Origin of the sequence: Streptomyces sp. NBC_00209 (assembly GCF_045206345.1) — a bacterium.
Classification (GTDB): Bacteria; Actinomycetota; Actinomycetes; order Streptomycetales; family Streptomycetaceae; genus Streptomyces.
In genome coordinates, this window is sequence record NZ_CP108121.1 from 3531572 (window position 1) to 3587824 (window position 56253).

At 71.5% G+C, this 56253-nt stretch carries 54 protein-coding genes and 2 tRNA genes (2 of these 56 only partly in view); 29 read left to right on the forward strand and 27 right to left on the reverse strand.

Features of this window, described 5'->3' with window-relative positions; all coding sequences use genetic code 11:
• On the reverse strand, window positions 1-119 hold the start of the coding sequence (locus OG867_RS15915) for a DUF6344 domain-containing protein (RefSeq protein ID WP_406286012.1). The gene continues 265 nt to the left of window position 1, outside the view; the window shows 119 of its 384 coding nt (coding positions 1-119); it begins with the start codon at window positions 117-119; its stop codon lies beyond the left edge, outside the window.
• A gap of 295 nt (window positions 120-414) precedes the next feature.
• Between OG867_RS15915 and OG867_RS15920 the strand changes: the two genes are divergently transcribed.
• The 3 genes from OG867_RS15920 to OG867_RS15930 all read left to right on the forward strand — a co-directional run bounded on the left by OG867_RS15920 (window position 415) and on the right by OG867_RS15930 (window position 4004).
• Entirely contained in the window at window positions 415-549 is a 135-nt protein-coding gene (locus OG867_RS15920; protein WP_003958712.1) for a DLW-39 family protein, read from the forward strand.
• Between the two features lie 150 nt (window positions 550-699).
• Window positions 700-2652, forward strand: a complete 1953-nt coding sequence (locus OG867_RS15925) for a vWA domain-containing protein (protein WP_406286014.1) — start codon at window positions 700-702, stop codon at window positions 2650-2652.
• 17 nt (window positions 2653-2669) lie between these two features.
• The gene (locus OG867_RS15930; RefSeq protein ID WP_406290976.1) at window positions 2670-4004 is read left to right on the forward strand and encodes a hypothetical protein; all 1335 of its coding nucleotides are present in this window, start codon (window positions 2670-2672) and stop codon (window positions 4002-4004) included.
• Window positions 4005-4026: 22 nt separating this feature from the next.
• Here the strand turns inward: OG867_RS15930 and OG867_RS15935 are convergent, their stop codons facing one another.
• Window positions 4027-5409: a serine/threonine protein kinase gene (locus tag OG867_RS15935; RefSeq protein ID WP_406286016.1), complete on the reverse strand. Its 1383-nt coding sequence runs from the start codon at window positions 5407-5409 to the stop codon at window positions 4027-4029.
• Between the two features lie 58 nt (window positions 5410-5467).
• Window positions 5468-6016: a helix-turn-helix transcriptional regulator gene (locus tag OG867_RS15940; RefSeq protein WP_328901151.1), complete on the reverse strand. Its 549-nt coding sequence runs from the start codon at window positions 6014-6016 to the stop codon at window positions 5468-5470.
• A gap of 168 nt (window positions 6017-6184) precedes the next feature.
• Here OG867_RS15940 and OG867_RS15945 point away from each other — a divergent pair.
• A tRNA-Ala gene (locus OG867_RS15945) sits at window positions 6185-6257 on the forward strand.
• Window positions 6258-6438: 181 nt separating this feature from the next.
• On the opposite strand, the gene OG867_RS15950 is transcribed toward OG867_RS15945, so the two are convergent.
• Entirely contained in the window at window positions 6439-7170 is a 732-nt protein-coding gene (locus OG867_RS15950) for a DUF5324 family protein (protein ID WP_328901150.1), read from the reverse strand.
• 336 nt (window positions 7171-7506) lie between these two features.
• Here OG867_RS15950 and OG867_RS15955 point away from each other — a divergent pair, with 336 nt between their 5' ends.
• Window positions 7507-8034, forward strand: coding sequence for a peptidylprolyl isomerase (locus tag OG867_RS15955; RefSeq protein ID WP_328901149.1), 528 nt, complete (start codon window positions 7507-7509; stop codon window positions 8032-8034).
• A 155-nt stretch (window positions 8035-8189) separates the two neighbouring features.
• A complete protein-coding gene (locus OG867_RS15960; RefSeq protein WP_406290978.1) occupies window positions 8190-9089 on the forward strand; it encodes a rhomboid family intramembrane serine protease in 900 nt (299 codons plus the stop codon).
• A 320-nt stretch (window positions 9090-9409) separates the two neighbouring features.
• Here the strand turns inward: OG867_RS15960 and crgA are convergent, their stop codons facing one another.
• Window positions 9410-9664, reverse strand: coding sequence for a cell division protein CrgA (gene crgA, locus OG867_RS15965; RefSeq protein ID WP_328901148.1), 255 nt, complete (start codon window positions 9662-9664; stop codon window positions 9410-9412).
• A gap of 141 nt (window positions 9665-9805) precedes the next feature.
• Between crgA and OG867_RS15970 the strand changes: the two genes are divergently transcribed.
• The 5 genes from OG867_RS15970 to OG867_RS15990 all read left to right on the forward strand — a co-directional run bounded on the left by OG867_RS15970 (window position 9806) and on the right by OG867_RS15990 (window position 13575).
• Window positions 9806-10573: a DUF881 domain-containing protein gene (locus tag OG867_RS15970; protein ID WP_328901147.1), complete on the forward strand. Its 768-nt coding sequence runs from the start codon at window positions 9806-9808 to the stop codon at window positions 10571-10573.
• A 94-nt stretch (window positions 10574-10667) separates the two neighbouring features.
• Entirely contained in the window at window positions 10668-10853 is a 186-nt protein-coding gene (locus tag OG867_RS15975; RefSeq protein WP_328901146.1) for a hypothetical protein, read from the forward strand.
• Window positions 10850-11488, forward strand: a complete 639-nt coding sequence (locus OG867_RS15980) for an aminodeoxychorismate/anthranilate synthase component II (RefSeq protein ID WP_018101916.1) — start codon at window positions 10850-10852, stop codon at window positions 11486-11488. Before OG867_RS15975 ends, OG867_RS15980 begins: the two co-directional genes overlap by 4 nt.
• On the forward strand, window positions 11485-12813 hold the full coding sequence (locus OG867_RS15985) for a class E sortase (RefSeq protein WP_406286022.1): 1329 nt from the start codon (window positions 11485-11487) through the stop codon (window positions 12811-12813). Before OG867_RS15980 ends, OG867_RS15985 begins: the two co-directional genes overlap by 4 nt.
• Before the next feature lie 33 nt (window positions 12814-12846).
• On the forward strand, window positions 12847-13575 hold the full coding sequence (locus tag OG867_RS15990) for a class E sortase (RefSeq protein ID WP_406286025.1): 729 nt from the start codon (window positions 12847-12849) through the stop codon (window positions 13573-13575).
• 80 nt (window positions 13576-13655) lie between these two features.
• Here the strand turns inward: OG867_RS15990 and pknB are convergent, their stop codons facing one another.
• From pknB to OG867_RS16020, 6 genes are all read right to left on the reverse strand, one after another.
• Window positions 13656-15647, reverse strand: coding sequence for a Stk1 family PASTA domain-containing Ser/Thr kinase (gene pknB / locus OG867_RS15995; RefSeq protein ID WP_406286027.1), 1992 nt, complete (start codon window positions 15645-15647; stop codon window positions 13656-13658).
• Between the two features lie 167 nt (window positions 15648-15814).
• A complete protein-coding gene (locus OG867_RS16000) occupies window positions 15815-17278 on the reverse strand; it encodes a peptidoglycan D,D-transpeptidase FtsI family protein (protein ID WP_406286029.1) in 1464 nt (487 codons plus the stop codon).
• Window positions 17275-18693, reverse strand: a complete 1419-nt coding sequence (locus tag OG867_RS16005; protein WP_406286031.1) for an FtsW/RodA/SpoVE family cell cycle protein — start codon at window positions 18691-18693, stop codon at window positions 17275-17277. Before OG867_RS16005 ends, OG867_RS16000 begins: the two co-directional genes overlap by 4 nt.
• 23 nt (window positions 18694-18716) lie before the next feature.
• Window positions 18717-20225 (reverse strand): Stp1/IreP family PP2C-type Ser/Thr phosphatase, encoded by a 1509-nt coding sequence (locus OG867_RS16010; RefSeq protein ID WP_406286033.1) that lies wholly within the window; start codon window positions 20223-20225, stop codon window positions 18717-18719.
• A 129-nt stretch (window positions 20226-20354) separates the two neighbouring features.
• Entirely contained in the window at window positions 20355-20867 is a 513-nt protein-coding gene (locus tag OG867_RS16015; protein WP_018101923.1) for an FHA domain-containing protein, read from the reverse strand.
• Between the two features lie 10 nt (window positions 20868-20877).
• Entirely contained in the window at window positions 20878-21765 is an 888-nt protein-coding gene (locus OG867_RS16020; RefSeq protein ID WP_406286037.1) for an FhaA domain-containing protein, read from the reverse strand.
• 360 nt (window positions 21766-22125) lie between these two features.
• Between OG867_RS16020 and OG867_RS16025 the strand changes: the two genes are divergently transcribed.
• Window positions 22126-22208 (forward strand) — tRNA-Leu (locus tag OG867_RS16025).
• Window positions 22209-22304: 96 nt separating this feature from the next.
• On the opposite strand, the gene OG867_RS16030 is transcribed toward OG867_RS16025, so the two are convergent.
• Window positions 22305-22754 (reverse strand): MarR family winged helix-turn-helix transcriptional regulator, encoded by a 450-nt coding sequence (locus OG867_RS16030; protein ID WP_328901138.1) that lies wholly within the window; start codon window positions 22752-22754, stop codon window positions 22305-22307.
• Window positions 22755-22865: 111 nt separating this feature from the next.
• On the opposite strand from OG867_RS16030, the gene OG867_RS16035 reads away from it, so the two are divergent.
• The 4 genes from OG867_RS16035 (at window position 22866) to OG867_RS16050 (ending at window position 26984) form a co-directional block, all read left to right on the forward strand.
• On the forward strand, window positions 22866-23954 hold the full coding sequence (locus OG867_RS16035) for a hypothetical protein (protein ID WP_406286041.1): 1089 nt from the start codon (window positions 22866-22868) through the stop codon (window positions 23952-23954).
• 140 nt (window positions 23955-24094) lie between these two features.
• Window positions 24095-25594, forward strand: a complete 1500-nt coding sequence (locus tag OG867_RS16040) for a DUF2252 domain-containing protein (RefSeq protein ID WP_406286043.1) — start codon at window positions 24095-24097, stop codon at window positions 25592-25594.
• 95 nt (window positions 25595-25689) lie between these two features.
• Entirely contained in the window at window positions 25690-26571 is an 882-nt protein-coding gene (locus OG867_RS16045; RefSeq protein WP_328901135.1) for a hypothetical protein, read from the forward strand.
• Window positions 26572-26639: 68 nt separating this feature from the next.
• Window positions 26640-26984, forward strand: a complete 345-nt coding sequence (locus tag OG867_RS16050; RefSeq protein WP_406286046.1) for a rhodanese-like domain-containing protein — start codon at window positions 26640-26642, stop codon at window positions 26982-26984.
• Window positions 26985-27017: 33 nt separating this feature from the next.
• Here the strand turns inward: OG867_RS16050 and OG867_RS16055 are convergent, their stop codons facing one another.
• Genes OG867_RS16055 through paaA form a run of 5 tightly spaced genes read right to left on the reverse strand, consistent with a single transcriptional unit; the run spans window position 27018 to window position 30575 of the window.
• Window positions 27018-28076, reverse strand: coding sequence for a 2Fe-2S iron-sulfur cluster-binding protein (locus tag OG867_RS16055; RefSeq protein ID WP_406286049.1), 1059 nt, complete (start codon window positions 28074-28076; stop codon window positions 27018-27020).
• Window positions 28077-28577, reverse strand: a complete 501-nt coding sequence (gene paaD, locus OG867_RS16060; RefSeq protein WP_406286052.1) for a 1,2-phenylacetyl-CoA epoxidase subunit PaaD — start codon at window positions 28575-28577, stop codon at window positions 28077-28079. It abuts the gene before it with no gap.
• On the reverse strand, window positions 28571-29272 hold the full coding sequence (gene paaC, locus OG867_RS16065; RefSeq protein ID WP_406286056.1) for a 1,2-phenylacetyl-CoA epoxidase subunit PaaC: 702 nt from the start codon (window positions 29270-29272) through the stop codon (window positions 28571-28573). Before paaC ends, paaD begins: the two co-directional genes overlap by 7 nt.
• Window positions 29269-29559: a 1,2-phenylacetyl-CoA epoxidase subunit PaaB gene (gene paaB / locus OG867_RS16070; RefSeq protein ID WP_328901130.1), complete on the reverse strand. Its 291-nt coding sequence runs from the start codon at window positions 29557-29559 to the stop codon at window positions 29269-29271. The genes paaC and paaB overlap by 4 nt, the downstream gene beginning before the upstream one ends.
• Entirely contained in the window at window positions 29556-30575 is a 1020-nt protein-coding gene (paaA, locus tag OG867_RS16075) for a 1,2-phenylacetyl-CoA epoxidase subunit PaaA (RefSeq protein WP_328901129.1), read from the reverse strand. Before paaA ends, paaB begins: the two co-directional genes overlap by 4 nt.
• 103 nt (window positions 30576-30678) lie before the next feature.
• On the opposite strand from paaA, the gene OG867_RS16080 reads away from it, so the two are divergent.
• The 3 genes from OG867_RS16080 to OG867_RS16090 are packed head-to-tail and all read left to right on the forward strand — an operon-like array spanning window position 30679 to window position 33340.
• A complete protein-coding gene (locus OG867_RS16080) occupies window positions 30679-31389 on the forward strand; it encodes a DUF5819 family protein (RefSeq protein ID WP_406286060.1) in 711 nt (236 codons plus the stop codon).
• On the forward strand, window positions 31386-32648 hold the full coding sequence (locus tag OG867_RS16085) for an HTTM domain-containing protein (RefSeq protein WP_406286063.1): 1263 nt from the start codon (window positions 31386-31388) through the stop codon (window positions 32646-32648). Before OG867_RS16080 ends, OG867_RS16085 begins: the two co-directional genes overlap by 4 nt.
• A complete protein-coding gene (locus tag OG867_RS16090; protein ID WP_328901126.1) occupies window positions 32645-33340 on the forward strand; it encodes a TrmH family RNA methyltransferase in 696 nt (231 codons plus the stop codon). The genes OG867_RS16085 and OG867_RS16090 overlap by 4 nt, the downstream gene beginning before the upstream one ends.
• A gap of 265 nt (window positions 33341-33605) precedes the next feature.
• On the opposite strand, the gene paaN is transcribed toward OG867_RS16090, so the two are convergent.
• Complete coding sequence (gene paaN, locus OG867_RS16095) at window positions 33606-35306, reverse strand: phenylacetic acid degradation protein PaaN (RefSeq protein ID WP_406286066.1); 1701 nt, start codon at window positions 35304-35306, stop codon at window positions 33606-33608.
• A 123-nt stretch (window positions 35307-35429) separates the two neighbouring features.
• Here paaN and OG867_RS16100 point away from each other — a divergent pair, with 123 nt between their 5' ends.
• Window positions 35430-36032, forward strand: coding sequence for a TetR/AcrR family transcriptional regulator (locus OG867_RS16100; RefSeq protein WP_328901124.1), 603 nt, complete (start codon window positions 35430-35432; stop codon window positions 36030-36032).
• 193 nt (window positions 36033-36225) lie between these two features.
• Complete coding sequence (locus tag OG867_RS16105; protein WP_406286068.1) at window positions 36226-36612, forward strand: hypothetical protein; 387 nt, start codon at window positions 36226-36228, stop codon at window positions 36610-36612.
• Between the two features lie 15 nt (window positions 36613-36627).
• Here OG867_RS16105 and OG867_RS16110 read toward each other — a convergent pair whose 3' ends face one another.
• Window positions 36628-37134, reverse strand: a complete 507-nt coding sequence (locus OG867_RS16110; RefSeq protein WP_328904389.1) for an Lrp/AsnC family transcriptional regulator — start codon at window positions 37132-37134, stop codon at window positions 36628-36630.
• 216 nt (window positions 37135-37350) lie between these two features.
• Between OG867_RS16110 and pdhA the strand changes: the two genes are divergently transcribed.
• From pdhA to OG867_RS16145, 7 genes are read left to right on the forward strand one after another with little or no spacing between them, the layout of a single operon-like run.
• On the forward strand, window positions 37351-38514 hold the full coding sequence (pdhA, locus tag OG867_RS16115; protein WP_406286070.1) for a pyruvate dehydrogenase (acetyl-transferring) E1 component subunit alpha: 1164 nt from the start codon (window positions 37351-37353) through the stop codon (window positions 38512-38514).
• Entirely contained in the window at window positions 38511-39542 is a 1032-nt protein-coding gene (locus OG867_RS16120) for an alpha-ketoacid dehydrogenase subunit beta (protein WP_406286073.1), read from the forward strand. The genes pdhA and OG867_RS16120 overlap by 4 nt, the downstream gene beginning before the upstream one ends.
• A complete protein-coding gene (locus OG867_RS16125) occupies window positions 39542-40885 on the forward strand; it encodes a dihydrolipoamide acetyltransferase family protein (RefSeq protein ID WP_406286075.1) in 1344 nt (447 codons plus the stop codon). The genes OG867_RS16120 and OG867_RS16125 overlap by 1 nt, the downstream gene beginning before the upstream one ends.
• A gap of 44 nt (window positions 40886-40929) precedes the next feature.
• On the forward strand, window positions 40930-41778 hold the full coding sequence (locus OG867_RS16130) for an NTP transferase domain-containing protein (protein ID WP_406286077.1): 849 nt from the start codon (window positions 40930-40932) through the stop codon (window positions 41776-41778).
• A complete protein-coding gene (locus tag OG867_RS16135; RefSeq protein ID WP_406286079.1) occupies window positions 41775-43478 on the forward strand; it encodes a molybdopterin molybdotransferase MoeA in 1704 nt (567 codons plus the stop codon). The genes OG867_RS16130 and OG867_RS16135 overlap by 4 nt, the downstream gene beginning before the upstream one ends.
• A 20-nt stretch (window positions 43479-43498) precedes the next feature.
• Complete coding sequence (locus OG867_RS16140) at window positions 43499-44572, forward strand: potassium channel family protein (RefSeq protein ID WP_328904388.1); 1074 nt, start codon at window positions 43499-43501, stop codon at window positions 44570-44572.
• 32 nt (window positions 44573-44604) lie between these two features.
• Complete coding sequence (locus OG867_RS16145) at window positions 44605-45594, forward strand: NAD(P)H-quinone oxidoreductase (RefSeq protein ID WP_406286081.1); 990 nt, start codon at window positions 44605-44607, stop codon at window positions 45592-45594.
• A 62-nt stretch (window positions 45595-45656) separates the two neighbouring features.
• Here OG867_RS16145 and OG867_RS16150 read toward each other — a convergent pair whose 3' ends face one another.
• The 6 genes from OG867_RS16150 to OG867_RS16175 form a co-directional block, all read right to left on the reverse strand.
• Window positions 45657-46202 carry a bacterial proteasome activator family protein gene (locus OG867_RS16150; RefSeq protein ID WP_328901116.1) on the reverse strand — a complete coding sequence of 182 codons (546 nt, stop codon included), beginning with the start codon at window positions 46200-46202 and terminating at the stop codon, window positions 45657-45659.
• 94 nt (window positions 46203-46296) lie between these two features.
• Complete coding sequence (locus OG867_RS16155) at window positions 46297-49137, reverse strand: FtsX-like permease family protein (RefSeq protein ID WP_406286084.1); 2841 nt, start codon at window positions 49135-49137, stop codon at window positions 46297-46299.
• Window positions 49134-49901, reverse strand: a complete 768-nt coding sequence (locus OG867_RS16160) for an ABC transporter ATP-binding protein (protein WP_328901114.1) — start codon at window positions 49899-49901, stop codon at window positions 49134-49136. The genes OG867_RS16155 and OG867_RS16160 overlap by 4 nt, the downstream gene beginning before the upstream one ends.
• A gap of 39 nt (window positions 49902-49940) precedes the next feature.
• Window positions 49941-50564, reverse strand: coding sequence for a PadR family transcriptional regulator (locus tag OG867_RS16165; RefSeq protein WP_328901113.1), 624 nt, complete (start codon window positions 50562-50564; stop codon window positions 49941-49943).
• 72 nt (window positions 50565-50636) lie between these two features.
• Window positions 50637-51092, reverse strand: a complete 456-nt coding sequence (locus OG867_RS16170) for a hypothetical protein (protein WP_328901112.1) — start codon at window positions 51090-51092, stop codon at window positions 50637-50639.
• A 72-nt stretch (window positions 51093-51164) separates the two neighbouring features.
• A complete protein-coding gene (locus OG867_RS16175) occupies window positions 51165-52802 on the reverse strand; it encodes a protein kinase domain-containing protein (RefSeq protein ID WP_328901111.1) in 1638 nt (545 codons plus the stop codon).
• A gap of 359 nt (window positions 52803-53161) precedes the next feature.
• Between OG867_RS16175 and OG867_RS16180 the strand changes: the two genes are divergently transcribed.
• The gene (locus OG867_RS16180; RefSeq protein WP_406286087.1) at window positions 53162-54865 is read left to right on the forward strand and encodes a protein kinase domain-containing protein; all 1704 of its coding nucleotides are present in this window, start codon (window positions 53162-53164) and stop codon (window positions 54863-54865) included.
• Window positions 54866-54872: 7 nt separating this feature from the next.
• Here OG867_RS16180 and OG867_RS16185 read toward each other — a convergent pair whose 3' ends face one another.
• Window positions 54873-55874, reverse strand: coding sequence for a phosphotransferase (locus OG867_RS16185; protein WP_406290981.1), 1002 nt, complete (start codon window positions 55872-55874; stop codon window positions 54873-54875).
• A 63-nt stretch (window positions 55875-55937) separates the two neighbouring features.
• On the reverse strand, window positions 55938-56253 hold the 3' portion of the coding sequence (locus OG867_RS16190; protein WP_328901109.1) for a pyridoxamine 5'-phosphate oxidase family protein. The gene runs 110 nt beyond the window's last position; the window shows 316 of its 426 coding nt (coding positions 111-426); its start codon lies off the right edge, out of view; the stop codon is at window positions 55938-55940.

Sequence of the window (56253 nt, forward strand, 5' to 3'; positions counted from 1 at the left end):
TTCGTGGCTGGCGCCTGCGCGGCGGTGGCCGTGGAGCTCGCGAGGCCCAGGGCCGCGAGGAGGGCGAAGAACGCGGTGACGAAGGCGGTCCAGATGTGCTTGGCCGAGACGGTGCTCATGGCCCCTCACTTTCAGGTGGTCCGGTTTGCTTACCTTTCCGATGATGTGGATCCGGCCCGCGAATTCGTGGACCGACGCCGCGCATACGCCGATCTTCAGATGAACACCACTCGTATGGTTCAACCGGCCCGCCCCGGCCTTCCTCGGGGGCGTCCGAGGGGCGCGCACAGAGGGGTTCCGGCCGCACGTCGGCAGGCGCCAATTGGGTTGCGGGGAGGTCACCGGTCGATATCGGCCGGTGTGTATAGTCGGGCGGCAGAAGTCCCCTACGCCAACGAAGGACGAGGTCGCGCGGTGAAGAAGCTTCTCCTGGTCGCACTGGCCGCCATCGGCGGGCTCCTCGTGTACCGCCAGATCCAGGCGGATCGCGCCGAGCAGGATCTGTGGACGGAGGCGACCGACTCCGTGCCCGCGGGTTCGGGTGTCTGAGACGGAACAGCCTGGTACGAGCCCCGGTCGCTGACGCGGCCGGGGCTTCGTGCTGTTGCGGGACCGTGACAGCTGTGCCCTTGAGTTCACGCAAGCAAATCAATAGCTTGCGTGAGCAAAGACATTGACTGTTCGGTCGAGGGGGCACGGGTGAGGCAAGACCATCACCGCAGAGGTTCGCGGGCGGGGATTCTGATCAGCGGGGCGCTGTTCGCCCTGGTGGCGGGCGCGTTGCCGGCACCGGCGGCAACGGTCGCCCACGGGGCACCGGCGGCCGCGAGGTCCGGCGGCAACGGCAGCCTGGTGATGGTGCTCGACTCATCCGGCTCCATGGGGGACGACGACGGCGCCGGCCGCACCCGGATGGAGAGCGCCCGCGCGGCCGTCTCCACGGTGGTGGACGGCCTTCCGGACGGCTTCCCGACCGGGCTGCGCGTCTACGGCGCCGACCGGCCGCACGGCTGTACGGACACCCGCCTCGCCCAGCCGGTGCGCGCGCTGGACCGGGGCGCGCTCAAGCGGGCGGTCGAGGCGGTGCGGCCCCGGGGCGACACCCCCATCGGCCTCTCGCTCCGCAAGGCGGCCGAGGACCTGCCCGAACCGGCGGACGGCGCCATCGGGACGCGCACGATCCTGCTGGTCTCGGACGGCGAGGACAACTGCGGTGCGCCGGCGCCCTGCGAGGTTGCCGAGCGCCTCGGTGGGGAAGGGCTCGGGCTGCGCATCGACACCGTCGGCTTCCAGGTGAAGGGCCCCGCCCGCGAACAGCTGGAGTGCATCGCACGCGCGGGCAACGGCCGTTACTACGACGCGCCGGACGCCGACGCGCTGGCCCGTCAACTCCAGCGCGCCGCCCGGCTCTCGGCGGACGGCTACCGGCTGAAGGGACGCCGGGTGACGGGCGCGGCCACGGCCGGCCGGGCACCCGTACTGACCCCGGGGCAGTACCTGGACACCATCGGTCCGGGCGAGAAGCGGTACTACGCGGTGGACTTCGACGCCGCCTCCACGGCGGACCTCGCCGCGACGGCGGTCCCGCAGCCGGGGGCGGCCGTGGACACGTTCGACGCCCTGACCACCAGGATCGAGCGCACCGGACACGAGTACTGCGCGACGGACACCGAGCGCTTCTCGCAACGGGAGGGCGCGGTGCCGCTGACGGTCGCCGTCGCCCGGGTCCCCTCGCCGGCCGGCGGCCGTGTCTGCGACCGTGCGGGCCGCTACCGGCTCGTGGTGGAGCGGACGAGCAAGAAGAACTCGGACGCGGCCCGTTGGCCCCTTGAGCTGGTGTACGGGACCGAGGCGCCGCTGGCGGAGGGTGTGACGCCCGCCCAGTCGGAGGCGGAGTACGGCGAGGGCGACAAGGACGTCGCGCTGCCCACGGGCGATCCGCGCGATGTGCGGGGTGGTACCGGCTTCAACGACGCGCGGGAGCTAGGCCCCGGCGTGTGGCGTGACCGCGTCCTCCCGTCGCAGACCCTCTGGTACAAGGTCCCGGCGGGCTGGGGCCAGCAGGTGTCCTACACCGTCGAGTTCGCGAACGAGCCCACGGTGGACCGGGCCCACTCCACGTACTCGTACGGCGCGACCCGGCTCTACACGCCGGCCCGCTTCCCGCTCGACGGGGGCAGTGAGTTCTACGGGAACACGCGGTACGACGGCAGCCCCGCGGCGGTCCGGATGGGCGGGGTCCCCGTCGCCTGGACCAACCGCTACGAGAACCGGTCGTACGTCCAGCCGGTGCGCGTCGGGGGCGACTTCTACATCTCGGTGACGCTGGGCGCCCGGGCGGCGGAGATCGCGGAGAACGCGGAGATCGGTGTGGTGCTGCGGGTGGCGGTGCTGGGCGAGGAACGCTCCGGGCCGGGACGTGACGCCCCGGCGGTTACGGGGCCGGCGGGCGGGAAGACCGGCGGCGCGGGGGCGGACAAGCGGGGCGATTCGGCCGCTGCCGCAGACAGTGGCGGTGCGGGAGGGGCAGGATGGGCGGTTGTTGCGGCCGCGGGCGCGGGGGCTGCTGCCATGGCCGCGATTCTGGCCGTGTTCGTATATGTACGCGGCCGCCGGAGGGCAGCCGCACGGATGACGAGGGGAAGCGCGTGATGAGGCGGCGCAGCAGGATGCGGGGGGCGCTCGCGGTGGTGGCGGCGGTGTTCGCGGTGGCGGCGCTGCCGGGACAGGCGTACGCGGCCGGTGCCCCCGGCTCGTACACCTTCGATCCGGACGCCGAGCCGGCCGTCGGCGCCGACATCAGCGCCGAGGCGACGAAGCTGAAGCCGGGCGGGGTCTACAAGAGCGCGATCCGGAGCGGGCAGAAGCTGTACTACCGGCTGGACCTGGACGCGAAGACGAACGCCTATGTCTCCGCCGTCGTCGTGCCGAAGGGCGGCGGCAAGGTGTCGTACGGGGACGGGATCACGGTCAGCATCCGGGACAGCTCGGACGACGAGTGCAGTGCGCAGGACGCCGTGTTCGGGACCGCGCAGTACCCGCGCCCCATCACCGCCTACGCCTCCCGGCGGATCGACAAGGACGGCACCTGCCAGGAGGCCGGTACGTACTACGCGCTGATCGAGCGGGAGAGCAAGGAGACCTCCGACCAGGGGGAGTGGGACCTGGAGCTGCGTTACGCCTCCGAGCCGGAGCTCGCGAACGCCTCCTCCGCGCCGACCACCGCCCCGACGACCTGGGCGTCCGCGTCACCGCCTCCGCCCGACGCCGCCATGGACAACACCCGTCGCGGGGGCACCGGTTACTACGACGCCACGAGCCTGGAGAGCGGCGAGTGGAAGGACCGGATCGAGCCCGGGCAGACCCTCTTCTACCGGGTGCCGGTGGACTGGGGCCAGCAGCTCTTCGCCACGACCGAGCTGAGCAACAGCACCTCCGAGAAGAGCGCGTACGTCAGCAGCGCGCTGGCGGTGTCGCTGGAGAACCCGGCGCTGGGGCACGTCGCCGATGTGTCGCCCATGGCCTATACGGGAAAGCCGGTCTCCGTCCCGTTCGACCCGCTGCCCCCGGTGGCGTACCGGAACAGGTACGACTCCAGTGACGATGTCGGCGGCATGCGGTTCGCCGGCTGGTACTACCTGTCCGTCACGCTGAGCCCGGACCTCGCGAAGCCGTACGGGCAGAAGCCGATCGCGCTGACCCTCAAGATCAGTGTGAAGGGCGAGGCGGAGAAGTCACCGTACAAGGGCGATGCCGGGATCTTCTCCGTGACCCAGGGCGACAAGGACGCGGCGCGGGAAGGGCAGAGCGGCGCGCAGGCCGCCGAGGCCAGGAGCGAGCGCGGCACGATGAAGCTGGTCGCGGCGGCCGGAATCGGCGCCGGTACCGTGCTGGTGCTCTGGCTGGGGGCGTGGACCCTGATCGCGCGACGCCGCGCGGTGGCCGCACCGGCCGTGCCCACGGGCGGGCAGTACCCGTACGGAGGGCCGCCTCAGGCTTGGTAGGCGGGGGCGGCCGCCCCCGTACTCAGGACTGGGTCAGCGCCCAGATGCCCACGGCGAAGCAGACCAGCGCCACCAGCAGGACCGGGACCGCCACCTTCGGGGGCGGTCCCGGTCGCTTTCCCGGGGCGGGCGCCGGTGCCTGGAAGGGGGCCGCCCCTTGCTGGGGGGCCGTGTAGGGGTGGGTGAAGGACTGATCCTGCGGACCGGGGGTCGGTGCGTGCGCGGGTCCCGCGTCGGGGGCGGTGTAGCCGGCCGGGTTCGGGTAGCCGTACGGGGCCGAGGGTGCGGCGGTTTGCGGGGCGTGGTGTGCGGGAACGGCCGGCCCGGGGGGCGGGAGGTGGAAGCTGCCCGTCTCGGACATGGGGGCCGGCGCGGAGGGGTAGGGCTGCTGCCCGCTGGGATGAGGGCCGGTCCCCAGGGGTGCCGCCGGCTGGGGAGCCGGCGCTTCCTTGGGCGACGGAGGCGCGGTCGGCTGGCCACTTGTCTGAGGACCAGGTGAGTGCGCTGCCGCCGGCCCGCCGGCCCGCAGGGGACCGTCGGGGCCGAAGCCCTCGGGAAGCGGGCCGATCTGGTCGAAGACCTCCACCGGCTCCTCGGCGTCCGAGGGATCGGGAAGCATCTCGACGGCGGCGTTCAGGGCCTTGCGCGCGCCCGTGGCCGTACGGAAACGGTTTTGCGGGTCCGGCTGCAGGAGCCCCGCGATGACCTGCCACACCGGCTCCGGGACGCCGTCCGGGGCACTGGGCGTGCCGTGCTCCGCGAAGTGCTCGATGAGCGCCTGCGAGTCGGGCTTGGTGCCCTGGAGCAGATAGAGGGCGACCAGGCCGACAGCGAAGAGGTCCGCCGGGAAGTCCGGTTCGGCGCCCATCATCTGCTCGGGAGCGAAGTAGCCGAGCGTCCCCACCACGTAGTTCGTCTCGGTGAGGCGCGGCTCGCCCTTGCGCATGGAGATACCGAAGTCCGAAAGCCGCAGATGCGGGCGGCCCCGACCGGTGGCCTCCATAAGGATGTTGGCCGGTTTGATGTCCCGGTGCACGACGCCTTCGGCGTGCACCGTCGAGAGGCCGGACAGCAGCTGGTCGAGCAGCGTGCAGACGAACCGAGGGGGCAACGGGCCGTAGTCCCCGATGACATGGGCCAGCGAGCCGCCGCTGACGAGGTCCATGGTGAAGAGGACCTGGTCGTCGTCGGCGGCCCAGCTGGCCGGCGCCAGCACATGGGGGTGCTCGATGCGCAGCGCCTGTTCCCGGACGAAGCGGAGCAACGTGTGCGCGTCGCTCTGCTGGAGCACCTTGGCCGCCACATAGCGGCGGCGCCGGTGGTCCCAGGCGCGCCACACGGCACCGACCCCACCGCGTCCGATCGGATCGACCAGTTCGTACCGTCCGGCGAAGACCTCACCCATGGCGCTGTGCCCGCTCCCCGTTCATGTTTCCGGCCCGTGCCCCCGTACTGTGCGGGGCCTAGCTCTGGTGGCTCTCGTAGTGCGCCACCGCTTCCGCGGTGCGCCCTGCTCCGTACACCCGGAGGAACTCTGCCAGTTCCGGGTGCGTCGGGGCGAGGGAGTCCGCCGCATCGATGATGTCACCGGCGGCCGCGACCGAGCGCAGCAGCGACTGGATCTCCCGGACCACCCGGCGGACCGTGGGTGCCCCGCCGCTCGCCGTGGTCTGGCCGGTGCCCGAGAGCACCGAGCCGCCCTGCGACTTCTTGATCTCCTCCATGCGGGCCGTGGCCTCGGCGGCGCTGACGCTGCCGTCGGCGACCTGGCCGGCCAGCTCCTGAAGGGCCTGGACGCGCTGGACGACAGCCGGGTTGCCGATCTTCGCGCGCTGACCGCTCATGAGCTGGGAGAGCATGGGAGCGGACAGTCCGAGTGCCGCGGCGAGGCGGGCCTGGTTGAGGCCGAGGTCGTCGATCAGCCGGCGGAAGAGCGCCCCCAACGGCTCCCCGTACCAACTGCGCTGAAGCTCTCTGGCTCTGGCCGTCGCCTCTTGCTGCGCTGCATCCATTGCGTCTCCCCTTCGCATCGGCTTCGCTGCTGCGAACCTCGACCAGCATCTTACGGAGCGTGGTCGCCCACCGGGAGTCCCCGAATTTTTGCAGGATCACCGGGGGGAGCCGGTACTCTGTTCTGCGGCGGTGACCGGAACATCGAGGTGTTCGGGCTGCGTGCTGTCGGGGCCTTAGCTCAGTTGGTAGAGCGCTGCCTTTGCAAGGCAGATGTCAGGAGTTCGAATCTCCTAGGCTCCACATCCCGAGAGGCTCCCTGAACTGCGGAAACGCGGATCAGGGAGCCTCTTTGCGTGGGCCCGGGCCGGATCGCGCACGACGCCGGGCCCGAGGGGCCCCGGGTACGCGGACGGGCGCCGGGAGACCTCGTGGTCCTCCGGCGCCCGTTCTGGTGCGCGTGCTGTCGTGCGGGGTGCGCGGGTCAGGCGCGGTCGTCCAGGCCCGTGCCGTCCGGGCCGTCCTCGCCGGCCGCCTCGGCGTCGGCCTGCTTGGCCTCGACCTCGGGGTCCAGAAGCGTCGAGGAGTGCGGGCTGCCGTCGACGGAGGACAGCGGCGCGCGGTCGTCGACCTCGGTGGGAGCGGGCGGCTCCACCAGCCACTCCGGGTTGGCCTGCTTGTCCCACCAGCGCCACACCGCGTAGCCGGCGGCCGCGAGGATGCCGGTCACGGCCAGGCCCTTGAACGCCTTGCCCGCCCTGGCCCGCCGCTCGTGCTTCCGGGCCAGCTTGCGGATCTGCTTGGCCGTGACCTGGCCGCGCAGGGCGGCCACAGCGGCGGCGCTGCGGGCGGCGGCTTCCTCCGCCACCGGCTGGGCGGCGGCCCGGGCGCTCTCGATGCGCGGGACGGTGTAGTCCGCGGCGCTGCGGGCGGCATGACGGGTGCGGAGCGCGGCGCGCTGGGCGACCTCGTCAACCTTGGGGGGTACGTGTGTGCGGGCGAGCTCGATACGCGGGGCGACGTGCGCGCCGTACTGCACACGGGCCTGCTTGGCTGCCTTCGACACCTTCGGTGCGAGCAGCGTGCGGGCCTCGTGCGCATAGTGAACGGCCTGGTCCTTGGCCGAGTCGGCGTAGGGCGCCACCACTTCCGCGGCGTGCTGCACGCTGTCCCTCGCCGAGTCGGTTGCGGCGCGCACGCTGTCGATGCGGGTCACGGGATCCTCCTCCTTGGTGGCGGGTAGGTACTCCGCCTTTCCACCCAATTCGAGATCATGCCTGCGTGGGCCCTGTGCGGCATGTGGGGCGGGCATCCGGGTCATTCGGTACCTCCCGACGACCATGCCACGGTTCATCCGGTATCGCGCCGGTTCGTCACGCACTTGGCCGCATCGTTTGTGCCGCGGCGGCGCGGAGGCCACCGGCTCCCGCCTCGGACGCCGCGGGGGCGGCCCGTGCAAGGATCGGAGCGGCGGTCCGGCCCGGTCAGCGGTGCGGGCCGGCGCGCGGCGCAGTCGCGCAGAGCACATGTGCAGACTCACGGAAGGCAGATCGTGGCCGAGCAGCTTTACGCCACCTTGAAGACCAACAAGGGCGACATCGAGATCCGGCTCCTGCCGAACCACGCTCCGAAGACGGTCAAGAACTTTGTCGAGCTCTCCGAGGGGGAGCGCCAGTGGACCGATCCGGCCACGGGGCAGCCGACCCGGGCCCGGCTGTACGACGGCACCGTCTTCCACCGCGTGATCAGCGGTTTCATGATTCAGGGCGGTGACCCGCTGGGGAACGGCACGGGTGGCCCCGGGTACACGTTCGCGGACGAGTTCCACCCCGATCTCGCCTTCACCAAGCCGTATCTGCTCGCCATGGCCAACTCCGGGCCCGGCACCAACGGCTCGCAGTTCTTCGTCACGGTCTCGCCGACGGCCTGGCTGACCGGCAAGCACACGATCTTCGGTGAGGTGGAGGACGCGAAGAGCCGGCAGGTGGTGGACGCCATCGCGGCCACCGCGACCAATGCGCGTACCGATCGGCCGGTGCAGGACGTCGTCATCGAGTCGGTCAGCGTGGAAACGCGCTGATCGCCCAACGCATCCGACCGCTCACTCTCCGATTTCACGTTCGGGAACCAACCGCCCCGCCCGTCCGTATCTCATGGCAGAACGGATGCGCGGGGCGGTGTCGTGCGCACCCGTGCGACGACGAGGACCGAGGGGACCGGGAAGCCATGGGACCGATGGACCAGCAGCCGCCGGGCGCGGCCGGACCGCCCCCGCCCGTCGAGGGGCCGGCCCACTGCTACCGCCACCCCGGCCGGGAGACGGCGGTCCGGTGCGTGCGCTGCGACCGGCCCATCTGCCCGGACTGCATGGTCGACGCGTCGGTCGGCTTCCAGTGCCCGGACTGCGTCCGCCAGGGATCCGGTACGGGGCGCAGCGCGTCCGCCGCCCGGCCGCGCACGCTGGCCGGGGGCGTCGTCGCGGCGGACCCCCGGCTGGTCACCAAGATCCTGATGGGGATCAACATCGCGGTGTTCGTCGCGGTCCTGGCCGACGACTCGCTGCTCGATCGCCTGATGCTGCTCGGCCGCGCCAACTTCTACTACGGCGGGCCGCCCGAGGGCATCGCGGAGGGCCAGTGGTACCGGCTGGTGACGTCGATGTTCCTGCACGAGGCACCGTGGCACATCGCCTTCAACATGCTGGGGCTGTGGTGGCTGGGCGGACCGCTGGAGGCGAAGCTGGGCCGCGTCCGCTTCCTCGCGCTCTATCTGCTCTCCGGGCTGGCGGGCGGCGCCCTGACATACTGGCTCGCGGAGCCGAACCAGCCATCGCTGGGAGCCTCCGGGGCCATCTACGGTCTGCTGGGCGCCACCGCCGTACTGATGCGCCGGCTGAACTACGACATGCGCCCGGTCATCGCGATCTTCGTGCTCAACCTGATCATCACCTTCAACCCCTGGGGCGGGATCGCCTGGCAGGCGCATGTCGGGGGACTGATCGCCGGAGTGCTGATCGGGATCGGCATGGTGCACGCCCCGCGTGAGCGGCGGGATCTGGTGCAGTTCGGGACCTGCGCCCTGGTGCTTGTGGCCGTCGTGCTGATCGTGGTGACGAGAACGGCCGCCCTGACCTAGAGGGCGCCCCTGGCCGCCTTCACAGGCCGGTTGTGGACCATTTGTGACCGAAGTTGTCCACAGGGTTCCACAGCGTGACCCGGATCTTGTGCATATCGCGGGCATAACTGTGCCCCTTGTCCCTGAGCTGGGTTTTTCCAGTCGGGACAAGGGGCGTCCCGCCCCGGGGCTGGGGCGGCTGCAGTCACACCGGCGTCAACGGCCTGAGAGTTATCCACAGATCGTCTGACCTTTTCCCCCACCTGTGGATAACGCTGTGGGTAACTCAGGGCAGGGGTTGCGGATCAGGGCCGGCGTGTGGTTCTACGCGGTCGCGCGGGCTACTTCCACTGCGTGGAGACGCCGAAGCCGCCGGCGATGAAACCGAAGCCGACGACGATGTTCCAGTTCCCCAGCGACTTCACCGGCAGATCGCCGTCGGTCACATAGAAAACGACGATCCAGGCCAGCCCGATGAGGAAGAGCGCCAGCATCACGGGCGCCACCCAGCTGCGGCTGGTCAGCTTTATGTTGGTCGCCTGCTTCGCCGCGGGCGGCGTGAAGTCGGCCTTCTTGCGGATCCGTGACTTCGGCACGAGGAACTCTCCTGTCGATGCGCTGCGTGACCGCGCAGGGAACTGTGGCTGGCGCCGGGGCGGGGCGCGAGGGGGAATGTGGCCTCCCCCGGGCGTCCGTTAGCGTAGTCCTTCCGTGGCGCCGAAGGAGATAAGGGTACGTTGAGCAATTCTGCCGACTCTCCCCCCGGGCCGGTCCGCCGCACCTTCCGGCACCCGGCCAGAGTGCTCACGGCTGCCGTTTTCGCCCTTGCCGGACTCATCTTCGTGACCAGCGCGAATACGGCGAAGGGCACCAATATCCGGACCGACGCCTCACTGCTGAAGCTTTCCGACCTCATCCAGCAGCGCAGCGAGAAGAACGCCGCCCTGGAGGAGTCCGCCACATCCGTGCGCGAGGACGTCGACAGCCTCGCCCAGCGCGACAACGGCAGCACCAAGGCGGAGGCCGCCAGGCTCAAGGCGCTGGAGCGGACCGCGGGCACCACCGAGCTGTCCGGCCCGGCCGTCTCCGTCACGCTCAACGACGCCCCGCCCAACGCCACCGCCAGCCCCGGCTACCCCGACCCGCAGCCCAACGACCTGGTCATCCACCAGCAGGACCTCCAGGCAGTCGTGAACGCCCTGTGGCAGGGCGGCGCCAAGGGCGTCAAGGTCATGGACCAGCGGCTGATCTCCACCAGCGCCGTGCGCTGCGTCGGCAACACCCTGATCCTCCAGGGCCGGGTCTACTCACCCCCGTACAAGATCACCGCGGTCGGCGACACCGGTGCGTTGCGACGGGCGCTGGACGCCTCGCCGGCGATCCAGAACTACCTGCTGTACGTGAAGGCGTACGGACTCGGCTGGAAGGTGGACGAGCAGGGGGCCGCGACCCTCCCGGGCTACTCGGGCACCGTGGACCTGCACTACGCGGAGCCGGTGAAGTAGCAGACGGCGACAGGCGCCGCACAGCGTTCCACAGGCATCCCACGCCGGGCCCCGGGCCCTTTAGTCTGGACCCGGTACCGAATGGAGGGTCTGGATGTACAGCTGGATCTGGCGGCATCTGCCGGGCAACGTGTGGGTGCGTGCGTTCATTTCGCTCGTGCTCGCCGTGGCGGTCGTCTATGTGCTGTTCCAGTACGTCTTCCCGTGGGCGGAGCCGCTGCTTCCGTTCGGCGATGTGACGGTCGACGGAGCGAGCGCGCCGACGGGGGCCGCCCGATGAGCGCCCGCATCCTGGTCGTGGACAACTACGACAGCTTCGTCTTCAACCTCGTCCAGTACCTCTACCAGCTCGGTGCCGAGTGCGAGGTGCTGCGCAACGACGAGGTGACCACGGCCCACGCGCAGGACGGCTTCGACGGCGTCCTGCTCTCCCCCGGCCCCGGCACCCCGGAGCACGCGGGCGTCTGCGTCGACATGGTGCGGCACTGCGCGGCGACCGGCGTCCCGGTCTTCGGGGTCTGCCTGGGCATGCAGTCGATGGCGGTGGCGTACGGCGGTGTCGTCGGCCGCGCTCCCGAGCTGCTGCACGGCAAGACCTCGCCGGTGCTCCACGAGGGCGCGGGCGTCTTCGCCGGACTGCCCTCGCCGTTCACCGCGACCCGTTACCACTCGCTCGCCGCCGAACCGGACACCGTGCCCGACGAGCTGGAGGTCACCGCGCGGACGGCCGACGGCATCATCATGGGCCTCCGCCACCGCGAGCTGGCCGTCGAGGGTGTGCAGTTCCACCCGGAGTCGGTGCTCACCGAGCACGGCCACCTGATGCTGGCCAACTGGCTGGTGCGCTGCGGGGACACCGGAGCCGTCGAGAGGTCGGCGGGGCTCGCTCCGGTGGTGGGCAAGGCCGTCGCGTGACCCCACCCCGCCACGGAGCCGGGGCCGGGCAGGACGACCCGCACGATCCGCGGGCGTACGAGGACCCGGGCGCGTTCGAGGCGGCGGTCCACCGGCTGGCGGACCCGTTGAACGACCCGCTGCCGGGCCCTGAGCCCGTGGTCCCGCAGCAGGAGGCGCCCTACGAGCCACAGGGCCCCGAGCAGGCCCCGCAGGAGTGGTACGACCCCGATGGGTACCAACGGGACTGGTACGGCCACCAGGGGCCCGTACAGGCGCCTTTGGAGGCATCGCCGCCCGCGCCCGACCCGCACGTCCCGGTCGACCCGGGCCCCGCGGCCGTTCCGCAGCCCCCTGCTGGCGAGGCCGTGGAGCCGGCCACGGAGATCCTCGGCCGAATAGACGCGGGCGACCCGCTCGTGCCGGCGCCCCGCCCGGAGCCGGAAGCGCTCGCCGAGGCCGACGAGCCCGGAGGCGTACCCGACGAGCCCGGAGGCGCACCTGATGCGCCCACGCCACCGCCCACCGGCGGCCGCGCCGAGCGCAGGCGTGCCGCCAAGGGGCGCGGCCGCAGGCGTCCCGCGCCGCGGCCCGGTCCTGAGAGCACGGCCCCGGCGAAGCCCATGACGCGCATGGAGGCGCGCCGCGCGGCCAAGGCCGCCAAGGACAGCCCCGCGATCGTCATCAGCCGGGGCATCGGCGAACTCTTCATCACCCTGGGCGTCCTGATGCTGCTGTTCGTCACCTACCAGCTCTGGTGGACGAATGTGCGCGCCGACCAGATCGCCGGCCGGGAGACGCACAAGATCCAGGACGACTGGGCCAAGAACGAGAAGACCCCTGAGAAGCAGGAGGCGTTCGAGCCGGGGCAGGGCTTCGCCATCATCCACATCCCCAAACTGGACGTCGTCACGCCGATCGCCGAGGGCACCAGCAAGGAGAAGGTCCTCGACCGGGGCATGGTCGGCCACTACGGCGAGAAGCCGCTGAAGACGGCGATGCCCTCCGCCAAGGAGGGCAACTTCGCGCTGGCCGGCCACCGCAACACCCACGGCGAACCGTTCCGCTACATCAACCGCCTGAAGCCCGGCGACCCGATCGTGGTCGAGACCCGGGAGGCGTACTACACGTACGAGATGACGAGCGTGCTGCCGCAGACCTCGCCCTCCAACGTCTCCGTGATCGCGCCGGTGCCGGAGCAGTCCGGGTTCACCAAGCCCGGCCGGTACATCACCTTGACGACGTGTACGCCGGAATTCACGAGTACGTACCGTTTGATCGTCTGGGGCAAGATGGTCGACGAACGGCCGCGCAGCGAGGGGAAACCCGACGTGCTCGCGGACTGAACGGGCCGGACGCCATGACGACAGGGCGGTGCGATGACAGCGACGACCGAGGACCAGGAGCGGACCGACGAGCCCGCGCCACCCGCGCGGAAGGGCGGCCGCCATCCCCTCGCGACCGCGGTCAGTCTCTTCGGTGAACTGCTCATCACCGCAGGTCTGGTGCTCGGCCTCTTCGTCGTCTACTCGCTGTGGTGGACGAACGTGCTCGCCGACCGCGAGGCCACCAAGCAGGGTGACACCGTCCGCGACACGTGGGCCGACGGCCCCGGTGCGCTGGACACCAAGGACGGCATCGGATTCCTCCACGTCCCGTCGATGAAGAACGGCGAGGTGCTCGTCAAGAAGGGCACCGACACCGACATCCTCAACGACGGTGTCGCCGGCTACTACACCGATCCGGTGAAATCCTCGCTCCCTTCCGCCAAGGAGGGCAACTTCTCGCTGGCCGCCCACCGGGACGGCCACGGGGCGAAGTTCCACAACATCGACAAGGTGCGTACCGGGGACGCGATCGTCTTCGAGACGAAGGACACCTGGTACGTCTACAAGGTCTTCAGCGAGCTTCCGGAGACGTCCAAGTACAACGTCGACGTGCTGGGCCCCGTCCCGAAGGGCTCGGGCGCGAAGAAGGCCGGCCGCTACATCACGCTCACGACCTGCACCCCGGTCTACACGTCGAAGTACCGCTACATCGTGTGGGGCGAGCTGGTCCGTACGGAGAAGGTCGACCGCGACCGCACGAAGCCGGTGGAGCTGCGGTGACGGCTGTGCCGTTACGCCGGAGGGCCCCGGTCACCTTCGCGGTGACCGGGGCCCTCTGTTCGTACGGGGTGCGGAGCGGGTCAGCGACCCCTGCCGCCGTTCGGGCCGCCGAAGATGTTGCCGCCGGCGTCGATGGTGTTCAGGGTGACCGTGCCGCCCTTGTCCGCCTGCTGGTTCGGCCCGGGAGCGCTCATGACCACCTTGGCGTCCGGCTTGTCGACCGACCCGGGACCGAGTGCGACGACCAGGCCCATGCCCTCCAGCTGCGCCTTCACGTCCTGGTAGGACTTGCCGACGATATCGCCCGGGATGGTCACCTTCTCGGGCTCGGCCGGGCCCTTGGAGACCTTCAGGATGATCGAGGTGTCCTTGCCGGTCTTCGTGTTCGGCTCGGGGTTCTGGCCGATCACCTCGTTCGCCGGCTTGTCGGAGTCCTCGTCGGACCTGCCGATGTTGGTGAAGCCGAGTCCCTTCAGCTGGTTCACCGCCTCGTCGTACGAGCGGGTGGACACGTTGGGCACCGTGAGCAGCTTCTCCGTGGCGACCTTGAGCGTGACCTCGGAGTTCTCCTCGGCCTTGGTGTCGCCCTTCGGGGACTGCTCCAGGACGGTGCCGGCATCGGCCTGGTCGGACTCGACCGAGGTGACGTTGACGGTGAAGCCCCGCTTCTCAAGGAGCTCGCGGGCGTTGTCCTCGGACTTCTCGGTGACGTCCGGGACCTCGACCTTCGGCGGGCCGCTGGAGACGAAGACCGTGACGGTCTCCTGCTCCTTCATCTGCCCGTCCTCCGGTGTCTGGCGGCAGATCTTGCCCTTGGGCTGGTCCTTGCACTCTTCCTTCGGGCCGACCTTGAGAACGATGTTCGTGTTGTCGGCCAGCTTCTGAGCGTCCTTGACCGTGATGCCGACCATGGTGGGCACGTCGAACGCGCCGTCGTCGCCACCGTCGCCGGGGAAGACCGCCTTGCCGATGAGGATCGCGCCGATCAGCACCAGGACGCCCGCGACGACCAGGAGGATCGTCGAGGTGTGGTTCTTCTTCTGCCTGCGGCGGTCGGGGCGGTCGTCGTAGCCGTAGCCGCCGTCGTCCGGGTTGACCGGTGGCAGCATCGACGTGCGCTCGCCGCTCTGGTCGGCGGGGCGCAGGGCGGTGGTGGGCTGGTCGTTGTCGTACCCGCCGGGGTAGCCGCCGCCGTAGCCCGCCGCGCCCATCGCCGCCGTCGCGGCGACCGGCTGGCCGTCGAGGCACGCCTCGATGTCGGCGCGCATCTCGTCGGCCGACTGGTAGCGGTAGTCGGGGTCCTTGGTGAGCGCCTTCAGCACGATCGCGTCCATCGCGGGCGTGATCTCGGGGTCGAAGTTGCTCGGCGGCTGCGGCTCTTCCCGTACGTGCTGGTACGCGACCGCCACCGGGGAGTCCCCGACGAACGGCGGCCGGACGGTCAGCAGCTCGTAGAGCAGGCAGCCCGTCGAGTAGAGGTCGGACCGCGCGTCGACCTGCTCGCCCTTGGCCTGCTCCGGGGAGAGGTACTGGGCGGTGCCGATGACGGCGGCGGTCTGGGTCATCGTCATACCGGAGTCGCCCATGGCGCGGGCGATGCCGAAGTCCATGACCTTGACCTGTCCGGTCCGGGTCAGCATGACGTTGGCCGGCTTGATGTCCCGGTGGACGATGCCCGCGCGGTGCGAGTACTCCAACGCCTGGAGGATGCCCACCGTCATTTCGAGCGTCCGCTCGGGCAGCAGCCTGCGCCCGGAGTGCAGCAGCTCGCGGAGCGTCGAGCCGTCGACGTACTCCATGACGATGTACGGGATGGAGACCCCGTCGACGTAGTCCTCGCCGGTGTCGTACACCGCGACGATCGCCGGATGGTTGAGCGAGGCGGCGGACTGGGCCTCACGGCGGAACCGGGCCTGGAAGGACGGGTCGCGGGCGAGGTCCGCCCGGAGCGTCTTCACGGCGACGGTGCGGCCGAGCCGGGTGTCGTGGGCGAGGTAGACCTCGGCCATGCCACCACGGCCGAGCACCGAGCCCAGCTCGTACCGGCCGCCTAGGCGACGCGGCTCTTCCATAACTGTTCCAGCCCTCTCCGTCAGTCCTGACCGCACCGGTGCGCGGTCCGGCGGTGTGCTGTTCGCGCATACGCTACCGGGCGCGCATCAGCTGATCGGCCCGCAGGCAATACCTGATATCCGACCGGTATCCACAGAGGCGCTTTCGCGGCCGGGTGTGAGCGGTCTCACTTCTCGCTGTCGATGACCGCCTTCATGACCGCCTTCGCGATCGGGGCGGCCAGGCCACCACCGGAGATGTCGTCGCGGGTGGCGTCGCTGTCCTCGACGACGACGGCCACGGCCACCGGCGAACCGGAGTCGGTCTTCGCGTACGAGATGAACCACGCGTACGGGTTGCCCTTGTTGTTCAGACCGTTCTGGGCGGTACCGGTCTTGCCGCCGACCGTGACGTTCGGGATCTGGGCGTTGGTGCCCGTGCCCTGCTTGACGACGGTTTCCATCATTTCCTGCAGCTTCTGGGCGTTCTCCGCAGAGAGGGGCCGGCTGAACTCCTCCTTCTCGTGCGTGTAGATCACGTCCAGGTTGGGCGCCTTGCGCTCGGCGACCATGTACGGCTGCATGAGCTTGCCGTCGTTGGCGACGGCGGAGGCGACCATCGCCATCTGGAGCGGGGTGGCGCGGTTGGACGCCTGGCCGATGCCGTCCATGGCGTTCTGCGGCCGGTTGTCCTCGGGGTACACGCTGGCGTTCGAGCGGACCGGGGTGAAGATCTCCTTGTTGAAGCCGAACTTGCCGGCCTGGTCGATCATCTTCTGGTTGCCCAGGTCATCGCTCATCTTGCCGAAGACGGTGTTGCAGGACCAGCGCAGCGCCTCACGCATAGAGGCGTTCTTGCACGGGATGCTGCCCTCGTTGGGCAGGGGCTGAGGGGGGCTGGTCAGCGGCAGGTTCCAGGGCAGCGGCGACTTCGTGTCCTCGTCGATGTCGTCGTAGAGCCCGTTCTCCAGGGCGGCGGCCGCGGTGACGACCTTGAACGTCGAGCCGGGCGGGTAGGTCTCGCGCAGCGCCCGGTTGAGCATCGGCTTGTCCTTGTCGGCCTTCAGCGCCTGCCATGCCTTGCCGTCTGCGTCGCCGGTGCCCGCGAAGGACGAGGGGTCGTACGAGGGGGTGCTGGCGAGCGCCAGGATGGCGCCGGTCCGCGGATCGAGGGCGGCGACGGCACCCTTCTTGTCGCCGAGACCCTCGAAGGCGGCCTTCTGAGCAGCGCCGTTGAGCGTCGTGACGACGTTGCCGCCGGTCCTCTCCTCACCGGTGAACATCGACATCGTCCGGTTGAAGAACAGCTGGTCGTCGTTGCCGGTGAGGATGCCGTCCTCAAGATTCTCCAGCTGGGTGGCGCCGAACGCCTGCGAGGAGTAGCCGGTCACGGGGGCCCACATGGGGCCGTCCTTCCAGACCCGCTTGTACTTGAAGTCGCTGCCCTTGGTCTTGGCGGACCCGGTGATCGACTTGCCGTCCACGATGATGTTGCCGCGCTCGTGCGCGTACCGCTCGATGCCGACGCGGCGGTTCTCTTTGCGGACGTTGAGGTCGTCGGCCTTCACGTACTGCAGGTAGTTGGTCCGCGCGAGCAGGGCGAAGATCAGGACGCCGCAGAAGATCGCGATCCGGCGCAGGGGCTTGTTCACGGTCGGACCACCTGGGTCATCTCGGCGTCGGTGGAGGGTGCGGGGGCGGGCGCGGGGCGGCGGGCGGTGTCGCTGATGCGGATGAGGATGCCGATCAGGGCCCAGTTGGCGATCACGGACGAGCCGCCGGCCGCGAGGAACGGCATCGTCATACCGGTGAGCGGGATCAGACCCATGACGCCGCCGGCGACGACGAAGACCTGGATCGCGAAGGCTCCGGAGAGGCCGATCGCGAGGAGCTTGCCGAACGGGTCGCGGGCGGCGAGGGCCGTGCGGACACCGCGCTCGATGATGAGACCGTAGATCAACAGGACGGCCATCATTCCGGCCAGTCCGAGCTCCTCACCGACCGTGGAGAGAATGAAGTCGGCGTTGGCGGCGAAGCCGATCAGGTCGGAGTGACCCTGGCCCCAGCCGGTGCCGATCGTGCCACCTGAACCAAAGGACATGATGGCGTTGGAGATCTGCTCGCAGGCACCGCTCAGGTCGGTGGAGTAGCAGGAGAACGGGTCCTGCCAGGCGGTCACACGGGACTGGACGTGCTTTTCGAAGGTGGCGACACCCACGGCTCCGACCGCCGACATCAGGAGACCGAAGACGATCCAGCTGGTCCGCTCGGTGGCCACGTACAGCATGATCACGAAGAGGCCGAAGAACAGCAGCGACGTGCCGAGGTCGGTCTCGAAGACGAGGATCAGGATCGACAGCGCCCAGATGACCAGAATGGGGCCCAGGTCGCGTCCGCGCGGCAGGTACAGGCCCATGAAACGGCGGCTGGCGAGCGCGAGCGCGTCCCGTTTGACCATGAGGTAACCGGAGAAGAAGACCGCGATGATGATCTTCGCGAACTCGCCGGGCTGGATGGAGAGGGGGCCGAGGCTCACCCAGATCTTGGCGCCGTTCACTGCCGGGAAGAACATCGGCAAGATCAACAGGATCAGCGCGGCCACCATCGAGATGTAGGTGTAGCGCTGAAGGATGCGGTGATCCTTGAGAATGATCAGCACGGCAACCAGGAGGGCGACCCCGATTGCCGAGTAGAGCAGCTGCTTGGGCGCGTCGGGCGTGAACTCGCCCCACCGGGACTCGGCGCGCTGGATCAGCCGCTGCGACTGGTCGAGCCGCCAGATCAGCACCAGCCCCAGCCCGTTGAGCAGTGTGGCCAGCGGCAGCAGCAACGGGTCCGCGTACGGGGCGAACTTCCGCACCACGAGATGGGCGACACCGCCGAGCAGGACGAGTCCCGCTCCGTAGCCGAACATTCCGGACGGCAGCTTGCCGTCCAGCGCCAGGCCCACGTTGGCGTAGGCGAACACCGAGATGGCGATGGCGAAGACCATCATCATCAGTTCGGTGTTGCGCCGGCTCGGTGCGTCGATCGCGCCGATCGTGGTCGTGTTGGTGACAACGCTCATGGTGCTGAAGGCCCCCTACGGCTCTACTTCTTACCGCACTGCGGGACCAGCTTCTTCTCTTCCTCCGAGAGGCTGGGCCCAGGAGTGGGAGTCGTGGAAGTCTGCTCGGACTTGGTGTCGCCACCGGACGTCTTGGAGGACGTGGACGCCTTGGTGGCGTCGGCGTCCGTGCCCTGCGCCTGGCCCTCGTCCCCGTGCGCCTTCTCCGCGGCACGGCGCTGCTCGTCCTTCTTGCAGGCGGACGCCTGGGTGGAGAGCTCGGTGATCTTCTCGCGGGCGTCGGCGAGGCTGCCCTCGGCGATCGTCGCCTCGACCTTGTTGCGCTGGTAGGGCGGGAGGTACTTGAGTTCGATCTCGGGATGGTCGGTCTCGACCTTCGAGAGCGAGAGCCAGCCGAGATCCTGGCTGATGCCCCGGTACAGCGCGACGTTGTCGTTCTTCGCGCCGACGTAGAACTGGGTCTGGGTCCAGCGGTAGCCGCCGTAGAGCCCGCCGCCGACGACGGCCAGCGCGAGCACCACGTACAGGGAGCGCTTGAGCCACTTGCGGCCGCCGCCCTGCTTGACGAAGTCGTCGTCGGAGTAGGACCCGAAGGACCCCTCGGGCATCCCGTCGTAGCCGGAGTCGTCGCCGCTGCCGGGCGGGCCGAAGCTGCCGGAGGGCGGCGGTACGGGCCGGCCGAGGCCGGCCGCACGGCCCGCCGGCGTCTGCATCGCGCCGCCGTCGTTCAGCTGGGCCGCCTGGTTCTCGGCGACCGCGCCGACGACGACCGGGGTGTCATTGAGCTGCCCGGCCAGGGTGTCGTTGCTGTCGACGTCGAAGACATCGGCGACGATGCAGGTGATGTTGTCCGGTCCGCCGCCGCGCAGGGCGAGCTGGATCAGGTCCTGGATGGTCTCCTGCGGGCCCTGGTAGCTGGCGAGCGTCTCCTCCATCGTCTGGTGGGAGACGACGCCGGAGAGCCCGTCGGAGCAGATCAGATAGCGGTCGCCGGCCCGGACCTCACGGATGGAGAGGTCGGGTTCGACGTGGTCGCCACTGCCCAGCGCGCGCATCAGCAGGGAGCGCTGCGGGTGGGTGGTGGCCTCCTCCTCGGTGATCCGGCCCTCGTCCACCAGCCGCTGGACCCAGGTGTGGTCCTGCGTGATCTGGGTGAGCACGCCGTCGCGCAGCAGGTAAGCGCGCGAGTCGCCGACGTGCACCAGGCCGAGGCGCTGGCCGGTCCAGAGCAGGGCGGTGAGCGTGGTGCCCATGCCCTCCAGCTGAGGGTCCTCCTCGACCATCATCCGCAGCTGGTCGTTGGCCCGCTGGACCGCCGTACCGAGCGAGGTGAGGATGTCGGAGCCCGGGACGTCGTCATCGAGCTGGACGAGGGTGGAGATCACCTCGGAACTGGCGACCTCACCGGCCGCCTGGCCGCCCATGCCGTCGGCGATCGCGAGGAGGCGGGGACCGGCGTAGCCGGAGTCCTCGTTGCCCTCCCGGATCATGCCCTTGTGCGATCCGGCGGCGAAGCGCAGGGACAGACTCATGCGCACCTCGCCCGTCGGTTCGGGGTACAGCCGGTCTCGAGCCACACTGCCCACCCTCCGGTCGGGAGCCTGGCCGGGTCCGATGCCCGGACCCCCGCGGCTCGCTCGCTCCGCTCGCTCATTGTCGTACTACTTCCGCAGCTCGATGACGGTCTTGCCGATCCGGATCGGCGCGCCCAGCGGAACGGGCGTCGGGGTGGTGAGGCGGGTCCGGTCCAGGTACGTGCCGTTGGTGGACCCGAGATCCTCGACGATCCACTGGCCGTCACGGTCGGGGTAGATCCTGGCATGCCTGCTGGACGCGTAGTCGTCGTCCAGCACGATCGTTGAATCATGGGCCCGGCCCAGCGTGATGGTCTGCCCCTGGAGCGCCACCGTGGTGCCGGTGAGCGTGCCCTCGGAGACGACCAGCTTGGTCGGCGCACCCCGGCGCTGGCGGCCGGGCTGCTGGCGTTGCTGCGGCGGTGCCGCGTTCTGGCGTCCCTGGGGCGGACGCGCGTCGTTCGCGGTGCGGCGTGAGCCGCGCTGCGTGACGCGCGTTCCGAACAGGTCGCTGCGAATGACCTGGACGGCCACGATCACGAACAGCCACAGAACAGCCAGGAAACCTAGCCGCATGACCGTCAGGGTCAGCTCTGACATTGCCCCCGCTTCACCCTTCGGCTTGCCGGTAAACGATGGTGGTGCTGCCCACGACGATCCGCGAGCCGTCGCGGAGCGTAGCGCGGGTGGTGTGCTGCCCGTCTACCACGATGCCGTTGGTAGACCCGAGATCCTGGATCGTCGAGGGCGTTCCGGTCCTGATCTCACAGTGCCGGCGGGAGACGCCGGGGTCGTCGATCCGCACATCGGCGTCGGTGCTGCGGCCCATGACCAGCGTCGGGCGGGAGATCTGGTGGCGGGTGCCGTTGATCTCGATCCAGTGCCGCACCTGCACGTTCGGCAGGGAGGTGGGGGTGGCCGGCGGACGCCGGTCGGAACCGCCGTGACGCCCGGCGCCCGGCGGCGGGCCGGCGGGCATGGGCGGGGCGGCGTTGGGCGGGTAGCCGTAACCACCGGGGGCCTGCGGGGCGGGACGGGCGGGGTACCCCTGGGGGGACTGGCCGCCGTAGCTCTGGCCCTGGCTCGGTGCCTGGCTGTGACCCTGGCCCTGGCCCTGTGACGAACTCGACGCCAGGGTGCGGCTGCGGACCCGGTAGAGACCGGTGTCGAGGTCCTCGGCCTTCTCCAGGTGGACCTTGATGGGGCCCATGAACGTGTACCGCTGCTGCTTGGCGTAGTCCCGGACGAGGCCGGAGAGCTCGTCGCCCAGCTGGCCGGAGTACGGGCTCAGGCGCTCGTAGTCGGGGGCGCTGAGCTCGACGATGAAGTCGTTGGGGACGACGGTGCGCTCACGGTTCCAGATGGTGGCGTTGTTGTCGCACTCCCGCTGGAGGGCACCCGCGATCTCGACCGGCTGGACCTCGGACTTGAAGACCTTGGCGAAAGTGCCGTTGACCAGACCTTCGAGACGCTGCTCAAAACGCTTCATCACTCCCATGGGGCACCTCCTCCGGTGTCATCGTCCCTGTACTGCTTACTGATCGTATCCACGCGTCGGGAAATCGGCTGGTTCCCCTTGTCTGCCCTGGGGACGAGTGTCCCCCCTCACACGGATCGTAGAGGTGGCCTCCTCACAGTGTCCCGCACCTTGGACGCACTCAGGAGGAGTGGGGGCGGCCTCCGGGGGTTCCCGGTTCCTTTCGGACGTTCTGCGCAGGTCGGCCGAGCGTGCGGCGAGTGCCCGGTGATCGGGCGGCGAAACAACGGATGTGAATCCACCCTGTCCAGCGTGCTAATCTTCCGGATGTCGCCAGGCGATCGCACCGAAAAAGTGAGAGAGCCCGGAAGCACCACTCTTGCGCGAGTGGCGGAACGGCAGACGCGCTGGCTTCAGGTGCCAGTGTCCTTAGGGACGTGGGGGTTCAAATCCCCCCTCGCGCACAAGAAGGAAGCCCCCCAGGCATAAGCCCGGGGGGCTTCTTCAGTTTCGTGCCAGGCGACTTCCCTGTGTGTTTGGTTTCACGTGAAACGCCCGTTTTACGAGTGTGGAGCGTCACCCGTCGCGTTGTAGCGCAGGAGGTACGCGGCGAACCGGGCGAGGTCGTCCTGCGTCCAGTCCGCAAGGCGTTCCTGGTAGGCCGTGCGCCGGCTCGCCTGAGTGGCGGCGAGGGCCTGCGTTCCGGCCTCGGTGGGGTGCAGGACCTGGATGCGGTGGTCGTCCGGGTCGGCGTGGCGCTCGACCAGGCCGAGCTTCTCCAGGGTGCTGATCTGCCGACTGACCGTGGACTTGTCGAGCATGTAGTGCGCCGCCAGATCGGTCGCACGGCACCCCTGCTGGTCATCGATATGCGCCAGCAGCGTGTACGAGACGAGCGGCAGCTCGGGGTGGAGCCGGGCCGCGGCGGCCCGCGCGCGGCGGGCGAAGGCGGTCAGTTCGCGCTGGATGACGTCCAGCGACTCCTCGCGTTCTCCGGGGGTGCCTGGCACGGGTTCGCCTTCCTCGAAAGTTCAGTTGTAGAGTACAACGGAATTGGAGTTGTAAAAGCCAACCAGTTGAGTTGTAAAAGCCAACTACCTGGCCGATCGTCTGGAGCCCCCATGTCCGCAGGCCCGAGCGCCGCCGCCGGCTCTCCGGCGGGCGCGCTGCGTCACGTACTGAACCACCTCGTCACCCCGCTGCTGATGTGCATCGGCATGGGCCTCGCCTACCTCGGCGCCTTCCACGCCCCGCAACCACACGACCTGCGGGTCGACGTGGTCGGCTCCGGGCCGTCCGCACAGGTGCTGGCGCAGACCCTCCAGGACAAGGGGGACGGGGCGCTGAGCGTGCGTACCGTCGCCGACCGCGCCACCGCGGCCGAGCACCTGCGCACGCAGGACAGCTACGGCGCCTACCTCCCCGGCAGGGCCCCCGAACTGCTCGTCGCCTCCGCCTCCTCCGACACCAGCGCGACGGTGGTCGAGAAGGTCTTCACCCAGGTCGCGGCCGGACAGGGCGCCCCCCTGAAGGTGACGGACACCGCGCCCACGGCCGGCGGCGACCCGACCGGCCAGGGCATCTTCTTCCTGCTGGTCGCCGTGAGCATCGGCTCGTACGCCTCCGTCGCCGTGATCGGCGGCGCCGGAGCGATTCTGCGGCTGCGGGTCCGGGCTGCGCTGGCGCTGGGCGCCTCGCTGGTGGTCAGCGTCATCGGGGCGGTGTTCGCGGGGCCGCTGTTCGGTCTCGTGGACCACGGGCTCGCGGGGCTCTGGGCCATGGCATGGCTCTACTCGGCGGGCATCCTGCTGATCGGTGTGGGCTTGCACACGTTCCTCAAGCGGTGGACCACGCTCGGCGTGATGGTGCTGTTCGTCATGCTCAACTTCACCAGCTCAGGCGGGATCTTCCGCCCCGAGCTCCAGCCCGGCTTCTTCGGGGCGCTGCACTCCTTCTGGAACGGGGCGGGCTTCGTGGAGGGCGTACGCAGCCATGTGTACTTCGGCGGCCACGCGCTGGGCGGGAATCTGCTGGTGCTGGCGCTCTGGTTCGTCGCGGGCGTGGTGCTGACGGGGCTCGCGGGCCTGGCCGAGGCGAGGCGGCGCCCGGCGGCAGCCCTTCCGGCGGTCCCTCCCGCCGCTTCCGCCGGCCCGGCGCGGCCGTCGGCCGAGGAGGAGGAAGAGGAGATGGAGGAGGCGGTGGGGGTGTGAGCGGCTGACCAGCGGGGGAGGGGCCGGCCCCGGAGTTATCCACAGGGGCAGACGGCGGTTGGCGTACGGCGGTACCGTCGGCGGCAGTTGATGTTGGGGCAGGTCCCGGCGGCCGCGCCGGGCGGGGGAGGCTGCGCGCCATGGAAACGACCGGGACGGGACTGCCGCCGGTACGACTCGTTGAACTCGGCGGCGAGGCCGCGCTTGCGGGGACCGTGCTCCCCGCGGCCGCGGGCGGGCCGCGCATACCGGCCGTGCCGGGGTTCGCCCGCCGTACGGACAGGGCCGACGCGGAGGCCGGGGGCCGGCCGAAGGAGAAGGGCAAGGCGCTGCGGGCGCGGGTGCCCCGGTCCGCGCACGCGACGCCGGCCCTGCCGGCCGGGCGGCCGGACGCGGTGCGCGCGGTCGAGGAGTCCAACCGGGGCCGGGTGGCGGAGCTGACGCCGATACGGGTGGGGCGGATGGCCGCCACACCCTTCGCCTTCCTGCGCGGTTCGGCCGGGCTGATGGCCCATGACCTGGTGGGCACCCCCGTCACCGGGATCGCCGCCCAGCTCTGCGGCGACGCGCACGCGGCCAACTTCGGGCTGTACGGCGATGCGCGGGGCGGCCTCGTCATCGACCTGAACGACTTCGACGAGACCGTGGCCGGGCCCTGGGAGTGGGACCTCAAGCGCCTGGCGACCTCGCTGGTGCTCGCGGGCCGGGAGGCCGGTGCCGACGAGGACACCTGCCGCAAGGGCGCGTACGACACCGTGGGCGCCTACCGGCGGACGATGAGGCTGCTGGCCCGGATGCCCACGCTCGACGCCTGGAACGCCATCGCGGACGAGGAGCTCGTCTCCCACACCGACGCGCGGGACCTGCTCGGCACCCTGGAGCGGGTCTCCGAGAAGGCCCGCAACAACACCAGCGCCCGCTTCGCGGCGAAGTCCACGGAGGACTGCGAGGACGGCGGCCGCCGCTTCGTGGACGCGCCGCCGGTGCTGCGCCGGGTCCCGGACGCGGAGGCCGCGGGCGTGGCGGCGGGGCTGGGGGACTATCTGGGGACCGTCTCCGAGGATCGGCTGCCACTGCTGGCCCGGTACGCGATCCATGACGTGGCTTTCCGGGTGGTCGGCACCGGCAGCGTGGGCACCCGCTCGTACGTGGTGCTGCTGCTGGACCACCGGGGGGAGGCGCTGGTGCTCCAGGTGAAGGAGGCCAGGCCGTCGGTGCTCGGGCCGCATCTGGCCGCCGTGGGTTTCGCGGTGCCGGAGGTCGCGCACGAGGGGCGGCGCGTGGTGCTCGGGCAGAAGCGCATGCAGGTCGTCAGCGACCATCTGCTGGGCTGGACGACGGTGGACGGCCGGCCCTTCCAGGTGCGCCAGTTCAGGAACCGCAAGGGGAGCGTCGACCCCGCCGCCCTGGCCGCCGACCAAGTGGACGACTACGGCCGGATGACCGGGGCGCTGCTGGCGCGGGCCCACGCGCACAGCGCGGACCCGAGGCTGCTGGCGGGCTATTGCGGCAAGAACGACGAGCTGGACGAGGCGGTGGCGGCGTTCGCGGTGACCTACGCGGACCGCACGGAGGCGGACCACGCGGAGCTGGTGCGGGCGATAGGGGCGGGGCGGATCGCGGCGGAGCGGGGGGTGTGAGGGGCGGGCGTGGCCGGCGGTCCGGGCAGGAGGTGTGAGGTCTGCCGGACCCACCGCGGGTCCACGGGGGCGGGCCGGGGCCATACGCTGGACGGGTGACCCACGAAGCACCCGGGGTGCCGACCTCCCGGAATGACGATGACCTGCAGGACGAGGCCAGGCCGGCCGCCGGCCGCGAGGCGGCGGCGGAGACCGCGGGGCCGGAGCGGCCCGAGGCGCGGCTCGCTCAGGCGGTGCGGGTGGCCGAGCAGGCCCTGATCGAGTTCGAGATCGCGGTGGAGACGTTCCGCGTCGAGGTGGAGAACTTCTCCCGGCTGCACCATCAGCGGCTGGGCCCGATGTACGCGCGGCTGGACGAGCTCGACGCGCAGATCGCCGAGGCGCGGGCGGCGAAGACCGGTGACCCCGAGGACCTGCGCAAGGCTGAGGAGGCGCGGTCGGTCGTGATGCCCATGCCGGGCGTGGACGAGCTGTTCCACGACTGGATGGACTCCGAGGGCCTGTCCCCCGAGGCGTCGGCCATGCTGACCGATCAGAAGGTGCGCCCGCCCAAGCGGGTCAGGCCCACCGACGAGGCCCGCAAGCTGTACCGCGACCTGGTCCGCAAGGCGCACCCGGACCTGGCCCAGGACGAGGCGGAGCGGGCCAGGCGGGACGAGTTCATCGCGCGCGTCAACGCCGCCTACGGCCGCGGGGACGAGGCCCAGCTCAACGAACTGGCCGAGGAGTGGGCGGCGGGACCGGCCGCGCCGCGGCAGGAGCTGAGCGAGGCCGACGAGCTGTACGCCCGGCTGGACTGGCTGACCCAGCGCAAGGAACTGCTCACCGAGTGGGCCCAGGAGCTGGAGGAGAGCGCGATCGGGGCCATGCTGCGGATGGCTCCGGACGACCCGGACCAGCTGCTGGAGGAGATCGCCGAACAGCTGCTGGGCGAGGTCTCGCAGCGGGAGGCGGAGCTCACGGCTCTGGTGCAGTAGCGTTTTCGGTGGCCCCGAGCGCACTGGTTCGGTGCCCCCGAGCGCACTGACGAGAGAAGGCATGACCCATGAATTTCGGCCCGCTTCCCACGGTCGATGTCGCGTCCGTTCCGGCGGACGGCCTCGTGCTGGACGTCCGGGAGAACGACGAGTGGGTGGCCGGACACGTCGAGGGCGCCCTGCACATCCCCATGAGCGGCTTCGTGGGCCGCTTCGGTGAGCTGACCGAGGCGGTGGAGGACGGCCGGCGCGTGCACGTGATGTGCCGGGTCGGCGGCCGGTCCGCCCAGGTCACCCAGTACCTGGTCCAGCAGGGGATCGACGCCGTCAACATCGACGGCGGCATGCTCGCCTGGGACGGCGCGGGCCGCCCGATGGTCACCGACAACGGCACCCCGGCCTTCGTCGCCTGACACGACCGGCCCCGGCCCTCCGGCGCCGGGGCGTCAGCGGTCGAAGTCGAGCTCCACCTCCTCGGTGACCGGATGGGACTGGCAGGCCAGCACGTAACCTGTGTCCGTCTCCTCCGGCTCCAGGGCGTAGTTGCGATCCATCCGCACCTCGCCGGAGACCAGGAACGCCCGGCAGGTGCCGCAGACGCCGCCCTTGCACGCGTACGGGGCGTCCGAGCGGCTGCGCAGCACCGTCTCCAGCAGCGACTCGCCCCCTTCCACCGGCCAGGTGCCGGACCGGCCGTCGAGCGTCGCCGTCAGGATGGAGCCGACCGGCGTCTCGACCCGGGGCCCGGCGGGCGCGGCGGGGGTGTCCTCGACGTGGAAGATCTCCTGGTGGATGCGGGAGCGGTCCACGCCCAGCCCGTGCAGCGCGACCTCGGCGGCCCGGACCAGGCCCAGCGGCCCGCACAGGAACCAGCCGTCGATCTCCGCCACCGGCAGCAGCGCCGGCAGCAGTCCGGAGAGCCGTTCGCCGTCCAGCCGGCCCGAGGGCAGACCGGCCTGCTGCTCCTCCCGGGACAGGGCGGTGACCAGCTGGAACCGGGCCGGATAGCGGTCCTTCAGGTCGGCGACCTCGTCCAGGAACATCGTCGAGGCGGCGGTCCGATCGCTGCGGACCAGGCAGAACGTGGCGTTCGGCTCCCGGGCGAGCAGGGTGGCCGCCATGGACAGCACCGGGGTGATGCCACTCCCGCCGACGATCGCCGCGAACCGCCCGGCGCGGGGCGTCAGGACGAAGCGCCCCATCGGGGGCATCGCCTCGATCGTGTCCCCGACCAGCAGCTCCTTGAGCGCGTACGTGGAGAACGCGCCACCGTCCACGAGGCGGATGCCCACCCGCAGTGCCGGACCGGCCGAGGGCTCGGGGGCCGGTGCGCAGATCGAGTACGAGCGGCGGACCTCCTCGCCGTCCACGGTGTAGCGGACGTTGAGATGCTGGCCGGGCTTGTGCCGGAAGGTCTCGTGCAGGCCGGGCGGGACGGCGAGGGTGACGGCCACCGAATCGTCCGTGAGCCGCTCGATCCCGCTGACCCGGAGCGGATGGAACATCTACAACTCCTTGAAGTGGTCGAACGGCTCCTGGCAGGCCACGCAGCGCCGGAGCGCCTTGCACGCCGTCGAGGAGAACCGGCTCAGCAGCTCCGTCTCGGCGGAGCCGCAGTGCGGGCAGCGCACGGCCAGGGCCAGCGGCACCGGACCCTTGGACGCGGTGCCGTGCGGCCGGGGCGGGGCTATGCCGAACTCCGCCAGCTTCCGGCGCCCTTCGGCACTTATGTCGTCCGTCGACCAAGCGGGCGACAGGACCGTCTCCACGGACACCTCGGTCACGCCGTGGTCGTGCAGCACGCGCTCGATGTCCGCCGACATCGCCTCGATCGCCGGGCAGCCGGTGTACGTCGGCGTCAGCCTGACCGTGACATGGTCCGGGTCGTGCACCTCCACACCCCGGACCACCCCCAGGTCCTCCAGCGTCAGCACGGGGAGCTCCGGGTCCGGGACGGAGCCCGCGAGGCTCAGCAGCTCCTCCTCTACGGAGGTCCAGGTCACCATGACGCCCCCGGGTGGCTGCGGTGCAGGTGCTGCATCTCGGCGAGCATCCGGCCGAAGGACTCCGTGTGGATGCCCTGCCGGCCCGCGCCCGCAGTCCAGGCGCCGGACTGCGGGCCCGTCGGCACGGTGAGGGTGGCCCGGCCGAGGACGTCGGTGACGGCCTCCAGCCAGCGGCTGTGCAGCGCCTGCCAGTCGGCGTCGACGCCCTCGACCGGCTGGAACAGCTCGCCGGTGAAGCGCCACAGCGCGTCCACCGCCTGCTGCGTCCGCTCATGGCTCTCGTCCGTCCCGTCACCGAGGCGGAGCGTCCACTGCTCGGCGTGGTCCCGGTGGTAGGCGACCTCCTTGACCGCCTTGGCCGCGATCCCCGCGAACGGACCGTCACCGGCGGCCAGCTGCTCGTACAGGCCCTGCTGGTGGACCGAGAAGTAGAGCTGCCGGGCGATGGTGTGGGCGAAGTCGCCGTTCGGCTGCTCGACCAGCTGGAGGTTGCGGAAGGCGCGTTCCTCGCGGAGGTAGGCCAGCTCGTCCTCGTCGCCGGCGAGGGAGAGCAGCAGCCGGGCCTGGCCCAGCAGGTCGAGGGCGATGTTGGCGAGGGCGACCTCCTCCTCCAGCACCGGGGCGTGGCCCGCCCACTCCCCCAGCCGGTGCGACAGCACCAGCGCGTCGTCGCCCAGGGCGAGGGCCGCGGTCACAGGTGCTTCACCCCGTCCGGGATCTCGTAGAACGTGGGGTGCCGGTAGGGCTTGTCACCGGACGGCTCGAAGAACGAGTCCTTCTCGTCCGGCGACGACGCCGTGATCTGGGCGGAGGGCACGACCCACAGCGAGACCCCCTCGGACCGGCGGGTGTAGAGGTCGCGCGCGTTGCGCAGGGCCATTTCGGCATCCGGCGCGTGGAGGCTGCCGGCGTGGGTGTGGGAGAGCCCGCGCCGCGAGCGGACGAACACCTCCCACAGCGGCCAGTCCGTCGAGCTGCTCATGCTGTCGCCTTTCCGTTCCGTACGGCCGGGTCCGCGCCGGGCGTGTGCTTGCGGGCGTACGCGGCGGCGGCCTCGCGGACCCAGGCGCCTTCCTCGTGCGCGCGGCGGCGCTGCGTGAGGCGCTGCTCGTTGCACGGTCCGTTGCCCTTCAGGACCTCCTGGAACTCGGTCCAGTCGATCGCGCCGAAGTCGTGCCTGCCGCGTTCCTCGTTCCACCGGATGTCCGGGTCGGGGAGGGTCAGGCCGAGCGCCTCGGCCTGCGGGACGCAGATGTCCACGAACCGCTGCCGCAGCTCGTCGTTGGAATGCCGCTTGATCTTCCAGGCCATCGACTGCGCCGAGTGGGCCGAGGCGTCGTCCGGCGGGCCGAACATCATCAGGGACGGCCACCACCAGCGGTTCACCGCGTCCTGGGCCATCTCGTGCTGTGCGGGGGTGCCGTTGCTGAGCGCGAGGAGCAGTTCGTAACCCTGGCGTTGGTGGAACGACTCCTCCTTGCAGACGCGGACCATCGCGCGGGCGTACGGGCCGTAGGAGCAGCGGCAGAGGGGCACCTGGTTGGTGATCGCGGCGCCGTCCACGAGCCAGCCGATGGCGCCGACGTCCGCCCAGGTCAGCGTCGGGTAATTGAAGATCGAGGAATAGCGCTGGCGCCCCGCGTGGAGCTTGTCGAGCAGTTCCTCGCGGCCGGTGCCCAGGGTCTCGGCCGCGCTGTACAGATACAGGCCGTGCCCGGCCTCGTCCTGCACCTTGGCCATGAGGATCGCCTTGCGGCGCAGCGAGGGGGCGCGGGTGATCCAGTTGGCCTCCGGCTGCATGCCGATGATCTCGGAGTGGGCGTGCTGGGCCATCTGCCTGACCAGCGAGGCGCGGTACGCGTCGGGCATCCAGTCGCGCGGCTCGATGCGCTCGTCGGCCGCCACCGCTGCGTCGAAGGCGGCCTGGAGGGCCGCGTCGGGCCCCGCTTCGCCGCCTGCTGCCGTCTGCGCTGTCTGGCTCGCAGTCACTGCCGCCATCCCGGACTCCCTACCGACCGATCGTTCGGTTCAATGCCTTCAATGGTGAGTCCGGGGCCCGTAGGGTGTCAACCCTGTGGATAACCGACGCGATCGGGGCGGGATGGATTCGGACGACGACAGGGCCGCCGGCGGCGAGGGCGGCCTCGTTCCCGCCGTCGAGGCGGCGCCCGCGGCCGACGGAATGGGCGGGCTCTCGTTTCCGTACCAGATCGTCGCCGCCGTGGCGCTCGCCGCCTTCGCGGTGCTCGCCTGCATGCAGCTGGCCATGGTCTTCCTGCACGTCGCGCCCTCGAACACGCTCACCAAGCAGCACGGCGCGGCGGTGGACGACTGGGTGTACCCCGAGTTCGAACAGAACTGGAAGCTCTTCGCGCCCAATCCGCTGCAACAGAACGTGTCCGTCCAGGTGCGCACCGAGATAGCCGGCCCCGACGGCCCCCGCACGACGGCCTGGCGGGATCTCTCCGCCGAGGACGGCCGGGCGATACGCGGCAATCTGCTGCCCAGCCACGTCCAGCAGAACGAACTCCGTCGGGCCTGGGACTTCTACGTCGGATCGCACGACGACAAGAACCGGGCCAACGGCCTGCGCGGCACCCTGTCCGAGAAGTACGTCCGCCGCCTCGTGCTGCTGCGCGTCGGCGGCCGGGACGACGGCGGGACCATCCTGAGGATTCAGGTCAGGTCCGAGACACGGTCCGTCGCGGCGCCCGAGTGGAGCGACGAGAAGATCAGCACCGGCCCGTCCTACCGCGTCCTGCCCTGGTGGACGGTCACCGCCGACGACCTGTCCGAGGAGGCGGGACAGTGAGCACCCCGCACCCGGGCCGCGGCCTCGCCGGCTCCCTCCAGCGCATCACGGCCTCGGCCCTCGGCCCGTACCAGAGCGCCGTCATCCGCATCGGCTTCTCGGGCACCTTCCTGCTGTTCCTGCTCCGTGAGCTGCCCCACCGGCACGAGATGTACGGCCCCGACGCGCCCTGGCGCTGGGATCTGGCGCGGCAGCTGATATCCGGGAACCAGGCGTTCACGACCCTCATGTGGTCGGACAGCAACCTCTGGTTCGAGACCGTCTACGCGCTGGCGCTGATCTCGTCCCTCCTGCTGATGCTCGGCTGGCACACCCGCGCCGTCTCCGTGGTCTTCATGGCCGGAGTCCTCTCGCTGCAGAACCGCAGCATCTTCATGGGCGACGGCGGCGACAACGTCATCCATCTGATGGCCATCTACCTGATGCTGACCCGCTGCGGACAGGTCTGGTCGCTGGATGCCGGACGGGCACGGCGCCATGAGGCCGAGGAGTACGCCGGCCAGGCGGCCGGTGGGCGACGGGTGCCCGGGGAGCCGGCCGGGATCGTGCTGTGGGTGGTGCTCGGCGCCGTCCTGGTGGGGGCCTCGGTGGCGGGCGGTCTGGGCGGGACCGTGTGGCTGCCGCCCCTCCTGTGGTGTCTGTGGATCGGCCAGGGCGCCTGGTGGGCCGTGAACCGGTACGCGCCGCGCAACGAGCTCCGTACCCTTCTCGACGTCATCGCCAACCTGGCCCACAACGCCACCCTCGTCGTGATCATGGCCGAGGTCTGCCTGATCTACGCGACGGCCGGCTGGTACAAGATCCAGGGCTCGCGCTGGCAGGACGGCACCGCGCTGTACTACCCGCTCAAGCTGGAGTACTTCACGCCGTGGCCCGCCCTGTCGGACCTCCTGGCCTCCAGCGGCGTCATGGTCATGGTGCTGTCGTACGCCACGGTCATCGTGCAGGTGGCCTTCCCGTTCACCCTCTTCAACCGGCGCGTGAAGAACATCCTGCTCGGCGCGATGATCTGCGAGCACGCGGGGATCGCGCTCCTGCTGGGGCTGCCGTTCTTCTCGATGGCCATGATCGCCGCGGACGCCGTCTTCCTGCCGACCGTCTTCCTGGTGTGGCTCGGCGGACGGGCGGCCGCCGGGCGGGAACGGGTGTTCCGGCGGGTGTTCCGGCGGCGGGTACGGGTGCCGGCGCCGCGTGCCGCCGGCGGCGGTCCGGAGGCACCGGAGCCCGACGGCGACGGGAGCCATACCCTCGTCGGGTGAGCAGTGAGACCGGCAGCACCGGTGAGACCAGCGGCAGCGGCGCGCCCGTGGGCGATGAGCCCGCGCAGTACGACGAGGGGTTCGGCACGGAGATCGGTGTCGGGCCGCATCCGCTGCCGTGGCCCGAGGGCGAGCGGTACGACCCCGAGCTGCTGGCCGGGGGCGACCGGCGCAACGTGGGCGACCAGTACCGGTACTGGACCCGTGAGGCGATCGTCGCCGACCTCGATCCGCGCCGCCACGATTTCCACGTGGCCGTGGAGAACTGGGGCCACGACTTCAACATCGGGTCCGTGGTGCGGACCGCGAACGCGTTCCTGGCCAAGGAGGTGCACATCGTCGGGCGGCGGCGCTGGAACCGGCGCGGGGCGATGGTCACCGACCGCTACCAGCATGTCCGGCACCACCCCGACACCGCGAGCCTGACCGCCTGGGCGGCGGCCGAGGGGCTGCCGATCGTCGGGATCGACAACCTGCCGGGGGCGGTGCCGTTGGAGCGGACGGTCCTGCCTCGGCGGTGTGTCCTCCTGTTCGGGCAGGAGGGGCCCGGGTTGACGGAGGAGGCTCGGCGGTGTGCGGAGGTGGTGTGTTCCATTGCGCAGTTCGGGTCTACGCGGTCGATCAATGCGGGGGCGGCCGCCGCCATCGCTATGCATGCCTGGGTGGCTCGGTATGCGGTGATTCCTGGGTGAGGTGGGTGCGGGGTGGGGCGGGTGCGCCTGCGGCGGGCCTTTTCCCCTACCCGCCCCTTCCCGAAACCGGGGGCTCTGCCCCCGGGCCCTCGGTCCTCAAGCGCCGGACGGGCTGGGTTTGCCGGGCTGGCTCTGCCCCCGGGCCCCGGTCCTCAAGCGCCGGACGGGCTGGGTTTGCCGGGCTGGCTCTGCCCCCGGGCCCTCGGTCCTCAAGCGCCGGACGGGCTGGGTTTGCCGGGCTGGCTCTGCCCCCGGGCCCCGTGCCTCAGTTCTGGCGGCGGACCTCGATCGTGCGGAAGCGGTTCGAGACGAAGGCGCCGTCGCAGAGGGCCGCGTTGGCCGCGGGGTTGCCGCCTGAGCCGTGGTAGTCGGAGAACGCCGCCGTCTGGTTGACGTACACGCCGCCGGTGAGGTTCAGGGAGAGCTGGGCGGACTCGTCCAGGCAGACGCCCTCCAGCGCGCGCTCCACCTCCGGGGACGTTGTGTACGCGCCGACCGTCATCGCGCCCTTCTCACGGATCGTGCGCCGCAGCAGGTCGAGGGCGCCCGCCGTCGAGTCGACCGCGACCGCGAAGGAGACCGGGCCGAAGCACTCCGAGAGGTAGGGGGCCTCGCCGTCCGTCTTGGCGGCGTCGAGCTTGACGATCACGGGGGTGCGGACGGTGGCGTCCGGGAAGTCCGGGTTGGTCACCTCACGGGACGGGAGCGCGACCTCGCCCAGGTGGGCCGCCGACTCCAGGCGGGCCTTCACGTCCGGGTTGACCAGAGCGCCCAGCAGGCCGTTCGCCCTGGCGTCGTCGCCCAGGAGGCCGGTGACGGCGGCGGCGATGTCGCCGACCACGTCGTCGTACGACTTGTCGCCGGCGTCCGTGGTGATGCCGGAGCGGGGGATGAGCACGTTCTGCGGGGTGGTGCACATCTGGCCGCTGTACAGGGAGAACGAGAACGCCAGGTTGGCGAGCATGCCGCGGTAGTCGTCGGTGGAGTCCACGACGACCGTGTTGACGCCGGCCTTCTCGGTGTAGACCTGGGCCTGGCGGGCGTTGGCCTCCAGCCAGTCGCCGAACTCCGTGGAGCCCGTGTAGTCGATGATCTTGATCTCCGGGCGGACCGCCAGCGTCTTGGCGATGCCCTCACCCGGGCGCTCGGCGGCCAGGGCGACGAGATCGGGGTCGAAACCGGCCTCAGCGAGCACCTCGCGCGCCAGCTGGACCGTGAGGGCCAGCGGGAGCACCGCGCGGGGGTGGGGCTTGACCAGGACCGGGTTGCCAGTGGCGAGGGAGGCGAAGAGGCCCGGGTAGCCGTTCCACGTGGGGAAGGTGTTGCAGCCGATCAGCAGCGAGATGCCGCGGCCCGCCGGGATGAACGTCTTGTGCAGCGCGAGCGGGTCCCGCTTGCCCTGCGGCTTGGACCAGTCGGCCGTCCGGGGCGCGCGAAGCTGCTCTTGGTAGGCGTAGGCGACGGCTTCGAGACCGCGGTCCTGGGCGTGCGGGCCGCCGGCCTGGAACGCCATCATGAACGCCTGGCCGCTGGTGTGCATCACGGCGTGGGCGAACTCATGGGTGCGGGCGCTGATCCGCGCCAGGATCTCCAGACAGACCAGGGCCCTGGTCTCGGGGCCCGCCTCGCGCCAGGCCGGCATGCCCGCCCGCATCGCCGGAAGCAGCACGTCCAGGTCCGCGTGCGGATACTCGACGCCGAGCTCGGGGCCGTACGGAGAGACCTCCCCGCCCGTCCAGCCGTCGGTGCCCGGCTGCCCGAGGTCGAGGCGGCCGTGCAGCACGGCGTCGAAGGCGGCCTTGCCCTCGGCGGCGCCGAGGCTTCCCGGAGCGCCGCCCTCTCCGTACGCCTTCGGGTGCTCGGGATGCGGGGACCAGTAGTCACGCGTGCGGATCGCTTCGAGGGCCCGGTCCAGCGTGGGGCGGTGCTTCTCGGACAGCAGGTGCGGGGAGAGCTCGGCGGCCATGGCGGACCAACTCCTCATCGAGCTGGGCAGGGACGGGCGGACAGAGTTAGAGTAACCGAACGATCGGTCGGGACAAGGGGGCCCACGAAACCTGTGGACAACTCGTAGGGGAGGATCGCGGACATGACCACGGCCAAGCGGGACACGTACACACCGGAGACACTGCTGACCGTCGCAGTCCGTGTGTTCAACGAGCGCGGCTACGACGGCACGTCCATGGAGCACCTGTCCAAGGCGGCCGGAATCTCCAAGTCCTCCATCTACCACCACGTCGCGGGCAAGGAAGAACTGCTGCGCCGCGCGGTCAGCCGGGCGCTCGACGGGCTGTTCGGGATCCTTGACGAGCCGGGTGCGACGCGGGGCCGCGCGATCGAGCGGGTCGCGTACGTCACGCGTCGTACCGTCGAGGTACTGATAGCCGAACTCCCCTACGTCACGCTGCTGCTGCGGGTGCGGGGCAACACGAAGACCGAGCGCTGGGCCCTGGAGCGACGGCGCGAGTTCGACCAGCGGGTAGCCGAACTGCTGAAGGCGGCCGTCGCGGACGGCGATCTCCGCTCCGACGTGGACATACGGCTCGCGACGCGGCTGCTGTTCGGGATGGTCAACTCGCTCGTGGAGTGGTACCGGCCGCTGCCCGACGGCGGCGCGGACGGGGAACGCCTCGCCGACACGGTGGTGCGGCTCGCCTTCGACGGAATGAAGGCCGGTCCGGACCGGCGCTGACTACGGCATGGGCCCACACCACTATCGCGCCCATGACCGCTGCGCTCCGGGTGGCCGGACTTCTCTGTGCCGCCGCACTGCTCGTCACGGCCTCGCTGGCCGGTTGTTCGTCGGACGGCGGGGACGGCAAGGGCGACGGCGGTGGCGTATCGGCCGGGACGCCGGACGATTTCGGCTGTCTGACGCCGGGATCGTGCTCGCGCACCAGTCCGACGGCACCGCCTGTCAGTGGAAGGACGAGGCCGACGAGCTGAACAAGGCCGGCTACCGGGTGCTCGCGGCGGCCCCCCGGCTGAAACCGCAGCCCGACGCGGTCGTCGCCCTCTCGGCTCCGACGCAGTACGCCCGGATGAACGCCCTGCGGGCCGTGCCCGAACTGACCTCGCCCGTGCTGTACATGGTCGCCGAGCCGGACGGTGACTTCGGCGCCGGGGTGCGGGAGATGAACAAGAAGAGCGTGAAATCGCCGGAGCACAAGCTCGTCCACGTGCGGGACGAGAGCGCGCACGGGGTGGCGCTGCTCTATGACGACGCACGCTGGGCAACGGTGCGCGGCTTCCTCGCGAAGTACGGGTCCTGACCTGACCGTATCCGCTCAGGCGAGCTCCGTGGTGCGGTCCGTTCCCGGGTCCAGGTCCGTTTCCTCGAACACCAGCAGCGTGCGCGTGGAGAGCACTTCCGGAATGGCCTGAATACGGGTCAGTACCAGCTCGCGCAGCGTCCGGTTGTCCGGTGTGTGCACCAGGAGCAGGACGTCGAAGTCGCCGCTGACCAGCGCGATATGGGTGGCTCCCGGCAGCGCCTGGAGCTGTTCGCGGACGGTCCGCCAGGAGTTCTGGACGATCTTGAGCGTGATGTACGCGGAGGCCCCCTGCCCCGCCCGCTCGTGGTTCACCCGTGCGCCGAAGCCCCGGATCACACCGTCCTCGATGAGCCGGTTGATGCGGGCGTACGCGTTCGCGCGCGATACGTGGACGCGGTCGGCCACCGACCGTATCGAGGCGCGTCCGTCCGTCTGGAGCAGTCGCAGGATGGCGTGGTCGATGGAATCGAGCGGGCGTGCCGGTGGAACCTGGCCCGGCCCCCCGGCCCCGTCGGCCATTTGTTCAGCTGGCATGTTCCCGCGCCTCCCCGTCCTGGACGACCTGCCTCTATCCCAGGCTGTGGAAAACCGTTTGTCCACAGGCTGGCGGTGCCTGTAGCCAAAATGCGCTCGCGACCGAACAATCGGTAGGTGAGGCACGCCACACCTGTGCTTCACGCTGTTTTCGATATATCACCATATGTCGACACCCCTCGATGCTCGGAGGTGCCTGTCATGACGGTCCAAGAGCTGCCCGGTGCGGCCGCCTACCGGCCCACGCCGCCCCCGGCCTGGAAGCCGCTGACCGATCCCGCGCCGCTGCTCCCGGACCCGGAGCCGTACCGGGTCCTCGGTACGGACGCGGTGGCTGACGCCGACCCCGAGCTGCTGCTGCGGCTCTACGCGGAGCTGGTGCGCGGGCGGCGGTACAACGTCCAGGCGACGGCCCTGACGAAGCAGGGCCGACTGGCGGTCTACCCGTCGAGCACGGGCCAGGAGGCGTGCGAGATCGCGGCCGCCCTGGTCCTTGAGGAGCGGGACTGGCTCTTCCCCAGCTACCGCGACACGCTCGCGGCGGTGGCCCGGGGGCTCGACCCGGTCGAGGCGCTGACGCTGCTGCGGGGTGACCGGCACACCGGCTACGACCCGCGTACGCACCGCATCGCCCCGCTCTGCACCCCGCTCGCCACCCAGTTGCCGCATGCCGTGGGCCTGGCCCACGCGGCGCGGCTGAAGGGCGACGACGTGGTCGCGCTGGCGATGGTCGGCGACGGCGGCACCAGTGAGGGCGATTTCCACGAGGCGCTGAATTTCGCGGCGGTCTGGAAGGCCCCGGTGGTCTTCCTCGTGCAGAACAACGGCTTCGCCATCTCCGTACCGCTGGCCAAGCAGACGGCGGCGCCGTCCCTGGCCCACAAGGCCGTGGGGTACGGCATGCCCGGCCGGCTGGTCGACGGAAACGACGCGGCGGCGGTGCACCAGGTGCTCTCCGAGGCGGTTGCCCGGGCCAGGAGCGGTGGCGGTCCGACGCTGGTCGAGGCGGTCACGTACCGCATGGACGCCCATACGAACGCCGATGACGCGACCCGCTACCGCGGCGACAGCGAGGTCGAGGCGTGGCGGGACCACGACCCCGTCCAGCTCATGGAGCGCGAACTGACCGGGCGCGGCCTGCTCGATGACGAGGGGGTGGAAGAGGCGCGGACGGCCGCCGAGCGGATGGCGGCGGCGCTCCGGGAGCGGATGAACGCGGACCCGGTGCTCGACCCGATGGACCTCTTCACCCATGTGTACGCGGAGCAGACGGCGCAGTTGCGGGAGCAGGCGGCCCGGCTGCGCCAGGAGCTGGCCGCGGAGAACGACCAGCACGGCACGGAAGACGGGGGAACGGCGCGATGACCACGGCAGCGGTGACGGCCGGGGAGCGGACGGCGAAGGCCAAGCCCGCCACCATGGCGCAGGCGCTGGGTCGCGCGCTGCGCGACTCGATGGCCGAGGACCCCACGGTGCACGTCCTCGGGGAGGACGTCGGGACGCTCGGCGGGGTCTTCCGGATCACCGACGGCCTGGCGAAGGAGTTCGGCGACGAGCGCTGTACGGACACCCCCCTAGCAGAGGCGGGCATCCTCGGGGCCGCGGTCGGCATGGCGATGTACGGGCTGCGGCCCGTGGTCGAGATGCAGTTCGACGCGTTCGCGTACCCGGCGTTCGAGCAGCTCGTCAGCCATGTCGCCAAGATGCGGAACCGGACCGGCGGCGCGATGCCGCTCCCGATCACCGTCCGGGTGCCCTACGGCGGCGGCATCGGGGGCGTCGAGCACCACAGCGACTCCTCGGAGGCGTACTACATGGCGACCCCCGGTCTCCATGTCGTCACCCCGGCCACGGTCGAGGACGCGTACGGGCTGCTGCGGGCCTCGATCGCCTCGGACGACCCCGTGGTCTTCCTGGAGCCGAAGCGGCTGTACTGGTCGAAGGCCGACTGGTCGCCGGAGCACCCCACCGCCGTGGAGCCCATCGGCCGCGCGGTCTTGCGCCGCCCCGGCCGCAGCGCGACCCTGATCACCTACGGGCCGTCCCTGCCGGTCTGCATGGAGGCCGCGCAGGCGGCGGTCGAAGAGGGCTGGGACCTCGAAGTGGTCGACCTGCGCTCCCTGGTGCCGTTCGATGACGAGACCGTCGCCGCCTCGGTCCGCCGCACCGGGCGCGCGGTCGTCGTCCACGAGTCCACCGGCTTCGGCGGGCCCGGCGGCGAGATCGCGGCCCGGATCACCGAGCAGTGCTTCCACCACCTGGAGGCGCCGGTGCTGCGGGTCGCCGGGTTCGACATCCCGTATCCGCCGCCGATGCAGGAGCGGCACCACCTTCCCGGTGTGGACCGGGTCCTCGACGCCGTCGCGCGGCTCCAGTGGGAGGCGGACAACTGATGCCTCAGGTTCTTGAGTTCAGGCTTCCGGATCTCGGCGAGGGGCTGACCGAGGCGGAGATCGTGCGCTGGCTGGTGGAGGTCGGGGACGTCGTCGCCATCGACCAGCCGGTGGTCGAGGTCGAGACGGCCAAGGCGATGGTCGAGGTGCCCTGCCCGTACGGGGGTGTGGTGACGGCCCGCTTCGGCGACGAGGGTGCCGAGCTTCCGGTGGGGGCGCCGCTGCTGACCGTGGCCGTCGGATCGCCCGTGGAATCCGCCGCGGGCGGTGCGGACGCGGATTCCGGTACGGAGGATTCCGGGTCCGGGAACGTGCTGGTGGGGTACGGGACCGGGGCGCCGCCGGTGCGGCGCCGGCGGGTCCGGCCGGAAGGGCTGAAGGCCGCGGTCGCCGTGTCCGTGGCGTCCGTCGAGGCTGCGGCCCAGGCCCCTGCCCCGGCCCTCGTGCCCGTCCCCGACCCCGCGCCCGGGCCGGTCGCGGTCGTGTCCCCGCTGGTTCGCAGGCTCGCGCGGCAGCACGATCTGGATCTGCGCCGGCTCGCCGGGTCGGGGCCCGACGGGCTGATCCTGCGCGCCGACGTCGAGTCCGCGATCCGGTCGGCCGCCGAGGCGCCTGTCCCGGAGCCCGCCGCTTCCTCCTCCCCCACGGGTGAGCGGGTCGCGCTGCGCGGCGTACGGGGAGCGGTCGCCGACAAGCTGTCCCGCAGCCGGCGGGAGATCCCCGACGCCACCTGCTGGGTCGACGCCGATGCGACCGCGCTGATGGCCGCGCGCGCCGCGATGAACGGGGCCGCCGGGGCCGGTGCGGCCAAGGTGTCGGTGCTCGCCCTCCTCGCCCGCATCTGCACGGCGGCCCTGGCCCGCCACCCGGAGCTGAACTCCACGGTGGACCAGGAGGCGCGCGAGATCGTTCGGCTGCCGCAGGTCCACCTCGGATTCGCGGCGCAGACCGACCGGGGCCTGGTCGTCCCCGTCGTACGGGACGCCCACGCCCGCACCACGGAGTCGATCGGCGCCGAGATCGCCCGGCTGACCGAGGCGGCCAGAACGGGCACGCTGAAGCCGGCCGAGCTGACCGGCGGCACGTTCACGCTCAACAACTACGGGGTCTTCGGGGTGGACGGTTCGACGCCGATCATCAACCACCCCGAGGCCGCGATGCTGGGCGTCGGCCGGATCGTCCCCAAGCCGTGGGTGTACGAGGGCGAGCTCGCCGTGCGTCAGGTCGTCCAGCTGTCCCTGACCTTCGATCACCGGGTCTGCGACGGCGGCACCGCCGGGGGCTTCCTGCGGTACGTGGCGGACTGCGTGGAGCAGCCGGCGTTGCTGCTGCGGAGCGTGTAGGGGCGGCGCGGGGCCCGGCCGCCCGGGCCCCGCATACTCGGGGCATGACCGCCTACGACGCCATCGTTCTCGCCGGAGGGGCCGCCAAGCGGCTGGGCGGTGCCGACAAGCCCGCCGTGCGGGTGGGCGGCCGTCCGCTCCTCGACCGGGTCCTCGCCGCCTGCTCCGGTGCCGGGACCACCGTGGTGGTGGGGGGCCGGCGGCCCACCGCGCGGGCGGTGACCTGGGCGCGGGAAGTCCCTCCCGGTGGTGGCCCGTTGGCCGCGCTGGGCGCCGGGGTCCGGCATACCTCGGCGGAGCGGGTGCTCGTGCTCTCCGCCGATCTGCCGTTCCTGGGCGCCGATACGGTCGCGGCCCTGCTGGACGCCTCGGGGCGGGAGGGCGTCGAGGGTGCTCTGTGCTCCGACGAGGGCGGGCGCGACCAGCCGCTCGTCGCCGTCTACCGGGGCGAGCCGCTCCGTCGCGAACTGGCCTGTCTCGCCGCCGAGCACGGGGGCCTGGGCGGCCTGCCGCTGAGGCTGCTCACGCAGGAGCTGACGCTTTACCGGGTGGCGGTGGGCCCCCTCGCCTCGTTCGACTGCGACACCTGGGAGGACATCGCTTCGGCCCGGGCCCGGATCAGAGAACATGGGACGGTGCTGGACGAATGGATCACCGCAGTCAAGGAAGAACTCGGCATCGACCTCGACGTCGACACCGGCCTCCTGCTCGACCTCGCCCGTGACGCCGCCCATGGGGTAGCCCGGCCCGCCGCGCCCCTGACGACCTTCCTGGTCGGATACGCGGCGGCGAAGGCGAGCGGCGACGGCGGAGGACCCGAGGCCGTGGCGGAGGCCGCCCGCAAGGCGACCGCGCTCGCGCTCCGGTGGGCGGACGAGAACGAGACACCGTGACGGGGTCCGGGGGACCCGGGGGCGACCCGCGCGCCGTCGCGGAGACACACGTCGCCTCCGAGCCGAAGGAGCGGGCCGACGAGGAGCGGGCCGACGAGGAGCGGGCCGTCACCCAGGCACTGGCCCTCGTAAGCCGGCCGTCGGCCCGCGACGCGGAGCCCACGCCGGCGAACGCGCCGTCCGACTGGCTCACCAGCCTCCACGACGATGGGCCGGACGCCCCGGCCCCCGGTGAGCGGGGCCACGCCCCCGCCGCGCAGGCCGGCGGCGCTCCCCGGTTGCCCGGCGAGCCGGGCAACCGCCCCGCCGAGCCGTCGGAGCCCGGGCCCGGCGGCGGCCCGCTGAGCCGCGCCGGCCGCACGGACCAGCCGGAAAGTCACGGTTCCGACGCATCCTTCTCGCGGCCCGACGTCTCCCCCGCCGGTGCCCGGCCCAGCTCCCGGTCCGACGTACCCCGGCACGCAGCGGTCTCCTGGCCTGCGGCCCGGGCCGTCGCCGCCCGGGCCGGGCAGTGTGGTGCCGTGCGTGCCGAATGGCTCGGGCTCGGGATGGCGCTGGGGCGGGTCCTGGGGGAGCCGTTGGCCGCGCTCACCGACTTGCCGTCCTTTGATACCTCGGCCATGGACGGGTGGGCCGTCGCCGGGCCCGGGCCCTGGCGCATCCGGGGCGGCGGCATCCTCGCCGGACACGGCACGCCCGCCCCGCTGCTCGACGGGGAGGCCGTGCGGATCGCCACGGGCGCCCGTATCCCCGCCGAGGTCACCGCCGTCATCCGCAGCGAGCACGCGCACGCCGACGAGGCCAAGGGGCTGTTGTACGCGCAGCGGTCCGTGAGCCAGGGTCAGGACATCCGGCCGCGCGGCCAGGAGTGCCGGTCGGGGGAGATCCTGCTCCCCGCGGGCACGGTCGTCACGCCCGCCGTCCTCGGACTGGCCGCGGCCGCCGGGTACGACGAGTTGCCCGTCCGCACCCGGCCGCGCGTCGACGTCCTGGTGCTGGGCGACGAACTGCTCACCGCCGGGCTGCCGCACGACGGGCTGATCCGCGATGCGCTGGGCCCCATGATCGGGCCCTGGGTGCACGCGCTCGGCGCCGAGGTCTCGCCACCGCAGCGCCTCGGCGACGGCGCGGAGGCCCTGGGGAAGGCGCTCACCGGCTCCCAGGCCGACCTGATCATCACGACCGGAGGCACCGCCGCCGGGCCCGTCGACCATGTCCACCGCGTCCTCGACCGGATCGGGGCCGAGCTCCTGGTCGACGGGGTCGCCGTGCGTCCCGGCCATCCGATGCTGCTGGCCCGGCTCCCCTCCGACGGGCCCTGGCTCGTCGGGCTGCCCGGCAACCCCCTGGCCGCCGTCTCCGGACTGCTCACCCTGGCCGGGCCGCTCCTCGGCGGACTGGCCGGCCGCACCCCCGATGACCCCTACCGGGTGGCCGTGCGCGACGATATGCACGGGCATCCGTACGACACCCGGTTGGTGCCCGTGGTCCACCGGGCGGCCGGAGAACCCGGAACCGCAGGCGGGGCGGAGCACGTCGTACCACTGCACTACAACGGTCCCGCCATGCTGCGCGGGATCGCCGCCGCGGACGGGTTGGCCGTCGTGGAGCCGGGCGGGGTACGGTCCGGCACCGAGGTTGAGATCCTCGATCTACCGTGGGCCCCGGCGACGCCGTGGACTGAAGGGTGTTTCACGTGAAACTTCCCGGCCAAGACGCGATGGCCAGGCGGGCGGACGAACAGGTCGTCCCCACCCGCGTGATGCTTCCGCGCCGGGTCGTGGCCGGGCCGGCGCGCCAGGTCGCCAAGCGGCTGATGATGGCTCTGATGGTGCTGGCCATCACCGTGTTCATCGTCTGGATCGACCGGGTCGGCTACCACGACGCGGCCGATGGCAGGGTCGACCTGCTGGACTCGGTGTACTACGCGACGGTCACCCTCTCCACCACCGGATACGGCGACATCACCCCGTACAGCGACGGGGCCCGTCTCATCAATGTGGTGCTCGTGACACCGCTGCGCGTGCTCTTCCTCATCATCCTGGTCGGCACCACCCTTGAGGTCCTCACGGAGCGGACCCGGGAGGACTTCCGGCTGAAGCGTTGGAGAACCAACTTGCGTGACCACACTGTCGTCGTCGGGTTCGGCACGAAGGGCCGCTCGGCCATCCAGACCCTGTGCGCCACCGGGCTGAGCAAGGAACAGATCGTCATCGTGGATCCGGCGTCCAAGGTGATAGAGATCGCCAACGCCGAGGGCTTCACGGGTGTCCTCGGGGATGCCACGCGCAGCGATGTGCTGCTGCGGGCCGAGCTCCAGAAGGCCCGTCAGGTCATCATCGCCACCCAGCGCGACGACACCGCGGTGCTGGTCGCGCTGACCGCCCGCCAGCTCAACCGCGGCGCGAAGATCGTGGCCGCGGTCCGCGAGGAGGAGAACGCCCCGCTGCTGCGGCAGTCCGGTGCGGACGCCGTCATCACCAGCGCGAGTGCGGCGGGCCGGCTGCTCGGCCTCTCCGTGCTCAGCCCCAGCGCGGGCACGGTCATGGAGGACCTCATCCAACAGGGCAGCGGCCTCGATCTGGTCGAACGGCCGGTGATAAAGAGCGAGGTCGGCAAGAACGTGCGGGAGACCGACGACCTCGTCGTCAACGTGCTGCGGGGCCACCGGCTCCTCGGCTACGACGACCCGGCGGCGAGCCCCTTGCAGCTGACGGACCGCCTGATCACCATCGTCCGCGCCTCGAACGAGCCGCCCAGCTACCCGCCGCACCAGGGCATCCCGCGTTCCTGAGACCGCCCCGCCCACGGAGTAGCCTCGCGGCCATGCATGCGATCACGATCCCCGAACCCGGTGGCCCCGAGGCGCTCGTGTGGGCCGAGGTGCCCGATCCCGTCCCCGGCGAGGGCGAGGTCCTCGTCGACGTCGCGGCCAGTGCGGTCAACCGGGCCGATGTGCTCCAGCGCCAGGGCTTCTACGACCCGCCGCCGGGAGCGTCCCCCTACCCGGGCCTGGAGTGCTCCGGCCGCGTTTCGGCCCTCGGGCCCGGGGTCACCGGCTGGGCCGTCGGCGACGAGGTGTGCGCGCTCCTCGCGGGCGGCGGTTACGCGGAGAAGGTCGCCGTCCCGGCGGGCCAGCTCCTCCCCGTACCCAAGGGGCTGGACCTCGTGCAGGCCGCGGCGCTGCCCGAGGTGACGGCCACGGTCTGGTCCAACGTGTTCATGGTGGCCCACCTCCGGCCCGCCGAGACCCTGTTGGTGCACGGCGGGTCCAGCGGCATCGGCACGATGGCGATCCAGCTCGCCAAGGCCGTCGGTGCACGGGTCGCCGTCACGGCCGGCAGCCCCGACAAGCTGGCGCGCTGCGCAGAGCTGGGCGCGGACATCCTGATCGACTACCACGAGCAGGACTTCGTGGAGGAGATCCGCGAGACCACGGCCGGGGCGGGCGCGGACGTCATCCTCGACATCATGGGCGCGAAGTACCTCGACCGGAACGTGCAGGCGCTCGCCGTCAACGGCCGGCTCGCGATCATCGGGCTCCAGGGCGGGGCCAAGGGTGAGCTGAACCTCGGCATGCTGCTCAACAAGCGGGCGGCCGTCACGGCGACCTCGCTGCGCGGGCGCCCGCTCGCCGAGAAGGCGGCGATCGTCGCGGCCGTCCGCGAGCACGTCTGGCCGCTCATCGAGGAGGGCGTCGTGAAGCCGGTGGTCGACCGCACGGTGCCGATGCCGGACGCGGCCGAGGGCCACCGCGTCATGGAGTCCAGCACCCACATCGGCAAGGTGCTGCTCCAGCCGCCGGCGACCGCCTGAGCACACGCGTACGGAAGGGGCCCGGCACACCATGGTGTGCCGGGCCCCTCGTGCGTGGTCGGTTACAGGTACGGACCCGAGCGGACCGGGCCGTGCGGGTCCATGCCGTCGTCCTCCTCCGGGCCGCTACCGGGCGGCAGGGCGCGGCGCATCTGCTCCAACTGGGCGCGGGCCGCCATCTGCTGGGCGAACAGCGCGGTCTGGATGCCGTGGAACAGGCCCTCCAGCCAGCCCACCAGCTGGGCCTGGGCGATCCGCAGCTCCGCCTCGGAGGGGACCGAGTCCTCGGTGAACGGCAGGGAAAGCCGCTCCAGCTCCTCCACCAGCTCCGGCGCGAGGCCGTCCTCCAGCTCCTTGACGGAACCGGCGTGGATCTCCTTGAGCCGCACCCGGCTCGCCTCGTCGAGAGGAGCGGCCCTGACCTCCTCCAGGAGCTGCTTGATCATGCTGCCGATCCGCATGACCTTCGCGGGCTGCTCGACCATCTCCGTCACCGGGACCTCCCGCGACTCGTCGTCCGTGCCACCGCCGCCGATCGCCATTCCGTCCTGCCCCACTACGAGGACCTGGGGGTGCTCCTGCGACCGTTCATTCCTCGGCATCTCCATGCCGCCATTGTCTCGCACACACGGTGTTCAACACTGTGGTGCCCCCGGAAACGGTTGATCCACCGCATCCGGGGGCACCGAACGGTCCTACGGCTCAGCCGGCCCGCCTCGCCAGGGCCACCCGTGAGCGGGTGAAGACCGCCGCGAGGCCGCCCGCCAGCAGCGGTACCGCCACGGCCAGCAGGCCGATGGTCGCCCAGGGCAGCACGATCGGCGTGTACGCGGACTCCATGGGGTCTTCCCGCATGTACTCCATCGCCTTGCGCAGATCGACCAGCCGCAGGGCCACCGCGGGCACCAGACCCGCCGCCGTCCCGAGCAGCACCCCGGTCAGCGCCACCACCAGGCACTGGAATCCGGAGAGCGACCGCCGCACGCGCGGGGCCGCGCCGACCGCGCTGAGCGTGGTGAGGTCGGCCTCCGCGTCCGCCTTGGCCAGACCGGTCGTGATCGCGGCCGCGCCCACCGTCACCACCCCGGCGAACAGGGTGAGGATCAGCAGGATCGCGCTGCCCCGGTCGTTGGGCCCGGAGTTGCTCTGCACCCAGAGCCCGCCCCCGGCCTGGTCGATGGCCGCGTTGACCCGCTGGCTCTCCGCGTCCGTGGGCTCGTGGCCGACGGCGTACACACTGCCCAGGGGCCGCGTGTGCAGGCCGAGGCGTTCCGCGGTCCGCTGCGGGAGGATCATGCGGAGACCGGGCGTCGCGGCGTACGCGGGCTTCGCGACGTACACCTTCAGCCGGTCCGTCGTCTTCCGGGCGGGCCCGGGGTGCAGCTTGCGGTTCTTCTTGTCCTTGGCGTTGTACGTGTGGACGGCCTTGAGGGTGACCTCGCCGTTCTCCGCGTACGCCTCGTTGAGCAGGACCGGGGTGCCGGCCTTCAGGGCGGCCACCGCCGCCGGGTCGTCCAGCTTCACGTACGTGTCGAGCAGTGCCGCGTCACCGACGACGATGTTGTCGTCGGTGAAGGTCCCGGTGGAGGTGTGCACGTCCACGCAGGCGGGCGTCCGCATCATCGCGCGGTGCTCGTCGGTGGAGAGCCGCGTGGCCAGCTCCTTGGCGCCCTTGGTGTCGAGCGGGCAGGTGTGGCCCCTGCCGGCGGGCTTGACCAGCGAGAGGGAGCCGCAGCCGCCGTTCTCGTCCTCGTAGTAGACGTTGCAGTCGCTGCCCGCCCAGACCCGGGAGATGTCGGCCCGGCGGCCGGTCACCGCCATGTCGTGCTCGACGGCGGCGCGGGCCGCCGGAAGCCGCTCGGTGGCCTCGGGGTCGCCGGCCGCCAGGGCGATCGTGCCCTTGGTCAGCATCGGCAGGTAGGCGTAGTCGGACTCGGCCAGGCTGCTGGACATGTACGTTGCGATGGCGACGGAGCCCGCGACCGCGGCCATGACGGCGGCCACCGCCGGAGCGGTACGGCCCCGGTTGCGGGCCGCGTCCCGCAGCGCCATCCGGGGCGAGAGCGGAAGCCTGCGCCCGAGCCGGCCCAGCAGCCCGACGATCACCGGGATACAGGCCAGCAGGCCCAGCTCGGCGACGACCGAGCCGCCGGCGACCAGCATGGAGTTGCCGCCGGTGCCCCCGTACACGGCGATGAGCACACCGAGCGCGAGCACGCAGGCGCCCGTGATCGGCAGAACCCGGGAGCTGCGGCGCACCCCGCGCCGGCCGGTCAGCGACTCCAGCACGGACTGCCGGCCGGCCACGATCGCCGGGGCGAACGCCGCCAGCAGGCCGGTGACCAGACCGAGCACGGCGATGACCAGGAGCTCGGCGGGACGCAGCGCGAGGGAGCCGAAGCGGTGGCCTGCCCAGCCCTCGATCAGCGGCCGGAACACCACCGTCAGCACCAGGCCGGTCACGACACCGGCGACCGCGCCGACACCGCCGAGGACGAGACCGCCCCCGAGGACCACGGCACGGACCTGGCTCCGGTCACCGCCGCACGTGCCGAGCAGGCCCAGCTGGCGCCGGGAGCGGCGGGCGCCCACGGCGAACGCGGGTCCGGCCAGCAGCACGACCTCCAGGAGCGCCATCGCGACGACGGTGATCAGCGCGGTGCTGGTCTCGTCGGACGTGAAGCTGCGGTCGGCGGCGTACTGCGGGTTCGACCGGAGCAGCGGGATCTCGGAGTCGGGCGGCGGGTTCTCGAAGACCTGCCGGGAGGTGACGAGGGCACCGGCCTTGTTGGCGGCCAGCACGTCGTGCCAGACGATCCCGGCCCCCTCGACCAGCCACCGCGTCTCGCCCGGCTGGGGCGCAGGCACCTTCTTGTCGCGCCCGGCCAGGGCCGCCCAGGGGGCGATCACCGCGCCCGGTTCCGCGTACAGCGCCTTCGAGTCCAGGTCGGCGGGCAGCTCCACCGCACCGGTGATCGTGTACTTCTTGCCGGAGGTCGTCACCGTGACGTCGGAGCCCACATGCAGGCCCGCCGACTCCAGGAACGCCTCGGTGGCCACCAGCTCGCCCGTGGAGCGCGGGAACGCACCCCCGACGAGGTCGATCCGCCCCCGGGCCATCCGGTCCGAGGTCCTGAACTCGGTGATCTCGGTGCTCGCGATGCCGTACGAGGTGGTGACGGTCGCGGACACGGACTGCTCGCTGAGCGCCCGTACGCCCTTCGGGAACACGGTGCGCATGTCGACCGGCTTCGGCTCCTCGGAGGGCTCCTTGCCGCTCGCCCTGTCGTACATGTCGCCGTCGGGCATCTGCTGGATCGGCCCCAGGCCGACATCGCTGTACACCGCGTCGGCCGCGCCGATCTCGGCCGTCAGCTCCTCGGCCGGGCTCAGCTCCGCGCTGCGGTACGTGATGTCGGCGGCCGTCACCCCGAGGACCGGCAGCGCGATCATCGCGACCACCAGGGCGCTGCGGCCCTTGGCCCGCAGGGCGTCGCGGCGGGCTATCCGGAGGGCGGCGCGCCACCCCGTGAAGACGCTCACTCGGCTCCCCCGGCGGCCAGCAGCGAATCGGCCCCGGCCGTCAGCGTCTGGTCCACGATCGAACCGTCCCGCAGGAAGACGACCCGGTCCGCCCAGGCCGCGTAGCGCGGTTCGTGCGTGACCATCACCCCGGCCGCGCCCTGGTCGCAGCGGTTGCGCAGGAGCGCGAGGACGGCCTCGCCGGTCTCGGAGTCGAGCGCCCCGGTCGGCTCGTCGGCGAGGACCAGGCGCCGGTCGCCCACCAGCGCGCGGGCGATGGCGACGCGCTGCTGCTGGCCGCCGGACATCTCGTCCGGGAAGCGGTCCGCGATCTCCAGGAGGTTCATCTCCTCCAGCGCGGCGCGGGCCTCCTTGCGGGCCTTGCGGACCGAGACGCCGTCGAGCTCGCGGGGCAGGGCGATGTTCTCGGCGGCGGTCAGGGCGGGGATCAGGTTGTAGTCCTGGAAGACGTAGCCGACGCTGCGGCGGCGCAGGGCGGCGAGGCCCTTGCGGCCGAGCGCGGAGATGTCCTGGCCCTCGATGATCACCTGGCCGCCGCTGGCGATGTCGAGACCGCCGGCGAGGGTGAGCAGGGTGGACTTGCCGGAGCCGGACGGGCCCATGACGGCGACGAGCTCACCGGCGTGCACCGACAGGCTGATACCGCGCAGCGCCTGCACCTCGGCGATGCCGGTGCCGTGGGTGCGGGTGAGCGAGCGGAGTTCGAGCACCGGTGCGTCCACCGGCAGGGGCGGGGCGGACGGAGACGGGACGTGCAGGGACATGGTTCCCTCTCGGAACGGTGGATGTAGAGGGCGCCGGACTCAGCGGCGCGTGCGGGACCGGGCGGACGACCGGGCGGCGGTGCGGGCGGCCGGGCCCGGGGGCGGGCCCTCGTCCGGCTCCGTGGCGGCGGCCTCGGCGAGGCGGATCAGCCGGGCCTCGCAGTGGTCAAGCCAGCGCGCCTCGGCCTCGGCCTGGAAGATCAGCTGCTCCACGACGAGCAGCCACGCCACCTCGTCGCGGTTGGCGGGGGCCTGGGCGAGGGACTGCGCCTTGAGGCGCGTGTAGTCCTGCATGGCCTTCACCGTGTGGTGGCGCTGGGCCTGAATGACGGCCCTGATGTCGACGCCGGGCGCCCCGACCGCCATGGCCAGTTTGATGGCCAGCTCGTCACGGGGCGGGTTGCTGCGGTCGACCGGCGTCCCGAACCAGGTGCGCAGCTCGGTGCGCCCGGCGTCGCTGATCGAGTAGAGGGCGTGGCCTTGGTCGTCCTCGCCGTCCTGGGCGACCAGGCCGTCGCGCTCCAGCCTGCTCAGCGTCGTGTACACCTGCCCGACGTTGAGCGGCCAGGTGGAGCCGGTGCGCGACTCGAATTCGGTGCGGAGCTGGGAGCCGTAACGCGGCCCGCGCTCCAGGAGGGCGAGGAGCCCGTGACGGATCGACATACTGAGTATGTATACCGAGTATGTTGATCACCGCAAGTCGTCGGGGCGGTGGTTCGGAGGGAGGGCCGTACGTCAGCGGGCCCGGCGCATCCGCAGCGCGAGGAAGCCGAGACCGAGCCCGACCAGGGCGATTCCCGCGCCGAGCGACAGGTGCTGGACCCGCCGCACGGTCGTTCCGCTCAGGGCCTGCCGACCCGCGGGCGGGGGATCGCGGAAGTCGGCCGGGTCGGGGGTGAAGACCGGCACGACGGCGGATTCGGAGGGCGAGGGCCGCGGTTCCCGGTCCTCCAGCGCGTCCTGCCGGGCCACCTCGGCGGCCGAGCGCCCGGGCCGCTGCCGCCCCGCCCCGGCGGGCCACCCGGCCAGCGGGGACTGCATCTCTCCGGCGTGCGGCGAACCGGTGGCCGTGGGGGAGGGAGAGGGCGGCCCCGAGGCGTCCGGAGCCGCCGCCCCCAGGGTCGCGGCCGCCGTCAGCGCCAGGCAGGCCACGCCCCGAGAGGAGCGCGCGCGGAGCTGTCCCGAAGCCATGCGGTCACCGTCACACGCGACGGCACGACCGGCATCCCGGGTGAGGCGTACGGATGGCGGCCCGCCCGCGAACTACGCGGGGTCCCCCGTAGCGATCTCCAGCTCGAAGTGCGCGCCGGTCTCCGAAACCGCGGCTCCGGACGACGGGAACTGATTGATGACCTGGTCCTCCGCGTACGCGTTGCCCGGGACCTTCTTCACCTTGAGCGTCCAGCCCGCCGCGTCCGCGCAGGCGCGCACCGAGAGGATGTCCTTGTAGATGAAGTTCGGGGCGTCGACCTTCTGCGGGTCGTCGGTGTCCTCCGGCGCGTCCGTGCACTTCTCGGTCTCCATCGTCCGGTTCCGCTCCGGATCGCGGTGGTCGCCGGACGGGGACTCGGTGGCCTTGGCGTCCGCGCCGCCCTTGTCGTCGCCGTTGAGCGCGATGACCGTGATCAGGCCGCCGATCGCGACCAGCGCGACGACGATCGCGCTGACGATCACGGGCATGTTCCGCTTGGAACCGCCGCCCGAGGCGGGGGACGTCGTCGTCTGCGGGGAGACCGTGTACGGCGAGGGTGTCCGGTGCTGAAGCGGCGCCGGGCTCTGGTAGGCCGGGGCGGGCGTCTGCGGGTAGCCGTACGACGGGTTGGTGGCCGGGGCCGGCGTCGCCGGGCCGTACGGGCCGGGGGACTGGTACGGCCCCGGCTGGTACGGCGTCTGGACGCTGTGCGGGGCCGGCGCGGACTGGTCGACGGGCGGGAAGACCGCCGAGCCGACGCCGGAGCCGCTGCTGGCCGGCATGCTGCCGTCGCCGACGATCACCGGGGCGCCGGTGTGACCGCTCGCGCTCAGCACGCGGGCGATCTCGTCCTGCATGGCCGCCGCGCTCGGGAAGCGCTCGTTCGGGTTCTTCTTGAGCGCGCGGGCGACGAGGGCGTCCATCGCGGGCGTCAGCGAGCGGTTGATCGTGGACGGGGCGACCGGCTCCTCCTGCACATGCGCGTACGCGATGGCGAGCGGGGAGTCCGCGTCGAAGGGGAGACGGCCGGTCAGTAGCTGGAAGAGCATGATGCCGACCGAGTACAGGTCGGAGCGCGCGTCGACGCCGCGGCCGAGGGCCTGCTCGGGGGAGAGGTACTGCGGGGTGCCGACGACCATGCCGGTCTGCGTCATCGACGTCACGCCCGACTGCATGGCGCGGGCGATGCCGAAGTCCATGACCTTCACGATGCCGCGCTTGGTCACCATGACGTTGCCCGGCTTGATGTCGCGGTGCACCAGGCCCATCTCGTGGCTGGTGTCGAGCGCGGCCAGCACGTCCGAGGTCACCTTGAGCGCCTTGTCGGCCGGCATGGCGCCCTGGGAGCGGATGTCCGCCGCGAGCACGGAGCCGAGCGGCTGCCCCTCGACGTACTCCATGACGATGTACGGCATCAGCGCGCCGCCGAGCTCGTCCTCGCCCGTGTCGAACACCGAGACGATGTTGGTGTGCTGGAGCTTGGCGACGGCCTGGGCCTCGCGGCGGAAGCGCTCGCGGAACGACTGCTCGCGGCCCAGTTCGGTGTGGAGTGTCTTGATCGCGACCTGCCGGTCGAGGGCGGAGTCGTACGCCAGGTATACGGACGCCATCCCGCCTTCGCCGAGCAGGTCGCGCAGCTGGTAGCGGCCGCCGGCGACGGACCCGCCCGCGTAACGACCCTGCGAACCGTGTCCGCCGTCGTGGCTCATGACTTGCTTCCCCCTCGGCGCGCGACTCCCGGGAACTCGGCGCGCGACTCACGCGATCATCCGTAATTACTGGCCAAGTCTGCCGCAGGGGTACGACACGTCAAGCCGGGTGCCCGTTCCGTGACCGTACGCGCTGGAAGCGTCTCGGAAGCGTTACAGGATCAGCATGGAATTTGCGTCGGCGGCGCGCCAGCCGATTGGATGGCCGGTCCGGCGCCGAATCGGCTTGTCCTATCGAGGCTGTAGCGTGACGGGGCAATGCGGCCGGCAGCGCAGCCGGCGACGCAGCAAGGCACCGTGAGACCCCGCGGGCGCGCGGACGCGCGGACGGACGCGGACAGATACGACGGCGAGGACTGATGGCACCCGAACCCGAAGCAAACGGCGGCGGCGTTCCGGATGGCACCGATTCCTGGGGCAACGGCGCGGTCGTCGGCGACGGACGCTACCGGCTGACCCACCGGCTCGGCCGGGGCGGCATGGCCGAGGTGTTCGCGGCGGAGGACGTCCGGCTCGGGCGCACCGTCGCGGTGAAGCTGCTGCGCTCCGACCTCGCCGAGGACCCGGTCTCCAAGGCCCGCTTCACGCGCGAGGCGCAGTCGGTCGCCGGGCTCAACCACCACGCGGTCGTCGCCGTGTACGACTCCGGCGAGGACACCGTCGCCGGCCAGACCGTCCCGTACATCGTGATGGAGCTGGTCGAGGGCCGCACCATCCGCGACCTGCTGATCAGCGCCGAGGCCCCGCCGCCGGAGCAGGCCCTGATCATCGTCTCCGGGGTCCTGGAGGCGCTGGCCTACTCGCACCAGCACGGCATCGTGCACCGCGACATCAAGCCCGCCAACGTGATCATCACGCACTCCGGCGCGGTCAAGGTGATGGACTTCGGCATCGCCCGCGCGCTGCACGGCGCGCAGTCCACGATGACGCAGACCGGCATGGTCATGGGCACGCCGCAGTACCTCTCCCCCGAGCAGGCGCTCGGCAAGGCCGTCGACCACCGCTCCGACCTGTACGCCACCGGCTGCCTGCTGTACGAACTGCTGGCGCTGCGGCCCCCGTTCACGGGCGAGACGCCGCTGTCCGTGGTCTACCAGCACGTCCAGGACACCCCGGTCCCGCCGTCGAACATCCTGGACTCGGTGCCGCCGGAGCTGGACGGGCTCGTCATGCGCTCGCTGGCGAAGGACCCGGACGACCGCTTCCAGAGCGCCGAGGAGATGCGCGGCCTGGTCCAGTACGGCCTGCAGATGCTCCAGGTGCAGGGCGGCCACACCGGTACGTGGAACACCGGCCCGGTCGTGCTGAACGAGGGCGCGGGCACCCCGCCCGGCGGCATGGCCGGCGCCACCCGCGCCATGGGCGGCTACCCGCAGCACGGGGACACCTCGCAGGCGCCGATCCTGCCGCCGATGAACCCGGACGACGGGGGTTACGACGGCGGCAGCACCCGGCAGGGCGGCGGCGGCCGCGGCAAGCTGTGGCTGTTCGTCGTGCTCGCCCTGATCGCGATCGGCGCGGGCGTGGCCATCGCGCTCAACGCGGCGAGCGGGAGCGGCCAGAAGCACGAGAAGCAGCCCACGGAGACCTCCAGCACGCCGACGCCGACGGAGGACTCCCCCACCCCGACCCCCGATGACACCGAGGACGACACCCAGCAGCCGGGCGACAGCACCGGCGGCGACTGGGACGACGACACCTGGTCGCCGTCGCCCACGCCGAGCGAGACCTCCGAGTCCCCGACCGCCTCCTCGCCCCAGCCCGGCACGGGCGGCGCGGACAACGGCGGCGCGGACGGCGGTGACGGCGGCAACGGCTCCGGCGGGAACGGCGGCAACGGTTCCGGCAACGGCGGCACGGGGAACACCGGCGACACCGGTACGACCACCGAGGGCGGCAACACCGGCACCAGCGAGGGCGGTAACACGGGTACCAGCGAGGGCACCGACGCCGGGACGAGCGAGGGCGCGGCAGAAGGCTCGGAGGGCGCCCCGGGCGGCGTCGCCGAAGGCGCCTCCGCCGGAACGACGGCGGGCACGGCGGGTACGGGCACGGGCAACTGAGCCCTCCTCACCCCGTGAAGGCCGCGCGCACCGCCTCGTACTCACGGGTCCACCAGACCGCCAGGGCCGACACCGCGGGGAACTGCGGGTCGGCCCTCCGGTCGTCCAGGCAGTAGCGCCAGCGCAGTATCCAGAAGTCGTTGAGCCGCTCCCACCAGACCCGGTGCACCGCCGCCGCCAGCTCCGCCGGGTCCGCCCCGGCCGCCCGCCGGTAGGCCCGGGCGTAGGCGCGGACCTTCGCCAGGTCCAGCGCCCCGGCCGGCTGGACGAAGAAGATCGCGGCCGCGCGGACCGCCTCCTCCGCCCGGGGCTGGACGGCCAGCCGGTCCCAGTCCAGGATCGCGACCGGGTCGGCGCCCCGGTAGAGCACGTTGAGCGGGTGGAAGTCGCCGTGCACCCAGCCGGTCGCGGGCGCCCCCGGGTCGGGCGGCCGGCGGTCGGCGTACCGTTCCAGCAGGGTGCGCCGTTCGCGCAGCCGGTGCTCGGCGAGCTCGTCGAAGGCGTCCCGGCCGGCGCGTCCGCGCGCGGCGGCGAGCAGGTCGCCGATCAGCGCGAAGGTGTCGGCCGCCTCGGGGCTCGCGTAACCGGGCGGAGGCCCGCCGCCGGTCCCCGTATCGCGCTCGGATCCCATGACCTGCTCAAGACCGGTGTGTACGGCTCCGAGGAGCGTCCCGAGACGTGTCGACTGGGCGAGGGTGAGCTGGGCGCCGCCCCGGTGCAGGCCGTCGACCCAGGGGTGGAGGGCGTAGCAGCGGCCGGCGATCTCGGTGACGGTCTCGCCGTCGCGGGCCCGGACGGGCGGGGCGACGGGCACGCCGAGTAACTGGAGGCGCCGGGTCGCGCGGTGCTGGCGGACGATGGTGGCGCGCTCGCGGGTGGTGTCGTCCGAGTGGTGCTTGAGGAAGTACGAGCCCCGCGTGGTGGACACCCGGTAACCATGGTTGAGCAGGCCCTGGGAGAGCGGGGTGCAGCTGAGCGGCGCACCGGCGCCCGGGTAACGGCGAAGCACCTCGCCGACCGGTGGAACCGGCGGGGAGGCGACAGATGAGCGCGACACGCATCAGATGTTAGATCACGCTGCGTTGCGGATCTGCCGGCTTGCGTGGAAGTCCAGGGTGTGCACCGTGACGAAGTGAGGTTCGAGCCAGAGGTACGAGGGGGCGAACGGCTCGCCGTTGACCTCGACGGGCGCCGGTCCGAAGCGCTCGCGCTGGGCGGGGGTCGGCTCCACGACCCGCGCGGGCCCGGTGAACTGCACGGACCACAGGTCCTCGGTGCCCACCGGGGCGGTGTTGAAGTTGTCCGCGCCGTAGGCCACGACCGCGCCGTCGCAGGCGCCGTGGTGGCCGAGCCCGCTGTGCATGCGCAGCACGACGCGCCCGTCGATG

Coding starts and splice junctions, on each gene's coding strand:
- OG867_RS15930 (WP_406290976.1), top strand. CDS start 2,670: ATGCGGGGGGCGCTCGCGGTGGTGGCGGCGGTGTTCGCGGTGGCGGCG.
- OG867_RS15935 (WP_406286016.1), bottom strand. CDS start 5,409: ATGGGTGAGGTCTTCGCCGGACGGTACGAACTGGTCGATCCGATCGGA.
- OG867_RS15940 (WP_328901151.1), bottom strand. CDS start 6,016: ATGGATGCAGCGCAGCAAGAGGCGACGGCCAGAGCCAGAGAGCTTCAG.
- OG867_RS15960 (WP_406290978.1), top strand. CDS start 8,190: ATGGACCAGCAGCCGCCGGGCGCGGCCGGACCGCCCCCGCCCGTCGAG.
- OG867_RS15975 (WP_328901146.1), top strand. CDS start 10,668: ATGTACAGCTGGATCTGGCGGCATCTGCCGGGCAACGTGTGGGTGCGT.
- OG867_RS15980 (WP_018101916.1), top strand. CDS start 10,850: ATGAGCGCCCGCATCCTGGTCGTGGACAACTACGACAGCTTCGTCTTC.
- OG867_RS15990 (WP_406286025.1), top strand. CDS start 12,847: ATGACAGCGACGACCGAGGACCAGGAGCGGACCGACGAGCCCGCGCCA.
- pknB (WP_406286027.1), bottom strand. CDS start 15,647: ATGGAAGAGCCGCGTCGCCTAGGCGGCCGGTACGAGCTGGGCTCGGTG.
- OG867_RS16005 (WP_406286031.1), bottom strand. CDS start 18,693: ATGAGCGTTGTCACCAACACGACCACGATCGGCGCGATCGACGCACCG.
- OG867_RS16010 (WP_406286033.1), bottom strand. CDS start 20,225: ATGAGTCTGTCCCTGCGCTTCGCCGCCGGATCGCACAAGGGCATGATC.
- OG867_RS16015 (WP_018101923.1), bottom strand. CDS start 20,867: ATGTCAGAGCTGACCCTGACGGTCATGCGGCTAGGTTTCCTGGCTGTT.
- OG867_RS16020 (WP_406286037.1), bottom strand. CDS start 21,765: ATGGGAGTGATGAAGCGTTTTGAGCAGCGTCTCGAAGGTCTGGTCAAC.
- OG867_RS16035 (WP_406286041.1), top strand. CDS start 22,866: ATGTCCGCAGGCCCGAGCGCCGCCGCCGGCTCTCCGGCGGGCGCGCTG.
- OG867_RS16040 (WP_406286043.1), top strand. CDS start 24,095: ATGGAAACGACCGGGACGGGACTGCCGCCGGTACGACTCGTTGAACTC.
- OG867_RS16050 (WP_406286046.1), top strand. CDS start 26,640: ATGAATTTCGGCCCGCTTCCCACGGTCGATGTCGCGTCCGTTCCGGCG.
- OG867_RS16055 (WP_406286049.1), bottom strand. CDS start 28,076: ATGTTCCATCCGCTCCGGGTCAGCGGGATCGAGCGGCTCACGGACGAT.
- paaD (WP_406286052.1), bottom strand. CDS start 28,577: ATGGTGACCTGGACCTCCGTAGAGGAGGAGCTGCTGAGCCTCGCGGGC.
- paaB (WP_328901130.1), bottom strand. CDS start 29,559: ATGAGCAGCTCGACGGACTGGCCGCTGTGGGAGGTGTTCGTCCGCTCG.
- paaA (WP_328901129.1), bottom strand. CDS start 30,575: ATGGCGGCAGTGACTGCGAGCCAGACAGCGCAGACGGCAGCAGGCGGC.
- OG867_RS16080 (WP_406286060.1), top strand. CDS start 30,679: ATGGATTCGGACGACGACAGGGCCGCCGGCGGCGAGGGCGGCCTCGTT.
- paaN (WP_406286066.1), bottom strand. CDS start 35,306: ATGGCCGCCGAGCTCTCCCCGCACCTGCTGTCCGAGAAGCACCGCCCC.
- OG867_RS16100 (WP_328901124.1), top strand. CDS start 35,430: ATGACCACGGCCAAGCGGGACACGTACACACCGGAGACACTGCTGACC.
- OG867_RS16110 (WP_328904389.1), bottom strand. CDS start 37,134: ATGGCCGACGGGGCCGGGGGGCCGGGCCAGGTTCCACCGGCACGCCCG.
- pdhA (WP_406286070.1), top strand. CDS start 37,351: ATGACGGTCCAAGAGCTGCCCGGTGCGGCCGCCTACCGGCCCACGCCG.
- OG867_RS16120 (WP_406286073.1), top strand. CDS start 38,511: ATGACCACGGCAGCGGTGACGGCCGGGGAGCGGACGGCGAAGGCCAAG.
- OG867_RS16125 (WP_406286075.1), top strand. CDS start 39,542: ATGCCTCAGGTTCTTGAGTTCAGGCTTCCGGATCTCGGCGAGGGGCTG.
- OG867_RS16130 (WP_406286077.1), top strand. CDS start 40,930: ATGACCGCCTACGACGCCATCGTTCTCGCCGGAGGGGCCGCCAAGCGG.
- OG867_RS16140 (WP_328904388.1), top strand. CDS start 43,499: ATGGCCAGGCGGGCGGACGAACAGGTCGTCCCCACCCGCGTGATGCTT.
- OG867_RS16145 (WP_406286081.1), top strand. CDS start 44,605: ATGCATGCGATCACGATCCCCGAACCCGGTGGCCCCGAGGCGCTCGTG.
- OG867_RS16150 (WP_328901116.1), bottom strand. CDS start 46,202: ATGGAGATGCCGAGGAATGAACGGTCGCAGGAGCACCCCCAGGTCCTC.
- OG867_RS16160 (WP_328901114.1), bottom strand. CDS start 49,901: ATGTCCCTGCACGTCCCGTCTCCGTCCGCCCCGCCCCTGCCGGTGGAC.
- OG867_RS16165 (WP_328901113.1), bottom strand. CDS start 50,564: ATGTCGATCCGTCACGGGCTCCTCGCCCTCCTGGAGCGCGGGCCGCGT.
- OG867_RS16170 (WP_328901112.1), bottom strand. CDS start 51,092: ATGGCTTCGGGACAGCTCCGCGCGCGCTCCTCTCGGGGCGTGGCCTGC.
- OG867_RS16175 (WP_328901111.1), bottom strand. CDS start 52,802: ATGAGCCACGACGGCGGACACGGTTCGCAGGGTCGTTACGCGGGCGGG.
- OG867_RS16180 (WP_406286087.1), top strand. CDS start 53,162: ATGGCACCCGAACCCGAAGCAAACGGCGGCGGCGTTCCGGATGGCACC.